Raw genomic sequence first — 55,405 nt, 5'->3', positions numbered from 1 at the left:
GCTGGCCGGCCCGTAGTTGTCGACCTCGCACAGCAGGCTTCCGCCGATGTGCAACCCGTTCCCGTTGAACGCGAAGCCATCCGGATTGTCGAACGTCGCCCCCGAGAAGTTGACGTTACCGCCGGTTCGCATGCCCGGCAGCCGCACCTCGCCCTTGGCGACCATCCGATACGCGAGAAGAGCACCGGTGATCACCAGCCGGTCGCCCTGGATCGCCTTGCCGTGCGGATGGCTGATCGTGGTCCTGGTGAGCACGACGGACCCGTCGATCACCGCGTCGGTGAGGTTGACCGCCGCGTTGGGCATCCCGCGCTCACGATCGTCCCCGCGCTGCACGGTCGTGGTCTCGAGCTCGAATTGGTCCGCCGCGATTTCCACGACACTGCGAACCAACCGCACGTCATTCCGGCTGCGCAAATTGCGAGCTCGCAGACCGGGAAGCCAGCATTTGCGGAAAACGAGCCCGAGAAGAGTAGCCTCACGCACGTCCGGCGGATGCTCGAAGCGGCACCGTTCGAATTGAAAAAGGAAATTGAGGTCGGCGGCGCGCAGGTCGAGAGTCCCGGTGATGTAAGCGTCCTCGACCTGCACGATCGGCGCGTTGGTGGCCTGCCGGCGCCAGCGAAGGATGCCGCTGGTGCCAGGTTTGAGCAGGTCCGCGGCCTTCACCTCGTACCGTTTGTCGGGAACCCCGGCAAACGGATCAAGCGGCGGCAAGGTCGTATCGGTCGGCACGAGCCCCTTCTCCCCACGATCGTCGGCCCTCAGGGAATCGGATCAACGGCGGATGAGCAAGGGGCTGGGCGGAGTAGTGCGTGTTCGGCCTCGGGGTTGGTCACTTTGCGCGCGCGGACGACTACGTGATCGATTCACGACCCCCGGACGATCTTGCCCGAACGTCCTTCGCGGGCGGTTCGTGCCTGCTAAGGTCACTTCCCGGAGCTGAACAAGAACAGAGGGTAGGCCGCACCCAGGAAGCCGCGGCCCGTGCGGGGAGGCACGACATGCCAGACGGAACGAACAGCGGGCTGCAGGGCGTCCAGAACCAGATCATCTCGACGGCCCCGACCGCGCCGCCGCCCGGATCCGGGCTGATCCAGGGGGCCAACGCGGCCGCGCCGCCGCCTCCACCTCCGCCGCCTCCGCCGAATTTCGGAGCCCTCGGGTCAGGTCAGGCCAAAGCGGACTTCGCGGCGGCCGCGTCCAACGGCGGCTGGGAATTCAACCCGGAGGCGATGGACAAGGTGATCAAGCAGCTCGAGGACAGCTTGGACAACGAGTACGCGAGGGCCCGGACCATCGCGATTCAGTTCGCGCAGCTCGGCCAGCCGGGTTCGGACACCGTCACGACGGAATACTCGAAGGCGGCGGACCGCGCCACCACCGCGTACAACGAATTTCTCCGCGGAACGGTCGATTACCTGGATTCTTATGTCCAAACCCTGAAAGATATCCGAACCGCGTACGTAAAGCAGGACCATGCTGCGATCGACGCCCTGCGCGGAACCCGAAAGGTCGACTGAATGCGAATTCGTAGCGTCTGCCAACTCGTGCTCGCCGGCGCGGGCGCGACACTGCTGACGGCTTGCGGAGGGGGCTCGACCGGAGGGCAACCGACGCCAGCACCGTCCAGTTCGCAGTCGTCGGAGGCCATGCTGGCTCCGAAGGTCGCCGTGCCGCTGACCAACACCGCCCAGTACGAGGCGGACCCCTGCTCGGCTCTCCCGACGTCTGAGGTGGAAAAGGCGGGCGGCAAGGTCACAAGCAGCTCGGTCGCCCAATCGATCGTCGGCAAATCCTGTCAGTGGACGTTCGACGGAAGCGGCGGCAACGTGAGCGCGGGTTTCTTCTCGGGAAACAAGCGTGGTCTGAACAGTCTCTACCTGGAGAACCAAGCAGGCAGGCTGACCACTTTCAAGCCGCACGCGCCGGTGCTGGGCTATCCGTCGGTCGTCTACAGCAAGGGCGACGAGGGGACCGGATCGTGTGCGCTGGCGGTCGGGGTGCGCGACGACCTCACCTACACCGTCAACACCCAGCTGCGGTCGGGAAGCCCGTCGGTCGCCGACCCGTGCGGGCTGGCGGAGAAGCTGGCCTCCGCCGAGATCACTCGCCTGAAGGCAGGGTGACGTGGCGCTCACCGGTAATGACATCTACAACCAGATCCACAACCCGGGCGACACGACCGGCCTGGACGCGATGGGCGGCGGCTGCGGCGACCTCAAATCCATCCACAACGAGGTAGCCACCAAGCTCACCGAAAGCCAGGCGGCGCTCAATTCCTTCTGGAAAGGCCAGGCCGCCGAGACCGGCAAGGCCGGGCTTGCCCCGTTGATCACCACTTCCCATCTCGCCGCGGAAAAGATGGACTCGATGCAGAAGTCCATCGCGGAACAGTCGGCGGCGTTCAACTATGTCAAGAACGCTGTGGTTCCCGTCGCGGCAAGCAGGCCTGACGATCAGAAGCTCACGGACTACGTTTCGCTCGGAGCGAGCGACGACGAGATCGCCGCCGCGGAGTTCGACGACAAGACCAAGAAGAACGTCGAAGCGTATGGCCAGTACCAGCTGAGCACCGATCCTCGAACCCAGACGATGCCGATGGACTATCCGGCCGCGCACGATCCGAATGTGTCCTCGGGTGGCATCACCCCCGATCAGCCAGCGCCTGGAACTGGCGGACGAGTCGGCTCGGGTGCCGGCCACCACTCGTCCGGCGGCGGTTCCTCGCACAACTACGGCGGCGGGCCGTCGCATAGCTACAGCAGTGGGCCCAGCACCTACTCCGCTCCTCCCGGAGCGGCGGGCATGCCAGTTCCTCCGCCACCCGGGCACGGCGGGCCAGTGGCCCCGCCCGTGTCGCCGCCGAATGACAGCACCCGGGCGGCTTGGGCTGATCCCACGCCGCCTCCTCCGTCTCAGGCTTGGCAGCCGCCGTCCGGCCTGCCTGGGGGTGGGAACACCGGCAACGGTGGCATGAACGGCGCGTTCGGGCCGGTCGGCGGGCTCGGTGGATTCGGGCCCACTAGCGGTGGCGGCGGCGGGTTCGGCCCAGGCGGGTCGGGAGCCGGTTCCGGTGGTGCGGGCGGCCCAGGTGCCGGACCCCGAGGTGTCGGCGGCGGCACTGGTGCGGGAGCGCTCGGCGAGAGCGCGGGTCGCCCCGCCATGGGTGGCGGGGCGGGCGCAGCCGGAGCGAAGGGTCAGCCGGGCATGGGTGGCATGGGTGGCGGCGGCAAGGGCGGCAAAGGGCCCGAGGACGAAGAGCACCAGCGCAAAATCCTGCTCGCCGAAGAGGACCCGGACTCGATTTTCGGGGGTTATGACGGCAATCGGCCTACGCCGCCGGTTATCGGGGCTTAGCGGAATGGTCAGGGGGAGGGAAAGTCGGTGCTGCGCAAGCCCGTTGAGCTGAGCCTGCAGACCTTCGAGGTGCTGCTGGAGCGGCTGAATCTCGGCGACATCCACCCAACGCTGGTTCGCGGCGCGCTCTGGTACTCGCCGGACGAGCGGCGGCAGCTGGCTGCTGACACCGATCGCGAGCTGCACAATTCCGGTTTGATGCACCGTGGACGGCTTAGCGACGAGTTCGTCGAGACGATGCATTTGCTGCAGCGGCCCGGCATTGAGTACTACTCGTGGGTCAAGTCGGAGCGTGGCGAGCGAACCGTGCGCGCGGCGGCGAGTGGTCGGGACGCGGCGACTGTTGTTGCGGTGAACCAGAAGTTGTACATCGCGCCGTGTTCGGCGGATACGTTGGTTCGTGAGTTCATCGCGTTGCTGCCGGAGGCTCCGGCCGCGCGGGTGCTTTCGCTTAACTGTTCTGACGAGGATTTGAACCTGGTCAAGAGCGGTGGCCAACCGGCTGGGCGGACTAGTCCGAGTATTCGGGACGCTAAGCAGGTACTGCAGTGGCTTGACAAGCCGCATACGTACTTCGGGCGGCTGTACGTCGCGATCCGGGACAGTCGCGGGAAGCGCCGGCGTAATGAGAATCCGCCGGGGTGGGCGGATATGGAGGAGGGGCGGATCCTGTTCGGGGTGGACAAATCCGGATGGATCAGCTTGGCCGGGGCTGGGCCGCAGGAGATGGCGAAGAAGGTGCAGCAGGTCGAGAACGAGCTGCGAAAGTGAAAGGCCGCCCGGAGAATCTCCGGGCGGCCCCACATCAAGCGTTCGGATTCAAAACCCGAGACAAAAACGACTTAGTCCGTTCATGCTTCGGATCACCGATGACCTCATCCGGAGCACCGGACTCGACAACAACCCCGCCGTCCATGAAGAAGACCTTGTCGGCTACCTCGCGGGCGAACTGCATTTCGTGCGTCACCACGACCATCGTCATGCCGTCCTTGGCCAGTTGGCGCATCACGCCAAGGACGTCGCCCACCAATTCCGGGTCCAAAGCGGACGTCGGCTCGTCGAAGAGCATCAGCTTCGGTTGCATGGCCAGCGCTCGCGCGATGGCGACGCGCTGTTGCTGGCCACCGGAAAGCTGACCGGGGTAGGAACGGGCCTTGTCCGCCAGGCCGACGCGGTCCAGCAGTTCCAGCGCCCGTTCCCGGACCTGTGCCCGAGGCTCGCGGCGGACCTGGACCGGGGCCTCCATGACGTTTTCCAGTGCCGTCATGTGCGGGAACAGGTTGAACCGCTGGAAGACCATGCCGATGTTCTTGCGCTGTGCCGCGATTTCCTTGTCTCGCAGCTCGTGCAAGCGACCGCCGCGTTCGCGGTAGCCGACCAGTACGCCGTCGACATAGAGCCGGCCCGCGTCGATTTTCTCCAGGTGGTTGATGCAGCGCAGCAAAGTGGACTTGCCGGAACCGGACGGGCCGATCAGGCAGAGCACCTCTCGGTCGTGCACTTCCAGGTCGATGCCCTTCAGCACGTCGAGCGAGCCGAAGCTCTTGCATACCTTCTGTGCGGAAACGACGGGAGTCACCGCTGCCCACCTCCGTCGCCGCCGCGACCGAAGCGGTAGCCCAGCATTCGCGCTCCCCACTTGTTCTTCTGCGCGGTCGCCCGTGAAGTGCCGCGGGCGAAGTACCGCTCGATGTAATACTGCACGACCGTCAGCACCGACGTCATGAACAGATACCACGTCGCCGCGACGATCAGCAGCGGGACTGTCTTGTAGTTCTGCGAATAAATCGTCTGTGCCGACACGAACAGCTCGAAGTATCCGATGACCACCACCAGCGACGTGGTCTTCAACATCGAGATGGTCTCGTTGCCGGTGGGCGGGATGATCACCCGCATCGCCTGCGGCAGGATGATCCGGCGCAAGGTCTTGCCCCGGCTCATGCCCAGCGCGGACGACGCCTCCAGCTGACCGCTGTCGACGGACTGGAGGCCGCCGCGGACGATTTCCGCCATGTACGCCGCCTCGTTCAGGCCGAGGCCCAGCAACGAGGCGACGAACTGGTTGATCAGCGTGTTCGTGTCCCAGCTGATGAAGGTCGGCCCGAACGGGATGCCGAGTCCGATCTTCGGGTACGCCAGCGCCAGGAAGTTCCAGATCACCAGCTGAGCGATCAACGGCGTGCCGCGGAACAGCCAGATGTAGATCGACGCCGCGCCCGACATCAGCAGGTTCGGCGACAGCCGCATCACCGCGAACAGTACGCCGCCGACAATGCCGATGAGCATCGAGAGCACCGTGAGCAGCAACGTGTTCCGCAGGCCGTTGAGAATCCGGTTGTCGAAGAGATACTGACCGACGACCGACCACTGCAACGCGGAATTCGTGACGACGCTGCGGATCACGATGAACGCGACGAACACGATGATCACGCCGGCGATCCAGCGTCCGTAATGCCGGACCGGGACCGCCTTGATCGGGGTGGTGTCGACCTCCTGCCAGGAATCGGCGGGGCCGGGGGGAGTGGACACGAGTAACTAAGTCCTCAGTTTCGTCAGGAAGCGGACGGGTTGATCTCCGACTTGGTGATGGCACCGGAACCCGACAAGCCCCACTTGTCCAGGATCTTCTTGTAGATTCCGGTGTCGATCAGCTTCTGCACGGCGCCCTGCACGGCCTTGCCGAATTCGGTGCTGCCCTTCGGCAGCACGATCCCGTACGGCGCGGTGTCGTACGGCGCGCCCGCGGACTCCAGCTGGCCCCCGGTCTGCTTCACCGCGTAGTCGATCACCGGCGAGTCGGCCAGTTCGGCCTGCACGCGCTTCGCGGTCAGCGCCAGGTTCACGTCGGTCTGCGCCTGGAACTGGGTGATGTTGATGGCCTGCTTGCCCGCCTTGGTGCACGCGGTGTTGCGCTTGCCGAGGTCGTCGACCTGCGTGGTGCCCTTCTGCACGGCCACATTCTTACCGCACAGGTCGTCCACCGAGATTTTGTCCGGATTTCCCTTGAGCACCGCGAGCGAGGTGCCCGCGCTGTAGTACGAGATCATGTCGACGGTCTGCATCCGCTCGGCATTGATCGTGAACGACGAGATGCCCATTTCGTACTTCTTCGCCGAAATACCGGGAATGATGCCGTCGAACGCCGAGTTCTGGAACTCCGTCTGCACGCCGAGCACCTGGCCGACCGCGGTGGCGATGTCGACGTCGAAGCCGGTCGCCTTGCCGTTCTCGACGAATTCGTTCGGCGGGTAGGTCTGGTCCTGCCCGATCACGATCTTGCCGTCGGCTTTGACGTCGGCGGGCACGAGCCCGGCCAGCGCCGCGTCCTTCTGCGCGGTCGGCGCGCTCTCGCCGCCGCCGGGGGCCTGGCTGGCTCCCGAATCACCGCCGGCCCCGTTTCCGCCCGCACCGCACGCCATCGTCATGCCGACGAGCGCGAAGGCTGGGAGAAGGGCGAGTGCCTTCATTTGCTGTCCTCGGGCCACTTCGTCACTCCTCGTAGTTCTCAAGGGCTGAGAGCTGGCATATTGCCACTCGTAAGCGGGTATGCACAGCACTGATGCGTCACGGGGAAGTTTCGCACAAGACTTGCCGGAAGACGGGTGTCGCGGCCGCCGCGCACGGTAAGTCAGGATGTCCTCCATGAACGCCAACCCCGGTCCCCGGCTGCCGCCAGCCGGACGACGTGCGCGAACGGTGAAAGGCCGCCGCGCGGCCAGGCCCGGCGCGCAGTTCGACGGATACCTCGCCCCGGAGCGGCCGCACGCCGGCGCCTACGACGAGATGTTCGCGCCCGATGGCATGGTCCGTGGCCCCTACCGAGCGCTCTACGGCTCGATCGCCGCACTCGACGCCGGCGACCTCACCAACCGCTCGCAGGCACTCGACCGGGCGATGGTGGACCAGGGGATCACGTTCTCGCTTTCGGGCCAGGAGCGGCCGTTTCCGCTCGACCTCGTGCCTCGCGTCATCCAGGCGACCGAATGGTCCCGGCTCGAACGCGGCGTGACACAGCGTGTCCGGGCGCTGGAGGCGTTCCTCGCCGACGTCTACGGCGACCGGCAGATCCTCCGCGACGGCGTCCTGCCGCGCAGGCTGATCACCTCGTGCGAGCACTTCCACCGCGAGGCCTACGGGATCAAACCGCCCAACGGGGTGCGGATCCACGTCTCCGGCGTCGACCTCGTCCGCGACGAAGAGGGCACATTTCGCGTCCTGGAGGACAATCTCCGCAACCCGTCCGGCGTGTCGTACGTGATGGAGAACCGGCGCACGATGGCGCGCGTGTTCCCGGACCTGTTCGCCCGACATCGGGTCCGTCCGGTCGGTGACTATGCGTCACATCTGCTTCGCGCGCTGCGAGCGGCGGCCGCCCCGAACGTCGCGGATCCGATGGTCGTCGTGCTTACCCCGGGCGTGTACAACTCGGCCTACTTCGAGCATTCGCTGCTGGCCCGGCTGATGGGCGTGGAGCTGGTCGAGGGTCGCGACATGTTCTGCCGCGACAACGTGGTCTACCTGCGCACCACCGAGGGCGAGCGCCAGGTCGACGTGATCTACCGGCGGATCGACGACGAGTTCCTCGACCCGGTGCACCACCGGCCGGACTCGGTGCTCGGCGTCGCCGGCATCCTCAACGCCGCCCGCGCGGGCAACGTGGTGGTGGCGAACGCGGTCGGCAACGGCGTCGGCGACGACAAGCTCGTCTACACCTACGTGCCGGAAATGGTGCGCTACTACCTGAACGAGAAACCGATTCTGCCCAATGTGGACACTTTCCGCTGCTGGCTGCCCGACGAGTTCGACTACGTCATGCAGCACGCCGGCGAATTGGTGATCAAACCGGTCGAGGGCTCCGGCGGGTACGGCATCGTTTTCGGGCCGGACGCGTCCAAAAAGGAGCTCGACGCGTTGCGCCGCAAGGTGCGCGCGAACCGGCGCGGCTGGATCGCGCAGCCGGTGGTGCAGCTGTCCACCGTTCCGTCCAAGGTGGACGATCGGCTCGCGCCGCGGCATGTGGACCTGCGGCCGTTCGCGGTCAACGACGGCAAGGAAATCTTCGTGCTGCCCGGCGGCCTCACCCGGGTCGCGCTGCCCGAGGGCAGCCTGGTGGTGAACTCGTCGCAGGGCGGCGGGTCGAAGGACACCTGGGTGCTCGCTTCGCGGTCCTCGACGTCGGAGCAGGAACTGGACCGTCCCGCGCTCGGCGACGTGTCCGTTGTGGACGGTGTCGCCGCGGAACAGGGACCGGAGCTTTCCACGTCGCAGCAGCAACAACAGCAACAGCAGAGCTGAGGGAGGGAAATCATGATGCTGGCCCGCAACGCGGAGTCGCTGTACTGGATCGGCCGTTACGTCGAACGCGCCGACGACACCTCCCGCATCCTGAACGTCTCGGTGCATCAGCTGCTGGAAGACGCGAGCGTTGACCCGGACCACGTCAGCCGTCAACTGCTCGCTGTACTCGGCATTCCGTTCGACGCGGGCGACGCGCTCGACGTCTGGAAGCTGACCGAACTGGTCGCCTACGCGAAGGACAATCCGTCGTCCATCGTCGGTTCGATCAACTCCGCGCGCGAGAACACTCGCGGCGCGCGCGAGGTGGTGTCGACCGAGCTGTGGGAATGCCTGAACGCGACGTGGAACGCGGTGCCGGACCGGCAGCGTTACGCCCGCCGTGCCGGGCCGCACGCGTTTCTGTCCTTTGTCGAGGAACGGGCGGCGATGTTCGCCGGGCTCGCCGATTCCACGATGAGCCGCGACGACGGCTGGTTGTTCCTGGTGCTCGGCCGATCGGTCGAACGCGCGGACATGGTGGTGCGGCTGCTGCTTTCGCGAGTTTCGGACCGGGCGTCGTCGCCGGGATGGATGACCGTGCTTCGCTCGGCGGGCGCGCAGGACACGTACCTGCGCACCAACCGTGGCGCGCTGGACGCCGCACGCGTGGTGCAATTCCTGCTCAGGGACACCCTGTTTCCGCGTTCGGTCTTCCACGCCTTGCGCCAGGCGGAGGATTGCCTGCGGCAGCTGGATCCGGGAATCAACGCACGGGGCAACGAAAAAACCGAGGCCGTCCGGCTGCTCGGCCGCGCCCGCAGCGAACTGGAATTCCTCCACCCGGCGGCGCTGCTGGACGACCTGCCGCGACGGCTGCGCGGGCTGCAGGAAGCGATCAAGGAAATCGGGGAAGCGGTGTCCATGCAGTACTTCCACACGTCGCCGTGGGTGGCGTGGAGCGGTGCGGAGGTGTCCCTGTGACCTGGCAATTGCGGGTGACGCACCGGACCGGCTACCGGTACGCGACGCCGGCCACCCAGTCGTACAACGAAGCCCGGCTCACGCCGCGTTCGGACCGGCGGCAGACCACTTTGGCCACTCGCATCGAAACCTCCCCGGCCACGCGCGCCTATCGCTACACCGATTACTGGGGCACCGACGTCACGTCGTTCGACTTGCACGCGCCGCACACCGAGTTCACCGTGCTCGCGACGTCCGTGGTGGAGACCGCGGACGAAGCGGAACCGGTGCACTCGGCGACGTGGAAAGACCTGCAGAGCGAGACCGTCCGCGATCAGCGCACGGAATATCTGACGCCGACGCCCTATACGCCGAATGATCAAGAACTGTCCAAACAGGCCCGTGCGCTGCGCAAGGGATTGGACCCGGCGGACGCGGTGCTCGCGATCTGCGGCTGGGTGAACGAGCAGTTGAAATACCAGCCCGGAACCACCGGCGTACACAGCACGGCGACCGATTCGTGGCGAGCGCGCGAGGGCGTGTGCCAGGACTTCGCGCACGTCACGCTGGTAATGCTGCGGGCGATCGGCATTCCGGCGCGGTATTGCTCCGGGTACCTGCACACCAAGCCGGAGGCCAAACTCGGCGAAAAGGTGGAAGGCGAAAGCCACGCCTGGGTCGACGTGTGGACCGGCGGCTGGTGGGCGCACGACCCGACGAACGCGATCCCGGTCGGGCCGCGGCACGTGTGGGTCGCGACTGGGCGGGATTACGCGGATGTGGCTCCGTTGAAGGGGATCTTCACCGGGGCCAGTCAGTCCACTTTGGACGTTTCGGTGGAACTGACCCGGATGGCTTAGTCACGCGGTCTGACGGCGACGGGAAACCGCCAGCAGCCACAACAGATACCCGCCGCCCAGCGCCGCCGCCACGACACCCACGGGCAGCAGTGAAGCGTCCAGAACCCGCTGTCCCACGAAGTCCGCCGCCAGTACCAGCACCGCTCCCATCGCCGCGGAGGCGACCAGGTTCGGGCCCGGGCGGCGGGTCAGGCGGCGAGCGAGTTGCGGCGCGGCAAGGGCGACGAACGGAATCGGCCCGGCCGCGGCGGTCGCGGCAGCGGCCAGGGCGACCGCCGCCAGCAGCACCACCGCACGCACGCGCGGCACCGCGACGCCGACCGCGACAGCCGCGTCATCGCCCATTTCCAGCATTCGCAACGCGGGCTGGTGCACGAAGATGAACGGCGACAGCACCAGGACAGCCAGGCACAACGGGATGAAGTAGTTCCAGTCGCGGCCCGCGAGATCGCCGGTCAGCCAGCCGACCGCCTGTGCCGCGGCTTCGAGTTTCGCTTGCACCAGCAGATAGCCGTTGACCCCGGCGAGCACCGCGCTCACCGCGATGCCCAGCAGCACCAGCCGTGAGCTGAGCAAACCGTGCGGGGCGCACAGCGCGGTGACCAGCAACGCAGTGAGCAGGCCGCCCGCGACCGCGCCGACCGACACCAGTCCGGGGCCAGCGCCGAACAGCAGGATCATCATGATCCCGCCGGTCGCCGAGCCGGTGGTGAAGCCGATGATGTCGGGACTGCCGAGCGGATTCCGCGTCACCGTCTGGAAAACCGAACCCGCCAGCGCGAGCGCGATGCCGACGAAGATCGCCACCAACGCGCGCGGCAGGCGGCCGGTGACCACCAGATACTGCGCCTTCGTGCCGGATCCGGCGAGCGTCCGCAGGACTTCCATCGGCGTCATCTCGTAATCGCCGGTGCCGACGGCGAGCACCAGAAGCACCGCCGCCACCAGGGTCAGCAGTCCGACGACCATCCACGTCCTCATCGCCGCACCGACTTCAGCCGCCGCGCCACGATCACGAAGGCGATGCCGCCGATCACGTCTGTCATCACGCCCACCTGGATTTCGCCGTTGCCGCCGAGCAGTCGGCCGAGCACGTCACAGCCGAGCAGCAATACCGGACCGAGCAGCGCGGACAACGGCAGCACCCACCGTTCGTCCTGGCCGACCAGCGCGCGGACGACGTGCGGGATCATCAGCCCGACAAAGGCAATCGGGCCACACGCGGCGGTCGCGGTCGCGGAAAGCAGGCCGACGGCGATCATGCCTGCCGCGCGGGTCAGCGCCGGGTTCGCGCCGAGGCCGCGTGCGCTGTCGTCGCCGAGCGCGATCGCGTTGAGCGGCCGAGCGAGTACACCCGCGATCACCAACGCGGCCAGGAAAAACGGCAACAGCCCGGCGAGGCTGTCGAGGTTCCGGTTCACCAGCGAGCCGACGAGCCAGTACCGCATCTGGTCGAGGCTGTGCGTGTTGATCATCTGCATGCCCTGGTTGATCCCGACGAACACGGCCTGCACCGCGACACCCGCGAGCACCAATCGCAGCGGGCTCACCGAGCCGCCGATGACCGTGACCAGGACCGTTCCCGCCAGCGCGCCGAAGAAGGCGAACCACACCAGTTGCTCCGGCGAAGTCACCGAGAACACCGCGCCGCCCAGGACGATCGCGACCGCCGCGCCATGGTTGATGCCGAGCAGACCGGGGTCGGCGACCGGGTTCCGGGTGATCGCCTGCAGCAACGCGCCGGCCAGCCCCAGCCCGACGCCGACGGCCAGGCCGAGCAGCGTCCGCGGCAACCGGTCGTCGCGGATCACGACGTCCTCGAAGGTGCCGCTGTAGGAGAACAGCGCGTGCCAGACGCTGCCGAGCGGTAACCGGTTGGAGCCGAGAGCAATGGACAGCACCACCACCGCGACGAGTGCGACGAGCGCCGCGACCAGGACTGTCGCGCGAACGCCCCAGCGCCGGGATGTGACGCGCTCCCCAAGCAGGACCATGGCGTTCACCCTAAGGCAAGGCTAACCTCAGGCGGTACCTCACCCGATCCTCCGGAGTTCCGATGACCTTCTCACCGGCGCGGCTGTCCCGCCGCGGCTTTCTCGCAGGCACCGCCGCCGCGGGCACCCTCGGCCTGCTGAGCGCCTGCGGGTACAAAGACGACCAGCCGGCGGCGGGCGACGGCGCGACCTGGTCCTTCACCGACGACCGCGGCCGCAAGCTCGACGGCAAGCGGCCGGAACGGATCGTCGCACAGGTGACCGCCGCGGCCGCGCTCTGGGACTTCGGCGTGAAATCGGTGGGCATTTTCGGCCCGTCGAAGCTCCCGGACGGCAAGACCGATCCGCAGGCGGGCGGCGTCGACCTGAAGTCGGTGACCTCGCTCGGCAACGTGTGGAACGAGTTCAACTTCGACAAGTTCGTCTCGTTGAACCCGCAGCTGCTGGTCAGCGTGATCTATCTGAAGCAGCAGATGTGGTACGTGCCGGACACGATGGCGGACAAGGTCGACAAGGCCGCGCCGAGTGTCGGCATTGGACTCCAGGACATCGCGATGCCGCAGGGAATCGCGAAGTTCGAGGCGCTGGCGAAGGCGCTCGGCGCGGACGTCGCGACGCCGGAAATCCAGCAGGCCAAGGAGAAGTACGAGGCGGCGGAAGCCAAGCTCGCCGAGGCGGTCAAGAAGACGGCCGGGCTCAAGGTGCTGCTGCTGTCGGCGCAGAAGGACACGACGTACGTGGCCAATCCGGCGAAGTTCGCGACCTCGAAGCACTACCAGGACAAGGGGATGCAGTTCGTCCTGCCGGAGAAGCCCGACGAAAGCCAGGGCGGCTACTACGAGCAGGTGAGCTGGGAGAACGTCGGCAAGTACGCGGCCGACGTGATCATGTACGACTCGCGCGGCGGGTCGCTTTCGCTCGGCCCGGACGGGCTCGGCGGCGTCCCGACCTGGCAGCAGCTGCCCGCGGTGAAGGCGGGCAAGCTGATCCCGTGGAACAACGAGACGCCGTTCTCGTACCAGCGGTTCGCGCCGGAGCAGACCCGGATCGCCGACGCGCTGGGCAAGCTTGCCTAAAAGCACCCCAATGTGGCATTGGGTGCATGCGACGCACCCAATGTGGCATTGGGTGCGTGAGATGCACCCAATGCCACATTGGGGCGTTCGCCAGGTCAGCTGCGGGCGTGCGCGTCCAGCAGGTGCGCCACCGCTTCGGTGACCTGCTGGGCGTAGTCCAGGTTCAGCCACTCGTCGGGCACGTGGATGTTGGAATCCGCCCCGCACGCGCCGGTGACCAGGAACTGCGCCTCCGGGTACTTCTCGCCGAGCAGGCCCATGAACGGGATCGACCCGCCCATGCCCGCCGCGCGGTGCGGACGGCCGAACACCTCGTCGTCGACCCGGCGCAGCGCGTCGGTGAGCCACGCGGCTTCCTCCGGCGCGTTCCAGCCGTTCTCTGCCTGCTGGTCCTCGGCGATGGTGACCTTCGCGCCGTACGGAACATCCGTAGTCAGCACCCGCTTGATCGCCGCCAGCGCGTCGTCCGCGACCGCCGTGGGCGGCAGGCGGAAGCTGAGCGTGAGCGTGGTGCTCTGCCGCAGCACGTTGCCTGCCTCGGCGGGCAGCGGAAGCCCCTCGCCGCCGATGATCGACAGCGTCGGCCGCCAATAGTTGTTCAGCAGCAGCTCAAGCGCGTCCTCGGACACCGTCTTTCCGCCGCTCACCAACGGGAACGCGGTGTGCAGCGCTTCCGGCGCCACCTCCGCGACCGCCTCGATCTCGGCGCGACGGCTGGCCGGCACCTCGACGTTCAGCTCGGACAGCTTGATCTCGCCGGTTTCCGCGTTCTCGATCCGCTCCAGCAACTGCCGCAGCACGCGGAACGAGCTCGCGACGACACCGCTGGCCAGGCCGGAGTGCTGCGCGGTGGCGAGCAACTGGACGTTGACCGTCAGGTGCACCATGCCGCGCAGGCTGGTGGTGAGCCACAGCCGCTCGTAGTCCATGCCGCCCGCGTCGAGGCAGACGACGAGGCTGACTTCGCCGAGCCGTGCGCTCAGGTGCTCAAGGTAAGCGGGCAGGTCGGGGCTTCCGGATTCCTCGCCGGTTTCCAGCAGCAGCGCGATGCGCGCGTGCTCGCCACCGGCGGCGTGTACCGCTTCCAGTGCGGCACTGGCCGCGTACCCGGAGTAGCCGTCGTCGACCGAACCGCGGCCGTACAGGCGACCGTCGCGGATGACTGGCGTCCACGGGTCAAGGCCTTCGGACCAGCCGCCGACCGGAGGCTGCTTGTCGAGGTGGCCGTACATCAGGACAGTGCCCTTGTTCGTCGCGCCCGGGGTGGCCGGAACGTCGACGAACAGCAGCGGAGAACGGCCTTCCAGCTCGACGACCTCGATCCGCGCGCCCGGCAGGTCGCGCCCTTCGAGGTAGGTCTTGACGTGCTGGACGGCGGCGGCGAGATGCCCGGTCGACGCCCAGTCCGCGTCGAACGCCGGGGACAGCGCGGGGATCGCGACCAGACCGGACAGGCTCGGCGTGACGTCGTTGATCCACGTCGAGACCACGGATTCGCGTACGGATTTTTGTTCCACAGCGCCATCTTGCCACGGTGACCGACGTCACCGGTGCGGGTGAACGTCGTGCGCGGCGATCCCGGCGAGAACCGCGATCGCCGCTCGCGAGGGCAGGTAGGACGCGGGATGGCCGACCGACCATCGCCACTCCCATACTCGGGCATCCAAGCGTTTTCCCTGTTCAGCGAGCTTTTCTCAGCAACAAATCAGCAACTCCCGCTCTCCATCGGAGCAATTCTCGTGCCAGGATGTGGCCACGAACCGTCAACGCCGACGATGACCGGAGCACCTCGGACCCGAGGCGCCGGTCCCCGCCGGTGCAGTCGCTGTGGCCGCCACAAGCGGCCGTCAGAGGCGCCGACACCGAGGAGAACAGCTCATGCCGTCCGAACAGTGGACGCACCCGGAACCTGGAGACGGGCCGGCCGCCGTAGCGGCCCAGCCTTCCCCCGAACAGGTGATCGCCGGTTTGCGAGCGACAAGCGAAGGTGGCGCTGAGCTGACTCAGCTGCTCACCCCCGAGGGCCAGCGGGTCCCGTCCGAGCGGTTCGACCGCTACGTCGAGGACGTGGACGACGAAACGCTGAAGAACCTCTACCGCGACATGGTGCTGGTGCGCCGCGCGGACCGCGAGGCCAACGCGATGCAGCGCCAGGGGCAGCTGGGCATCTGGGTGCCGCTGCTCGGCCAGGAAGCCGCGCAGGTCGGGTCCGGTCGCGCGCTGCAGCCCCGCGACATGGCTTTCCCGAGCTACCGCGAGCACGGCGTCGCCTACACCCGCGGCGTCGACATGCGCGAGCTGATCGGGATTTTCCGGTGCACCGACCACAGCGGCTGGGACTACCAGGCGCACCGGTTCCACCCGTACACCATCGTCATCGGCAACCAGGTGCTCAACGCGGCCGGTTATGCGATGGGCCAGAAGTTCGAGGGCAAAGTTGGCGACGAGGGTGGCGAGGCCACCATCTGCTACTTCGGTGACGGCGCGACTTCACAAGGCGACGTCCACGAAGGTTTCGTCTGGGCCGCGGTGTATGACGCGCCGCTGGTCTTCTTCTGCCAGAACAACCAGTGGGCGATTTCCGAGCCCACCGAACGCCAGTCGCGGCTGCCGCTCTACCAGCGCGCCCGCGGCTACGGCTTCCCCGGCATCCGCGTGGACGGCAACGACGTCCTCGCCTGCCTCGCCGTCACCCGGTGGGCGCTGGAGGAATGCCGGCACGGCAACGGCCCGGTGCTGATCGAGGCGTTCACCTACCGGATGGACGCGCACACCACGACCGACGATCCCACCCGCTACCGGCTCTCGGACGAGCTGGAGGAGTGGAAGCTCAAGGACCCGATCGAGCGCGTCCGCGCGTTCCTGGCCCGCAACGGGCACGCCGACCAGGCGTTCTTCGACAGCGTCCAGGCCGAGGCGGACCAGTTCGCCGCCGAGCTGCGCGACTACACGTTCAACATGCCCGAGCCGCCGCCGGACCGGGTGTTTTCCCAGGTGTACGCCGAACCTTCGCCGGTGCTGGAAGCGCAGCGCGAGGAGTATCTGTCCTATCTCGACGGTTTCGCGGCAGCGGGTGAGCACTGATGACTGACTTGCAGAAGCTCACGATTGGCAAGGCGCTCAACCTCGGTCTCCGCCGTGCGATGGAAGAAGACCCGAAGGTCCTGATCATGGGGGAGGACGTCGGCAAGCTCGGCGGCGTCTTCCGGATCACCGACGGACTGCAGAAGGACTTCGGCGAGCAGCGCGTGCTGGACACGCCGCTCGCCGAATCGGGCATCATCGGCACCGCGGTCGGCTTGGCCGTGCGCGGATTCCGGCCGGTGTGCGAGATCCAGTTCGAAGGCTTCATCTTCCCCGGCTTCGACCAGATCTCCTCGCAGCTGGCGAAACTGCACTACCGCACGCAGGGCAAGGTCAAGATGCCCGTCGTGATCCGGGTGCCGTTCGGCGGCGGGATCGGCGCGGTGGAGCACCACTCGGAATCGCCGGAATCGCTGTTCTCGCACATCGCCGGCCTCAAGGTGGTGTCGATTTCAAACGCGGTCGACGCCTACTGGGGCATCCAGGAGGCGATCCGCTCGGACGACCCGATCCTCTTCTTCGAGCCCAAGAAGCTGTACCACTCGGGCGCGTTGAAGATGGAGGTCGACACCTCGACGGCACCGTCGCGAGTGTTCGCGTCGCAGGTGGTGCGCGAGGGCACGGACGCCACGGTGGTCGCGTACGGCCCATCGGTGAAGGTGGCGCTCGACGCCGCTACGGCCGCCGAAGCCGAGGGCAAGTCGCTGGAGGTCATCGACCTGCGCACGCTCTCGCCGCTCGACCTCGGACCGGTCTTCGAATCGGTCCGCAAGACCGGACGGCTCATCGCGGTCAGCGAAGCGCCGTCGGAATCCTCGCTGACCTCGGAAATCGCTGCCCGGGTCCAGCAGGAATGCTTCTACTCCCTTGAGTCCCCCGTCCTGCGCGTGACCGGATTCGACACGCCGTACCCGCCTGCGAAGCTCGAGGAGCACTACCTCCCCGACCTCGACCGGGTCCTGCACGCTGTCGACCGATCTCTCGCCTGGTAAGGGGGTTGCATCAGAAATGCCCGAGTACAAACAATTCCCCCTGTCGGACACGGCGGAGGGGCTGACTGAAGCCGACATCCTCGCCTGGCGCGTCAAGCCGGGAGACACGGTCACGGTCAACCAGATCGTGGTCGAGGTCGAGACCGCGAAGGCCGCTGTCGAGCTGCCGATCCCGTGGGCCGGGGTGGTCACCGAACTGCACGTGGAACCGGGGCAGACGGTGGAGGTCGGGACGACGATCCTGACCATGGACGTGGATCCCGACGGGAAAGCCGCGCCCGCGCCCGCCGCTGCTGCTGCTTCCGCTGCCGCGCCCGCTCCGGCCGAGGAGGAGATGAAGCCGCTGGTCGGCTACGGCTCCAAGGCGGCCGGGACTACCCGGCGGGCGCGTAAGGGCGCCACTCCGGGTCCGGCTCCCGCGCCCGCTCCTGTCGCGGCGGCCCCGGCACCGGTGGCGGAAACCCCGCGCGGCGGTTACGTCCCGCTGGCCAAACCGCCGGTTCGGAAGCTGGCCAAGGACCTCGGCGTCGACCTGCACTCACTCACCGGCAGCGCGGACGGCGGCGTGATCACCCGCGACGACGTCCACGCCGCCGCCAACGGTTCCGCCGCCCCCACGGTGTCCACAGTGTCCACTGTGGATTCCGGCTACGACCCGGCCACCCGCGAGCGGCGTGTGCCGATCAAGGGTGTCCGCAAGGCGACCGCGGCCGCGATGGTGCAGAGCGCGTACACCGCTCCGCACGTCACGGAGTTCCTCACCATCGACGTCACGCCGATGATGGAGCTGCGCGAGAAGCTCAAGAAGTCGCGCGAATTCAGCGGCGTCAAGCTCACTCCGCTGGCGTTCGCGGCGAAGGCCGTGTGCCTCGCGGCGAAGCGCACGCCGGACGTCAACGCGGTGTGGGACGAGGCCGCGCAGGAGATCGTCTACAAGGATTACGTGCACCTCGGCATCGCGGCGGCGACCCCGCGCGGTCTCGTGGTGCCGAAGATCCGGGACGCGGATTCCTTGTCGCTCAAGGAACTCGCGGTCGCGCTCACCGAGCTGACCGACGTCGCGCGCGAGGGCAAGACCACGCCGGCGGCGATGCTGGGCGGCACGTTCACGATCACCAACGTCGGCGTTTTCGGCGTCGACACCGGCACGCCCATCATCAACCCGGGCGAGTCGGCGATCCTGGCGGTCGGGGCCATCCGCGACACCGCCTGGGTGGTCGACGGCGAGATCAAGGTGCGCAAGGTGATGCAGCTGTCGCTGAGCTTCGACCACCGGGTGGTCGACGGGCAGCAGGGGTCGGAGTTCCTCGCCGACGTCGGCGCGCTGCTCGCCGATCCGGCAGTCGCGATCACGTACTAAGCGACAAGGCCGTGTCCACCCGGGCACGGCCTTTCGTTTATCGAGTTGACGGAGTGAGTGCTCACTCCGTAACTTGGAGAGTATGGAAACAAGGAAAAGAGCACCGGGGATGGCCCCGGACGACCGGCGGCGGATGATCGTCCGCGCGGTGCTCCCGCTGGTCGTCGAGCACGGTCACGGGGTCACCACCGCGCAGATCGCCCGAGCCGCCGGGATCGGCGAGGGCACCATCTTCCGGGTCTTCAAGGACAAGGACGAACTGTTCGACGCGTGCGTGGAAGCCGCGCTCGATCCGGCGGAGGCGCTGGAGATGATCGGGGAGATCCCGGCTGAGCTGCCGCTGGAGAAGCGGCTGGCCGAAGCCGCCGAGGCGATGAACGCGCACCTGCAGCGAATGGGCGCGGTGATGGCCGCGACGATGAAGGGACGCCCGCGCGCGGCGGCGGAAGAGGCGCGCAACCGCAAGTCAGTGACCGGGGACAGCCGCCGCGAGTCGCTCGAAGCGATGCAGCGCGCGGTGCGGGAGCTGTTCGTTCCGGACGCCGCCCGGTTGCGGCTGCCGGTGGACAAGGCCGCTTCGCTGTTCCTGGCGCTGCTGTTCACGCAATCCCGCCCGATGCCGGGTGCCCCGACTAATGACGAGGTCATCGACGTCTTCCTGCACGGTTCGGTGCTGGCGTGATCCCCGGCGGTGGGGGCGGGATCGAGATGGCCCTCGGCCGCCGCGGTCGCCGCAGGATGGCGCAATCCGTGCCGGACAGCGGTCTCACCGGGCCGGTCGACATCCCGGAACCAGAACAGCCCGAACAGCCGAAAGGCCTGCGCGCCCGGCTGTCGCGCATGCGCACTTCCGTAGCCGGCACTGTCCGCGGCCTGCCGAAGGTCGCGAAGCTGACTTGGCAGGCCAGCCCGACGTTGACGATCGTGCTCGCGGTGATCACGCTGGCGTCCGGCCTGCTGCCGACGGTCACCGCGTATATCGCGAAAATCCTGCTCGACTCGGTGGTCGCCGCGATCCAGCATCGCGGGTCGACGGCGGACATCGTGCGCATCACGCTGTTCCAGTTCGGCGTGCTGGCGGCGACCGCGATCAGCAGCGCGCTCACCACGATCGCGCAATCCCTGCTGCAGGAACGGATGACGCTCAGCATCCGGCACCAGGTCATGCAGCACGCGAGCGACTTGCACCTGTCGTACTTCGAGGGTTCGTCGTCCTACGACATGCTGCGCCAGGCAGCGCAGGAAGCGCCGACGCGTCCGTTGTCGATGATGACCTCGGCGCTCGGCCTGATCCGGACGCTGATCACCTTCGCCAGCATGATCGCGCTGCTGGTGTCGATCAGCCCGCTGCTCGCGCTGGTTGCTTTGCTGGCCCCGATTCCGGCGTTCATCTCGCAGTCGAAATACGGTTCGCGGGCGTTCTGGCTCACCTTCATGATGTCGCCGATCAAACGGCGCATGGACTATCTGTCCTCTTTGGTCACCACGGATACGTATGCCAAGGAGACCAAGCTGTTCGGCCTCGGTCCGTACTTTGTGGACCGGTTCCGGAAGCTCGGCCTGGTGTCCTACGAACGGCAGCGAAAGCTGACGGTGAAACGGAATGTCAGCTCGACGTCGTGGGGATTGCTGAGCACGCTGGTCGGCTCGGGGATCGCGTTGTACATCGCGCTGGAAGCGGTGGGCGGGCGGCTGACGCTCGGCGACCTGGCGCTGTACACCGCCGCCGCGACGTCCGTGCAAAGTTCGGTGACCGGTTTGTTCACCGCGTTTTCCGGGATGTACGAGAACAATCTCTACCTGGACACGCTGTACAAATTCCTCGACACCAAACCGGAAATCACCGCCCCGCCGAAGCCGCGGCCGCTTCCGTCCACTGTGGATGGACACATCCAGTTCGAGTCGGTGAGCTTCAGCTATCCAGGCGCGGACGAACCGGCGCTGCACGGGGTAAGTTTCGAGATCCGTCCCGGTGAGACCGTCGCGGTGGTGGGCCGCAACGGCGCGGGCAAATCGACGCTGTTCAAGCTGCTGTGCCGGCTGTACGACCCGACAGCGGGCCGGATCCTGCTGGACGGCGTGGACATCCGCGAGTATGACCCGGTACAGCTGCGCACCAAGATCAGCGCGATGTTCCAGGATTACGTGACCTATCAAGGCACCGCGGCGGAGAACATCGGTCTCGGCGACCTGAACCGGCTCACCGATCGCGAGCACATCGAGGAGTCCGCCCGCCGCGCCGGAGCCGACGAGCGCATCGCCCGGCTGCCGACGGGGTACGACAGCCCGCTCGGCCGGTGGTTCGACCAGGGCGTGTCGCTGTCCGGTGGGGAATGGCAGAAAATCGCGCTGGCCAGGGCCTTCCAGCGCGAGGCCCCGATCCTGATCCTGGACGAGCCGACGTCGGCTTTGGACGCCCAAGCCGAGCACGACCTGTTCAACCGGCTGCACTCGTTGTCGCGCGGGCGGACGACGCTGTACATCTCGCACCGGTTCTCGACGGTCCGCCAGGCCGAGCGCATTCTGCTGCTGGACCACGGGAAGGTCGCGGAGTACGGAACGCACGAGGCGCTGATGGCGGCCGACGCCGGGTACGCGGAATTGTTCACGCTGCAAGCGGAGGCGTACTTGAAGTGATTATCTTGGGGTGATCAGCCGAGGGGGTTTCGTGCTCATCACCACTCAAGACCTGGGGGTCACCGCGGGCGAGACTGAGCTGTTCAGCGGTCTCGACCTGGCCGTCGACGCCGGCGAATGCCTGGTCGTCCGGGGTGCCAACGGGGCGGGCAAGTCGACATTGCTGCGCTGTCTCTACGGGAACCAGCCGCCGACGTCCGGTTCCGTGTCCGTCTGCGGCGGACCGCCCGACGAGCGGTCCGCCGCTTTCCGCCGCCGCGTTTCGGTGCTTTTCGACGATTCGGCGCTCTTCGACGAGCTCACCCCGCGCCAGCATCTCGATCTGCTGCGCAATTCTTTCGGCGGCGAACTGGCCGACGGCCCGGTACCGGCTCCCGATGTGCCCGCGGCAGAGCTGTCGGCCGGACAACGGCGCCGGCTCCTGCTGCACGCCGCGGTCGCGCGTCCGCACGAGGTGCTGCTGCTGGACGAGCCGGAACGCGCCCTAGACGCCGAGGGCCGGGCGTGGCTGTCCACTCTGGTCCGCACCAGCACCGGACGCGGCGCGGCGGTGGTCGTGGCAAGCCATCACCCGCCGCTCGCGGACGAGGTCGCGGATTACGTGGTGGACCTGTGAAACGACCGGATCTGGTCCTGGCGCTGGTCATCGCGGCCGGGCTGCTGGGATCGCCGTTCTACAACACCGAACTGGTGCGGAGCCAGCTGATCGGCGGCGCTCCGGTGGGCGCGCTCGGCAGCCTGCTCGTGCTGTGCACCGGCCTCGCACTGGCCTGGCGCGCGACCTTGCGCCGCGGCTACCTGTGGACCCATCCGGCCACGCTGACCTGGGACGATTTCGACGGTCAGCGTCCTTCCGCGCTCACCCACCGGCTCGTGCTGGACTGGGCCGCCCGATTCGGTGTCGCCGCGTATTTCTTCGCGGTTTCGGGCATGCTCATCGGTTTCCCCAGCTCGCTCGTCGGTCCAGTGGTGCTTTTCGTGGTTGTCGCCGCCCTGGCGCTGGCGATGGGCCGCCGCCGCTCGTTCCCCGGCGAATCCCTTCTCCCGCTTACCCTCGCACTGCCGCTGGTAGTTCCACTGTGGACATACGTCGTCACCGCCGCCATCGCCGCCTGCGCGTTGGCGCGGTCCTCTCCGTTGCCGCGCACGGTTTCTCGCGACACCTTGATCCGGCACTACACCGAACGCATGGTGCGCCGGACGTCCGCCGCTTTCCTGGACGTCTGGGCGCTGCTCCCGGCCGGACGCCCAGTGCCGTGGCGGAACGCGCTGGCCGGTCGTTTCATCGTCACCCGGTATGTCGTCACGGGGACTCTCGCGCGCCGGTACACGCTCGGCCTGCCGGTCTTCCTGGCACTCGCCGTAGTTGCGACCCACGCGACCTTCCCCGCCGTGACGTCAGTGTGGCTGCTCGGCATCGGCGGCTACCTCGGTCTCCTGCCCTTCACCGCCCCCGTCGCGCAGCTGCATCGAGTGCCCGGGCTGCGCCGCTGGCTGGACGCGTCAAACCTGCGCCTGCACGCCGTGACCTGCGCTTTCCTGTGCCTGCTAGCCCTGATCTGGGCGGGCGTGGTGCTGCTGCTGGGCATCCCAGCCTCCGTCAGCGCGGTCGTGGCGGTGCTGATCGCCGCCCTCGCGGCCGTCCGCTCGGTGACCCGCGGCCCGCTGGACTTCAGCTCGATGGGGATGGTGCTGTACGAAGGCGTCCTGATCCCGGCGGGCCTGGTGCGACAACTCGTCCGGGGCCCGGATCTCCTGGTGCTCGGGTTAATTGCCGCGAGTTTCGTCCCGCTCTAGTTCTAGGCTTGCTCGCCATGGGGCGACGCATCATGGTCACTGGCTGCTCCGGGGCCGGAAAATCCACTCTGGCCAGGCAAATCGGCGCCGCCCTCGACATCCCGGTGACGCATCTGGACCGGCTCTACTGGCGTCCCGGCTGGGTCGCGGCCCCGCCGGAGGAGTTCCGCGCCGCCGTCGCCGAGGCCGCCAGCACGGACAGCTGGGTGATCGACGGCAACTACAGCAAGACCTTCGACCTGCGCCTGCCGTTTGCTGACACCGTGGTGCTGCTGGACGCCTCCCGCTACACCTGCCTGCATCGAGTCGTGCGCCGGCAGGTGCGCGAATGGGGTCAGGAAACGCAGGCCGCCGGGTGCGTGTCGAAGATCGATGCCGAACTGGTCCAGTGGATCTGGAACTGGCCGACCCGCCGCCCGCTGATGCTGCGACGGATCGCCACCGAGGCTCCGACCGCGCGGCAGGTGCTGCTGCGCTCGCCGCGCGAGGTTTCGGCGTTCCTGCAGCGCCTGCGATGATCGCTTGCCGGGCTAGCAATAAAGTGCCCCACATGACGACGGGTACGGCCGCGGAGACCGCCGCACAACTGGAAGCCGAGCTGGATAAGTATCCCGATGAGCAGGGAGAGATCCTTTTCGAGGCGGCACGGGCATGGCGTCAGGCCGGTGACGACGACCGCGCCGTCGCGCTGCTGACCCAGGCTGTCGCGCTGGGCGGCGAGGAAGGGGGCAACGCTCGGGTCGAACTCGCCGAGGTGCTGTTCGACCTCGGCGAGTTCGACGAGGCCCAGGCCCGCCTGGACGAGTTGCGGAGCGAGCAACTGCCCTCATCGATGCCGTATCACCTGGCCGCTGAGCTGCTGGAACACCGCGGAGAGCTGCAGCAGGCGCTGGCCTGGTTCGACCTGGCCGTGGCCCGGCTGTCTGAGGAGGAGCTGGCCGACCGGAACACGGAGTTCGGGTTCTTCACCCTCGCGAACAACGTCTTGACTGGTCGACGACGGGTGCGCCGCGCGCTGGGGTTGCCTCCGGACGAGCAGGACGAGTCGGTCCAAGGTCCTTCGGATCCGGTCCGTGCTGCCGCCCCGCCAGCGCCTCCGGGGGAAGTGCGAGTGCTGTTCTGGCCCCGCGACGAGATTCCCCGCGCGCACGAGGCTTGGCCGCACCTGGTTCAACACGCCGACGCAGACACCATCGTCGCCGACCGAGAGGCCGACAACCGGGAGCTGTCCGAGACGGGCGTCGCCCGGATCTTGATGGTCCCGTTGACCGTCGCGAAACTCCGAGAGTTCGCGACCCGTACCGGCGGCGACCCAGCCGCGGAAGACACCCGGCTGGCCTGCATGAACGAGGTCTTCGAGGAAGGCGGCGCGCTGAGCTGGCCCCCCGCGCGCAACGAGCCCTGCTGGTGCGGCTCGGGTGCTAAATACAAGAAATGCTGCGGCCGTCCCAGCCTCTCCTGACCGCGATCGGCAGCCTCCTGACCTGCGCTTATTTCCCCTCGGGAGCAAATCCCGGCACTCGTTCGTTCACCTGGTATGGCTGTCGTGTTCCTGCTCTACGTCATCGCTGAAGTCGCCGCCATCTGGGCGGTCGGCTCGGTCGTCGGTGTGCTCGGCACGATCGGTCTGCTGATCGCGGGCGCGTTCGTGGGCTCGTGGCTGGCGCGCCGCGAGGGCGGCAAGGCGATGCGCGCGTTCATGGCGACCGCGCAGTCCGGCCGCAATCCGGAGAAGGAACTGACCGACGGCATGCTCGTCGCGCTCGGCGGCGTGCTGATCATGGTGCCCGGCTTCGTCAGCGACGTCCTGGGCCTGCTGTTCCTGCTGCCGCCAACCCGTTCGGTCGCCCGGCGGTTCTGGCTGCGCCGCGCGGAGAAGCGCGCCGTCCGGTACGCCAACCAGCGCCGCGGCCCGGTGATGGTGGTGGACAGCGAGGTCGTCACGGAGGAGCCGCGGCCGTCGAACCACCCGGTGATCGAAGGCCGGATTGTCGAAGGCTGAGCCTTTGCCACAATGACTCCCGTGGAGCGGCTGGTAACGACTTCCGCGGTGAGCGCCCGCATGAGCAAGCAGAAGTCCCGCAACACCGGGATCGAAATGGCGCTGCGCAAAATCCTGCACGCCGCCGGGTTCCGCTATCGGGTGCATCGACGTCCGGTCAAAGGCGTTCGCCGCGAGGCTGACCTGGTGTTCGGCCCAGCCCGGGTGGCGGTTTTCGTCGACGGCTGCTTCTGGCACGGCTGCCCGGAACACGGCACGTGGCCGAAGAACAATGCGGATTATTGGCGGACCAAGATCGAAACCAACCGCCGCCGAGACGCGAATACTGACGCACTGCTGCTCGAAGCGGGCTGGCTGTCCGTGCGAATCTGGGAACACGAAGCGACCGATACGGCCGCGTCGCGGGTGATCGAGACCGTGCGGGAACGCCGGCCCCATTAATGTTGGCGCCATGCCTCTACCGGGTCAGCCCACCGCCGCGGAGTTCTTCGCCGGCATCGGTCTCGTGCGCCTAGGCCTCGAACCGGCCGGCTTCGACGTCGCGTGGTCCAACGACATCGAACCGGCGAAGCAGGCCATGTACGAGGCGCACTTCAACGACCGGGGCGCGCACGAGTACGTCCTAGGCGATGTCGCCGCCCTGCGCGGGGCTGACCTGCCCGCCGGCCTCAGCCTGGCCTGGGCGTCCTTCCCGTGCACGGACCTCTCGCTGGCCGGCTGGCGCCGCGGCCTGGCGGGCTCGCACTCGTCGACGTTCTGGGAATTCACCCGCATCCTCGATGAACTGGGCCCCGACCGTCCGCCGGTGGTAGCGCTGGAAAACGTAGTAGGCCTAGCCACCAGCCACGGCGGCGACGACCTGCGCGCGGCGATCCGGGAACTCAACCGTCTCGGGTACTCGGCCGATGTCCTGACCCTGGACGCGCGGCGGTTCGTCCCGCAGTCGCGGCCTAGGTTGTTCATCGTTGGTGCGCAGAATCCGCCCTCTGACTCGCCCGCGCCGTCGCCACTCCGCCCGGCTTGGCTGTCACTTGATCCTTCCTTGCGGACACATCGCGCCGCATTGCCCGCGCCTCCGCCGCTGCTGGTCACCGGGCTGTCCGCCGCTGTCGAACGCCTGTCCGCCGACGACGAGCGTTGGTGGGCTGCGCCGCGTGCTGCCGCGTTCATTGGCTCCCTTTCGCCGCTCCAACTGGAACGACTGACGCAGCTCAAAGCGGGAAAGAAGCTCGTGTACCGGACGGCTTACCGCCGCACTCGCAACGGAAAGCCGGTGTGGGAGGTCCGGCCAGACGACATCTCCGGCTGCCTGCGCACCGCCCGCGGCGGGTCTTCTAAGCAGGCCGTCGTACAAGCTGGCCGGGGAAGCGTGCGAGTCCGGTGGATGACACCACGCGAGTACGCGCGGCTGATGGGGGCGGGGAAGTACGCGCTGGACGGGCTGCGGAACAACCAGGCCCTGTTCGGCTTCGGGGACGCGGTGTGCGTCCCGGTGGTGCAGTGGCTGTCGGAGAATTACCTGATGCCGTTGGCGCGTGGGGAAATGAGCTTGGAGACCGCGGTTTAGTCCGCCCCAGTCGGCTTAGGAATGTCGAAATACCCCGACAACCGCACCGCCGGCGCGTACTCGCCCTTGACCTTCACCTTCCCGGTAACGAACATCGCCGCCACCGCCGCGTTCCCGGTCGCCATCCGGATGAAGTCCTCTACCGCCACCGTGATCGTCGTGTCCGGGGTGCGGGCCAGGTCGGTGCTCGACACGCACAAGCCGTCCTCAATCACCGTTTGGTAGCGGTCGAAATCGTCCCCTGCCGGAAACCGCCAGGAGACCACGATGTCCACGTGCCTGGCTCGTTCCGGGCGGAAGTGTTCCGACATCCGGCGGAAGATCTCGTCCAGGAAGACCGCGCGCAGCTCGTCGTGGTCGGCGATGCCTTTCAGCTGCTCTCGCGTAGCCGACGCCACGACATCGACCAAGGCCTGGGTGGTCAGCGAGCCGATGTCGATGCCGGCTCCGGCGGTGCCGAGCATGTGCAGCGTCTCCAGGACCTGCACGAACTGCTCCGACGTCAGTTTGCCCACCTCAAGGGTGCGGGCGAAACCGTTCACCGCGTGCTCACCGGGTGAGTGCGCGGCACGCATGCGCGAGCGCCAGCGGGACACCGGAGCGGCTCAGGCCGGTCGGGGGAGGTCGAAGTGGCCGACCAACCCGGCTGCGAAGGCCAGGTCGCCCTTGACCTTGAGTTTTCCGGTCACGAACAGGACCGCGGGCGTCGCCTGGTGGGTGATGATGCGGAAGAAGTCCACGGGCGAAAGCGTAATCGTCACGCGGGCCTTCTCGCGCATTTCGCGGGACACGGTGCAGGTTCCGTCGGAAAGCACCGTCTCGTAGCGGTCGTAGCCGCCCTCGCCGGTGCCGCCGGACAGCCGCCAGTGCACGACCGCGTGCAGCGACTTCGCACGGATGTGCGCTCCCATGCGCGCGAAGATCTCGTCCAGCACTCGCTCCCGCAGCGGGCGCTCGGCGACCACCGCCTCCAGCTGCGCCCGCGACGCGCGCGCCACCAGCGTGGCGAACTTCGTCGGGTCGACCTTGTCCAGCGAGAACGCCGGCACCTGCTCCGACAGCCGCACCAACGCCGCCAGCAGGCGGTTCATGTCGGAACGGCCCAGCTCACGGGGGTCAATGGCGTCCGCGACCGCGTTGACGTCGAGCGCGCTCGCGTCGACGGCTTCGGTGCGGTCCAGCGCGTCCAGCAGCGCGACCCCGCGCAGGCCGGCCAGGTCAGAGCTGGTCGCCTCCGGGTTGTCGGCCATCTTCCACCCCTTCCAGAACTTTCCGCCGTAAGGCTACCGGTGAGTAGGTAGCCCGGCAAGCAACGCCGGGGGCCTGGCTCCGGGTACCGTCCGTGCCAGCGAGAGGGAGGAAACAACCACCGTGCCCGACGAAGATCAGCGCCCACCCGAGCGAGCGAGACGGCTCCCGAGGGCGGTCCGTGAACGCCAGATCCTGGACGCCGCGGTGCGGGTGTTCTCCCAGCACGGCTACCACTCGGCGTCGATGGACGAGATCTCCGAGGTCGCGGGCGTCTCCAAGCCGATGATCTACACCTACCTCGGCTCGAAGGAAGACCTCTTCGGCAAGAGCATCCAGCGCGAGGCGACCCGCCTGCTGGAAGCCATCCAGGCCGGCGTGCAGCCCGACCTCCCGCCGGACATGCAGCTGTGGCACGGCCTGCGCTCGTTCTACCGCTTCGTCGCCGAGTACCGCGAGTCCTGGACGGTGTTGCACCGCCAGGCGCTGACGGTCGGCGGCGGGTTCGCGGCGGAGATCACCGCGATGCGCACGCGCGCGATCGAACTGGTCGCGGCGCTCGTGGTGGCCGCGGGGACGCGCAAGGGCCTCGGCGAGCAGACGGAGTTCTCCGGGCCCGGACTGGCCGCCGCGCTGGTCGGCGCGGCGGAATCGCTGGCCGACTGGGCACTGGACCACCCGGAGATCTCCGACGGCGTGCTCGCGTCCTGGCTGATGAACCTGGTGTGGCTGGGGTTCAACGACCTTGTCGAGGGGCAGGTCTGGAAGCCCTCAGAGTGAGCGGCGCGGCTCTGCCTGTCTCGATCTGCGCGTTGGTGTTCACGGTCTTCTCGTTCTGGTGGCTCAACGCGCGACCGGGTCGGCTGAAGACCTTCCCGCCGCACACCTTTGCCTCCGGCCCAGAGCGGGACGGCGGGCAGTCGGTACTCGTCCCGCTGGTTCTCCACAACACCGGCGCACTGCCGATTGTGGTTCGAGATCTCCGCGTCGTGGTGCTGGGAGAACCGGCGATGAGCGTGCTGAGATGGGAGAGAACGCGTCCCCGGCTACGCGGCGAAAACGACGCCGACCTCCCGGCAACGTTCGCCGTTCCCGGTCGGAGCGTCACCCAGATATTCGCTGAGTTCGACTCCGCTCCGCCGGGCTTCCAGAACCTAGATCGCGAGATTCGCGTTGAGGCTCAACTCGGACGGCGGGCAAGGTGGCACCACGTCGTCACTTTCGTGCTTCACACATCGGCGGCCATTCATCCCGAGCAGTACCTCGAGTACCGAAACGAGAAGCCCTCAGAGGGCTGAGATCACCCCGTCCAAATGGGGCTTCGGCTTCCGGGCGTGCCACAGCTCAAACGCCCACCCGTCATCGGTCTGCCAGGTCGTGAAGGCCGCGCGGCCGGGCAGCAGCACCGGTTGCTTGAAGCGCACCGCGACGCTGTACGCGTCCGGCAGCCGACCCTCGAAGGACGCCAGCGCGTGCGCCTTCGTCCACATGCCGTGCGCGATCGCCTTCGGGAAGCCGAACAGGCGCGCGGTCAGCGGATGCAGGTGGATCGGGTTCCGGTCACCGGAAACCTCGGCGTAGCGACGGCCGATGTCTCCCGGGACGTGCCACAGCGCGGACGGCTTCGGGGGCGTCAGCTGGGTGCGCGGACCCCCGGAACCAGAACCCGAGCCGGTGCGGCGGAGATAAGTCGACACCTCGCTCCACACGGTGTCCGCGCCCGAGTGGACCTCGCTCACCATGTCGAACTGGGTGCCTTTTTCGTGCGGGCGCAGGTTTTCCGCGCGCACGCTCACCCGGAACGTCTCGCCGAGCAGCAGCGGACGGTGCTGCGTGATCCGGTTCTCGACGTGCACCAAACCCAGCAGCGGGAACGGGAAACCCGGTTCGGTCATCAAGGCCATCTGCAGTCCGAACACCAGCATGTGCGGATACGTCGCCGGAAGCTCGTCCGAGAAGCGGAATCCGCAGACTTCGTTGTAGGCCGCGACATGTGCGGGATCAACGACGACCTCCGGGCGCACCAACTCCGTACTAGGCAGAGTCGAGCCGCCGCCTCGGCGGAGCAGGGCTTTCGGGTACAGCGTCGCCAGGCTTGGCGCGCTCGTCACTTCACGAACAGCCATCCCTCACGCTCCCAGCAGCGCCTGGCCGCACACGCGGACCAGGTTTCCGTTGACCGCGGCCGACGCCGGATTGGCGTACCAGGCAATGGTTTCCGCGACGTCCACCGGCAGGCCGCCCTGACCGAGGCTCGACAGCCGCCGTCCGGCCTCGCGGATGAACAGCGGGACCGCGGCGGTCATCTTGGTCTCGATGAACCCGGGCGCGACCGCGTTGATCGTGCCGCCGTACTCCGCGAGCTGCGGCGCGCCGACGTTCACCATCCCGATCACGCCCGCCTTCGACGTCGCGTAGTTCGTCTGGCCGACGTTGCCCGCGATGCCGGCGATGGACGAAACCCCGATGACCCGGCCGTTTTCGCGCAGGACCTTGTCGCCGAGGAGCTTGTCGTTCACCGCGAGCTGCGCGGCGAGGTTCACCGAAATCACCGAATCCCAGCCGCCCTCGGTCATGTTGCCGAGCGTCTTGTCGCGGGTGATTCCGGCGTTGTGCACCACGACATCCACGCCGCCGTGGCGGGAAGTCAGGTACTCGGCGAGCTTGGCGGGCGCGTCCGCGGCAGTGATGTCCAGCTGCAGCGCCGAACCGCCGATCCGATTGGCCACAGTGGACAGATCGCCGCCCTGCGCGGGGATGTCCAGCGCGACCACGTGCGCGCCGTCGCGGGCGAGCGTTTCGGCGATCGCCTCGCCGATGCCGCGCGACGCACCGGTGACCAGGGCGACCTTGCCGTCCAGCGGCTTGTCCCAGTTCTCCGGCGCGGGCGCGGTCTTCGCGTGCGTGCCGACGCGGACGACCTGGCCGTCCACGAACGCCGACTTCGCCGAGAGCAGGAACCGCAGCGTCGACTCGGCCGCTTCCTCAGCTCCTTCGGCCACGTAAACCAGTTGCGCCGTCGCGCCGCGCTTGAGCTCCTTGCCGACCGAGCGGACGAAACCCTCCAGCGCGCGCTGGGCGATCCGCTCGCGGCCCTCGGCCAGCTCCGGCGGCGTACCGAGCACGACCACCCGGCCCGACGGTCCCACCTTGCGGATCACCGGGTGGAAGAACCGGTAGACCTCGCGCAGCTGTCCCGGATCCTTAACGCCGGTGGCGTCGAAAACCAGCGCCGCCTGCCGGTCGGCCGGTGCGCTGATCACCTCGATGCCCGCCTCGGTGAGCTGTGCCCGGACCGTCTTCTCCAGCCGGCCGCCAGGCGCGGCGCCGAGAAGTGCGGGACCCTCGAGTGCGGGTTGGCCGGGACGGTGCCGGCGCAACGTCGCGGGGTTGGGCAGGCCGAGCTTCGGCACCACGAATTTCCCCAGCGGAGTCCTCGTGAACTGCTGGTACCTGTCCGCCATCACGTGCCTCCCGTGCAGTCTGCGTCACGTCGCAGTCTAACCTACTCACTAGTAGGTTACAGTGTGAAAGGGACGACTCAGAGAGGTGGACGCCCATGGCGACCAGGAAAGCCCCGGCAGTGCGCAAGGTCGCGATCGTCGGCGGAAACCGGATCCCCTTCGCCCGGTCGAACGGCCCGTACTCCCGGGCCTCGAACCAGGACATGTTCACCGCCGCGCTGGACGGTCTCGTCAGCCGGTTTTCGCTGCAGGGCGAGGTGATCGGGGAGGTCGCCGCCGGCGCGGTGCTCAAGCACTCCAAGGACTTCAACCTCGCCCGCGAGAGCGTGCTGGGCAGCAAGCTCTCGCCCGCGACGGCGGCGTCGGACGTCCAGATGGCGTGCGGCACCGGATTGCAGGCAGTCATCAACGTCGCCCACAAGATCGCCCTCGGGGAGATCGATTCGGCGATCGCGGGCGGCGTGGACACCACGAGTGACGCCCCACTGGCGGTGAACGCCAACCTGCGCCAGATCCTCGTGCAGCTCAACGCCGCGAAGACGCTCGCCGACCGGCTCAAGCTGGTCGCGAAGCTCCGGCCGGGCCACATCGTCCCGGAGATCCCGCGCAACGCCGAACCGCGCACCGGATTGTCGATGGGGGAGCACGCCGCGCTCACCGCGCAGGTCTGGGACGTTACCCGCGAGGCGCAGGACGAACTCGCCGCGACCAGTCACCGCAACCTCGCCGCCGCCTACGACCGCGGATTCTTCGACGACCTGGTCACGCCGTACCTCAAGCTCGCCCGCGACCAGAACCTCCGCCCGGACTCCTCGGTCGAAAAGCTCGCCAAGCTCAAGCCGGTCTACGGCGGCCCGGACGGAACCATGACGGCGGGCAACTCGACGCCGCTCACCGACGGCGCGTCGACCGTGCTGCTCGCGACCGAGCAGTGGGCGAAGGCGCACAACCTGCCGGTGCTGGCGTACCTGACGTTCAGCCAGACCGCCGCCGTCGATTACGTGCACGGCGACGAGGGACTGCTGATGGCCCCGGCGTACGCGGTGCCGCGGATGCTCGAACGCGCCGGATTGACGTTGCAGGACTTCGACTTCTACGAGATCCACGAGGCGTTCGCGTCTCAGGTGCTCGCCACGCTCAAGGCATGGGAGGACCCGGCGTTCGCCAAGGAGAAGCTCGGCCTCGACGCGCCGCTCGGCTCGATCGACCGCGCCAAGCTCAACGTGAACGGCTCCTCGCTGGCGGCCGGGCACCCGTTCGCGGCGACCGGCGGCCGGATCGTCGCGACGCTCGCGAAGCTGCTGAACGAGAAGGGTTCCGGGCGCGGCCTGATCTCCATTTGCGCGGCGGGCGGCCAGGGCGTCACCGCGATTCTGGAGAAGTAAGCCAAGGTCCGTGAAGGGCTCCTTGAGGGAATCTGATTCCCTCAAGGAGCCCTTCACGGACGTTGAGCCAAGTCAGTCGGTGAGCGACTTCTCCGCGCGCTTGGCCAGTTTGTCGGCGCGCTTGCCCGCCTTCTTCGCCGTGCGCCGGGCCCGCCAGCCCAGCGACGGCTTGCCCGCCGTGTCGCCCGCGGCCAGCAGCAGCCCGCCGGCCAGCGACGCGTTCTTGATGAACTGGATCTGCTGGGCCTGCTTCTCGCCCGGATCGGTCAGCGCCCAGAACCGGTGCGAGGCCAGCGTCGTCGGCACCAGCGACCCGAGCAGCGCCACCGCCGCCAGGCGCGGGGCCTTGCCGCTCGCCAGCGCGAGCCCGGCGCCGATCTTGACCGCCGCGTCGATCCGCACCAGCGTGGCCGGATCGCGCGGGACCTGGTCCGGCACCAGTCCCTCGACCTTGTCGAAGGTCTCGGTGAGGAACGGTTCGGCCGCCTTCGCGTGGCCCTGGGTGTCGCGCAGGGCACCGATGCCGCCGAACACGAAGATCGACGCGAGCAGTGGACGTGCCACCCGGCGCAGTATCACGGTCTCGCCTCTCTGGTCTGGAATCCCTGAAGAAGAACCTACAACCGGGATTGCCCGCCCCGCTCCCCGCCGAACCGAGCTAGCGATACCTAGCCGAATATTGCTCTGATCCTAGATTCCCCTAGACAGCTCTATCGGGCTTTTGGCTTGACCTTGACGCTGCGTCAACCTCTACCGTCGAAGCCGTGGTCAGGACGGAATGGTCGATCCAGGACATCGCCCGGTCCGCGGGCACGACGAGCCGGACCCTGCGGCATTACGACGCCGTCGGGCTCCTGCCGCCGACGCGGATCGGCAGCAACGGCTACCGCTATTACGACGAGAACTCGCTCGTCCGGTTGCAGCGGATCCTGCTGCTGCGCGAACTGGGACTGGGTCTGCCCGCGATCGCCGAGGTGCTCGACGGACAACGCGACGGTGTCGCGGCGCTCGAAACGCACCTGGCGCTGCTGAAGCAAGAGCAGCAGCGGATCGGGCGGCAGATCGATTCCGTGCGGACCACGCTTCGGAAACTGAAGGGAGGTGAACGACTGATGGCAGAGGAAATGTTCGACGGTTTCGACCACACCCAGCACAAGGAAGAGGTCACCCGGCGCTGGGGAGCCGAGGCCTACCGCAAGGGCGACCAGTGGTGGAGTTCGCTGTCGGCGGCCGAGAAGAAGGCCCACCAACAGGAGCAGCTCGACATCGGCACCGCGTTCGGAGCCGCTCGCGACGCTGGTCACGACGCCGGTTCGGTTGAGACGCAGGCTGTCACCGCACGGCTGCACGAGTGGTTGAAGCCCACCGGGATGGAGATCTCGAAGAGTTACTTCGCCGGTCTCGGACACATGTATGTCGCCGACCCGCGGTACGGCGCGTACGACGAGAGGCACGGCCCCGGCACGGCCGAGTACATCCGCGACGCGATGAAGATCTACGCGGAGCGGAACCTGACGGACTAACGCTCCGTCAGAGTGTGCGCTGGGGGTAAGGATGGACGGGGCTGCAGACCCGGCCATCTTTCTAAGCGACACGCCTCCGCCTTCCTCCCCTCCGCCGCCCTCAACGGAGTGGCTGCGCCACGCTGTGCTATCTCGGTATATGCGCGAATATCGGGCTAGCTCTAGATACCTCGATACGGTGACAGAGTGGACCCCATCCGCAATCCCTTCGCGCCCGGCGCCGGGCAGCGGCCGCCGGAGCTGGCAGGCCGGGAAAGGGAGCTGAAGGCGTTCGAGGTCGTGCTCGAACGCGTCGCTCGCGGACGCCCCGAACGCAGTCTCGTGCTGACCGGCCTGCGCGGGGTCGGCAAGACGGTGCTGCTGGGGGAGTTGCGGTCGATGGCCGTCCGGCACCGGTGGGGTGCGGGCAAGATCGAAGCGCGGCCCGACGCGGAGCTGCGGCGTCCGCTGTCGGCGGCCCTGCATCGGGCGATCCGCGACCTCGCCGTGCGGCATCGCGCGCCGGACCGGGTCGAGGAAGTGCTCGGGGTGCTGAAGGCGTTCGCGCTCAAGGCGAACAAGCCGGACGCGAAGCTGCGCGACCGCTGGCAGCCCGGCATCGACGTGCCCGCCGCGCAGGGCCGGGCGGATTCCGGCGACATCGAGATCGACCTGGTCGAGCTGTTCACCGATGTCGCCGAGCTGGCCGCGGACGTCGGCACCGGCGTCGCGCTGCTGATCGACGAGATCCAAGACCTGCAGCCGGACGACGTTTCGGCGCTGTGCGCGGCTTGCCATGAGCTGTCGCAGTCTGGCGCGCCGCTGGTCGTGGTCGGAGCGGGGCTGCCGCATGTGCCGGCGGTGCTGTCGGCTTCGAAGTCGTACTCCGAGCGGCTCTTCCGTTACTCGCGCATCGACCGGCTCAGCCGCGAGGACGCCGACTACGCGGTGATGGCCCCGATAGAACGCGAGGACGCCGGGATCGAACCGGAGGCGCTCGACGCGCTGTTCGACGCGTCCGGCGGTTATCCGTATTTCATCCAGGCCTACGGCAAGGCCGCCTGGGACGCCGCGCCCGCGGACCCGATCACGGTCAAGGACGTGCAGGTCGCCGCGCCTGAGGCGGAGTCCGAGCTGGCGGTCGGGTTCTTCGGGTCACGCTACGAACGAGCGACGCCGGCCGAACGCGAGTACCTGCTCGCGATGGCCGAGCTGACCCAAGGCCGCGACGAGGCCGCCGGCACCGCCGATGTGGCCGTCTACCTGGGGCGCAAGCCCTCGTCGCTGTCGCCGGCACGCGACAGTCTGATGAAGAAAGGCCTGGTCTACTCCGCCGAACGCGGGCAGATCGCCTTCACCGTGCCGCACTTCGGGCACTACCTGCTCGGCCGCGACTGAGCGAATCTTCCCCTCGCTACCGGTCTATGCGGCTGCCTAGCCGTTTCTAGAATTTTTGCTAGATAGCCGTAGAGGGCGTTAGCGCGTTAGCGGCTTGTGACTGCCGACACGAGATCTGTCCGGTGATCTTCAGGAGACTGCCGATGATTCTTCGGCAAGTGCCCCATGTCACCGTAGATTCGTTGGCTTCCTTGTGAAAAAAGGTGCATACTAGAGACACAGCCACCGAAGACCTCTGAAGGGGATGCAAGAGACCATGAGCAACATCGCCGCCAAGCTCCGTGCCCGTCGCGCCGAGGCTCGCACTCGCCGGGCGCTGAACCGGGCGATCGACACCGCGGCCACCTCGACGGTCCGGCAGGAGCTCATCGCGCTCGCCCAGGCGCGTCAGCCGTTCATGCGCTGACCTGCACAACCAACCTGTTGGTGGGTCACTCACGCGAGTGATCTAGACCACAGCGAATCCTGGGTGTAACGCCGCGGAGAGCCGCGTCGATACCCACTACGACCCCGTGATGCTGGCGGACCCCCGACCTGGCAGCATCACGGGGTTTCCATATGTCTGGACCATTTTCGCTCCGGCTCCACCACCGGGGGAATTCCCTTGCCCCGAGCGGGCGACGGGGAGATGCTTGACTTAGTCAACGATCGAGTCAAGGTGGTCCCCGTGCCGGATTCCGTCCTCGCCGAACGCGTCGCCACGGTTCGCGCTTTCAACCGGCTCTACACCGGCGTGATCGGTGTCCTCGACGAGGGACCGGCCGACGCCGAATACTCGCTGAGCGAAGCGCGGGTGCTGTTCGAACTCGCCCAACAGGACCAGCTGCAGGTCAGTGATCTGCGCAAACGGCTCGCCCTGGACGGCGGCTACGCGAGCAGGCTGCTCGGCAGGCTGGAAACCCGCGGCCTCGTCACCCGCGAACGCTGCGCGGACGACGCGCGCCGCCAGCTCGTCACGCTCACCGCCGAGGGGCACGCCGCGTTCGCCGACCTCGACCATCGGTCGGCCAGCCAGATCGGCGGCCTCCTCGACCAGTTCGCGGACGCCGACCAGCGCCGCCTGCTCGGCGCGATGGGGACCATCACCGCACTCGTCGGCGAGCAGTCACCGGAACCGGCGGTCACCGTGCGCGCGCCACGACCAGGCGACCTCGGCTGGGTGGTGCATCGGCACGGCGCGCTGTACGCCGAGGAGTACGGCCTCAACGAACGCTTCGAAGCCATGGTCGCGCGCGTGGTCGCCGATTTCGCCGAACACCGCGAAGACCCGCGCCAAGCCGGCTGGATCGCCGAACTCGACGGCGAACGGGTCGGCAGTATTTTCTGCACCCCCGGCGACGAGGAAGGCACCGCGAAACTCCGGCTGCTCCTGCTGGAACCGGCCGCGCGCGGACACGGCGTCGGCAAACGGCTGGTGCGCGAATGTGTCGAATTCGCCGCCGCGCAGGGGTATCGGGCGATGGAGCTGTGGACGCTGTCGCTGCTCGCCGCCGCGCGCGGGATCTACCGCGGTGCCGGATTCGAACTCGTCGGCAAAGAGGAGACAGACGCGTTCGGCCCCCTCGTGACCGGCGAAACCTGGCGGCGGGAGTTATAGATGTTCGTCTTGTACTGCCCGGTGTGCGATCGCCGGACGCTGCTGGGCGTCGACGAGGTCGACTGGGTCGAGAACCTGACGCGCGGCGTGATCTCGGTGTCCGGCCACTGCCCGCTGGGCCACGCAGCGGTCATCCTGACCGGCGACGCGTTCACCCCGCACGCGGACCCGAGGTATTTCGGGCCCGCGCCGCGAGTGTGGACGAAACCGGTGCACCGCCTGCGCGGCTGGCTGCGCACCCGGTTCGAGATGAGCCGCGACCTGCCCGGCCCGTTCTATCGTTTCTGACGCCCCATCAAGTAAAACTCCGGATTCGGCTTGAGCGCGGTCAGATGCGCGAGCCGGTTGGACATAGCGAACAGCGCGGTGATCGCGCCGACGTCCCAGATCTCGTCCTCGGTCAGCCCGGCCTCGCGCGCCATCGCCAGGTCGCCCTCGCCGAACAACGCGGAATCGCGGGACAACGCCAGCGCGAGATCGACGATCGCCCGGCCGCGCTCGTCGAGTTCGACCTGCCACGGGTTGGTCGCGACCTGGTCGGACAGTTCGGGGTCCTTCGCGCGGATCCGCAGGATCGCTCCGTGCGCGACGATGCAGTAGGTGCAGTGGTTCGCGCCGGAGGTGGCTACGACGACCAGTTCGCGTTCGGCTTTGGTGAGTCCGCCTTCGCGTTCCATGAGCGCGTCGTGGTAGTCGAGAAAGGCCCTCAGCTCGGCGGGGCGGTGGCCCAGCGCGCGGAAGATGTTCGGCGTGAAGCCGGATTTCTCCGCGATGGCGCCGACGCGCTCGCGGAGATCGTCGGGAAGGTCTTCGAGTTCCGTCACGGGGAACCGGCTCACGGGGTTGGTCATGCCGCCCACGCTAACCCGCGAGGTTTGCGTACGGGAGGGGGTCGGATGGGCCAAGGTGGCGGGGTGAAGGAACGACTGGCGCTGAAGCCGATACCGCGGTGGGTGATCTTGGCTGGGCTTCCGGCGATGGTGGCGCTTGCCGCGGTGGCGGTGTGGGTGCTGCTCGCGTTCGCGCCGGATTCGGCCCAGCTGGACGCGATCCGCACCGGTGGGACGCTCGGGGTCGGGCTGGGCGGTGCGGTGGCGTTGTGGCTGGCGGTGCGACGGCAGCGGTCGACCGAATTGGATTTGCTGCAGAAGCACGAAGCACATCGCCTTGCGGAGCAGGTCGCCGCGGACACTCGGGAGCATCAGCTTCGGACGGCCGCGGATGCTCGGGAGGACGCGCTCGCGCGGCGGGTGACTGAGCAGTATGGGAAGGCCGTTGACCAGCTTGGGTCGGAGCGCGCGCCCGTGCGGCTGGGTGGGTTGTACGCGCTGGAGCGGCTTGGGCAGGACCATGCGGACAGCCCGTTGCGGCAGATGATCGCCGACGTGTTGTGCGCGTATCTCCGGATGCCGTCGGAGGACACGGCGGAAGAGGCGCAGGTCCGGCGGACCGCGCAGAAGATCATCGCGAACCATTCCCGCCCGGCCAACGAGCGGCATTGGCCGGGGCTGCACCTCGATTTCTCCGGGGCGAACCTCGACCAGGCCGATTTCGGCCAATGCCGGTTCGACAACATCCTCTTCACCGGAACCGCTTTCACCGGCATCGCCAACTTCGCGGGCACGGTGTTCAGCGTCCGCGCCGGATTCATCGGAGCGAGTTTCCACGGGACCGCGGACTTCGAGAACGCGAGATTCCCCGCGGAGGCGGACTTCCGCGGCGCGGACTTCGCCGCCACCGCGGAATTTTCGAGCGCCCGCTTCGCCGACGCACACTTCGACATGGCGACTTTCGCCGACGCACATTTCCGCGACGCGAAGTTCCGCGGCAGAACTTCCTTCGACGGCTCGGTCTTCGCCGAACACGCCGCGTTCCAGCAAGCCAGGTTCGACGGGCACACCTCGTTCGACCACGCGAAGTTCCGCCACGATGTCTCCCTGCACCGGTCCCGTTTCGCCGACAGCACGTCCTTCGCGGACGTGTCCTTCCAGCGCTATGCGGGTCTGCGTTCGATCCGTTTCGACGGCCCGGTGAGATTCCGCAAGGTCCGATTCGGCGGAGACTTCGATTTCGGCGAGTCGGAGTTCGCCGGGGCAGCCGAACTCGGGCATGCCCTGGTGTGGCTGGACCGCGAGGGGGCGGTGCTGCACAACTGCCCGGAAGGCTGGACGCTCGGCGATCCCGAGGACGGCTGGGCGCCGCTGACCCGGACCGACTGACCCCCGGATGTGGCCCGTTCACCCGGAAGGGTTTGCTTACCCGGTGAACTGGACCGCGTACGTGGACGGTTACTGCGAGCGCACCGCGCCCGGACTCTGGGGCGAACCGCTCAACGACTTGGCCAACCTGGCCTTTCTCGTCGCCGCCGGGATGGTCTGGTGGTATGCCAACGGGCAGCGAACCGGGCGGCTGCTCGCTGTCCTGATCGGGTTGATCTTCGTTGCCAGCAGCGTGTTTCACCTGGTCGCGACGCGATGGGCGGCGGTCGCCGACTCCACCGCCATCCTGCTCTTCGTGCTGTTCTACGCCGCGCTCTTCCCGCGGGTCTTCTTTCGGGTGAAAGCGAAGTGGGCCTGGCTCGGCGCGGCCGCGTTCCTGGCACTCACCGTCGTGTCCGGGGCGCTCGGCGGCGGGCTCTACGTGCCCGCGCTCGTCGGGCTCGCGGGATTCGCCGTCGCGCTGGGGGTCACACGCGACTCGTACTGGCTGGACTTCGCCATGGCTGCCGCGGTGTTCGCGTTGTCCTTGGCGTTCCGCGGCATTGACGACGTGGTCTGCGGGGATTTCCCGGCCGGCACGCATTTCCTGTGGCACGTGCTGAACTCGGTCGTGCTGTACCTCGTCGCGAAGGCGATGATCGGCAAATTGCGAGAGGCCCCCTCGCCGGACGACGGCGAGGGGGCCTCTGTCTAAAAAGGACTCAGTGCGCGCCGATCGGGCGCAGGTCCTTGTCGTGTTCGTCGGCGTGGTAGTCCTCGGGCGCGGTTTCGTCGTTGCCCGGGCTCCACTTCAGCGCCCGTGCGATGACCGAAACCACCGCGGCCACCACGATGTTCGCGACCAGGGCCACGAAACCGGGGTAGATCTGCACCACCGCGAGACCGGTGCCGCTGAACGGGTGCCAGCCGAAGATCGACAGGTTGCCCATCGCCAGCGCGGAACCGCCGAAGTGGAGTTTTCCGTTGGCCGGGTTGGGGATTCCGTACAGCATGATCAGGCCCCAGCCCATGCCGACGATCCAGCCCGCGATGAGACCCGCCTTGTGGAACCAGCGCGTGTACAGGGCGATGGCGACCGCGGGCAGGGTCTGCAGGATCAGCACGCCGCCGATGAGCTGCAGGTCGATCGAGAACTGCGGGTCGATCAGGATGATCACCAGCACCGCACCCAGCTTGACCACCAGCGACGCCAGTTTGGCCTGCTTCGCCTCCTGCTGCGGCGTCGCGTCCTTGCGGAGGTACTCCTTGTAGATGTTGCGCGTCCACAGGTTCGCCGCGGCGATCGACATGATCGCGGCCGGCACCAGCGCGCCGATGCCGATCGCGGCGAAGGCGATGCCCGCGAACCAGTTCGTGAACTGCGAGTCGAACAGCAGCGGGACGATCGTGTTGCCGTCCGGCTTTCCGGTGGCCGCGTTCGTCAGCGGCTTGACGCCCGCCGAGATCGCGACGTAGCCCAGCAGCGCCAGCAGGCCCAGCACGAACGAGTAAGCCGGCAGCGCCACCATGTTCCGCTTGATCACGTTGCGGCCGCGCGAGGCGAGCACGCTCGTGAGCGAGTGCGGGTACAGGAACAGCGCCAGCGCCGAACCGAGCGCCAGCGTCGCGTACTGCAGCTGGTTGCTCGAGGTCAGCAGGATCGAACCGGACGGCTTGCCCGTCTTCGGGTTCGGCTTGGCGAGCGTTTCCTTGGCGGTGTTGAAGATGTGGTCCCAGCCGCCGAGCTTCGAGGGCAGGTAGATGATCGCCACGATGATCACGATGTAGATCAGGATGTCCTTGACGAACGCGATCAGCGCGGGCGCGCGCAGGCCCGACTGATACGTGTAAAGCGCCAGGATCACGAACGCGATCAGCAGCGGCAGGTGCCCGACGATGCCGGAACCGTTGATGCCCATCGTGCGCAGCACGGCTTCGAGGCCGACCAGCTGCAACGCGATGTACGGCATGGTCGCGACGATGCCGGTGATCGCGATCAGCAACGCCAGCGTCGGCGAACCGAAGCGGCCGCGGACGAAGTCGGCTGGGGTCACGTAGCCGCGCGAACGGCTGACCGACCACATGCGCAGCGCGGGCAGCAGCACGATCGGGTAGACGACGATCGTGTAAGGCAGCGCGTACAGGCCGAGCGCGCCGGCGCTGAACACGAGCGCGGGCACGGCGACGAAGGTGTAGGCCGTGTAGAGGTCGCCGCCGAGCAGGAACCAGGTGATCCACGAACCGAACTTGCGGCCGCCGAGGCCCCATTCGTCGAGGTGGTCGAGGCTGCCGCCGGCTTTCCAGCGCGAGGCGACGAAGCCGAGCACGGTGACGACGACGAACAGGAACGCGAAGACGATCAGTTCGACCCACTGAATGTTGTTCATCGGGCGTCCCCCTCGTCCAAGTCGTCAACGCTCAGCTCGTCCTGGCCCTGGTTGCGCGGCTTGTCCTTGGTCGCCAGGTAGACGATGCCGGTGCACAGCACGCCCAGCACGACGAACGCCAGCTGGAACCAGTAGAAGAACGGAAGGCCGAACAGCCGCGGCCCGTCGAAGTTGAACAGCGGCGTGACCAGGATCAGCAACGGGATCAGCAACAGCAGGTTCCAGGCACTGAACTGGAACCCGCGCACCCGACCGCCCGGTTTGGCAGTGGACATCGAACCTCACCTAACACTCACGTGACACGCGACCGCCTGACCCTAGACCGCGCTCATCCCGCCGTCATACGACTTCGATATCGATTCGATCAGCACTGCGAACACGTTCCAGGGTGTGGACAACCTCGGGGACAACCCGCTCCCGCGCGGCCTCAGCGGCCGGTTCGCTACCCCTATCGGCGGGACCGGACCGCCCCGAATGCCCCAAGGACTTGTGCCGACCGGCGGTTGTCCACGGGGTTCGACAGCTTGTGCACAGAGTTATCCACAGGCAGTGGACAACTCTGTGGCTAAACTGAACGGCATGGTCCGCGTGCCCCTCACCGACGAAGAACGCTCCCGCGGCGAGCGGCTCGGCCTGGTGCTGCGCGCCGCCCGGGCCAGCCGCAGCATGGTCGACGTGGCCGCCGAAGCGGGCATTTCGGTCGAAACCCTGCGCAAAATCGAGACCGGCCGGATTCCGACGCCCGCGTTCTTCACCGTCGCCGCGATCGCCGACGCGGTGGACATGCCACTGGACCGGCTGCGCGTCGCGTGCGACGGCGATCCGGCGGCGTTTTCGCAGGCCAGTTGAGGTTTCGCGGCTTCCCGGGTTGATCGGGCAGCCGCGCTGGGCGGACGGGCAGAACAGCTGAGTCCGGCCGCGCGGGGCAGGATGGGCGAGCTGAACGGGCAAGCGCCGGACGTCTGTGGACAACTGTGGACAGCTCACGACTCGACGTGCGACCGCGATCTGGACTAACGCGGCCACCTCGGCAAGCGGCAACTGTGGACAACTCAAGGCTCGCCGCGAAGCGCAAACGCCGCCCCGACCAACGCCGCCACCTCCGGGGAACGAGCTAGTGGACGGCGTCAGTGCACAACTGGGGACAACTCACGCCCCGACGCGAAGCGCGACCGCGGACCGGACGAAAGCAGCCACCTCCGGCGAGCGGCTGGTGGACGGCCAGGCGAGCAGCGTCGTGACCTCCGGCGCGTCGATGACCGGGACCGCGACGTGTTCGGGCCACTGCCAGGCTCGGCTCGACGCCGGGATCACCAGCAGCGTCCGGCCGAGCGCGACGAGCTGGGCCAGTTTCGACTGGGTGCGTGCCTCCGGACCCGGGCCATCCGGGTAGCTGCCGTCGAGGCGGGGCCAGCGGGCGATCGGCAGGTCCGGCACGTCGCTGACCTCGGCCAGCGTGAGCGTTTCCCGGGCGGCGAGCGGATGGGTCGCCGGGAGGATCGCGACCTGGCCCTCCACCTGCAGCGCCTCGGTGTCGAATCCGGCGAGGTCGTCGTAGGGGTGGTGCACGATCGCGACGTCGGCGGAACCGTCGCGGAGCAGTCCGGCCTGTTCGCCGACTTCGCACAGCAGAATCTCGACCGGTGGCGCGTCCGGGGCGTCCAGCAGCCGTTGCAGGAGTTCGTGCGACGCCCCGGCTTTGGTCGCCAGGATCAGCTGCGGGTCCCCGGCTCGGCGCGTGCGACGCGCGGCGGCTGCCACTGCAGCGAGGGCCAGCCGGGATTCGCGGAGCAGCACCCGGCCGGCCTCAGTCAGCGCGACGCCGCGGCGGTTTCGGTCGAGGAGTTGGACGCCGAGCCGCCGTTCCAGCTGGGCGATCGCGCGGGACAGCGGCGGCTGGGCGATCCCGAGGCGCTCAGCAGCGCGGCCGAAGTGCAGTTCATCCGCGACCGCGGCGAAGTAGCGAAGCTCGCGGGTCTCCAGGTCGTCCACAAAACCAGCGTAATACCCGGTGGGTATCACAACGGACCTCATTGATCTTGGACGACGCGTCGACCGGCACCGATCATGGGCGGAGTGAACGACACGAAGACCGCGCTGGTCACCGGCGCGAACAAGGGAATCGGCCTCGCCATCGCGCACGGCCTCGGCTCGATCGGCTTCACGGTTGCCGTGGGTGCGCGGGACGAAACCAACCGCGAGAAGGCCGTCGAGGAACTGCGCGGCGCGGGCATCGACGCGTTCGGCGTCGCGCTCGACGTCACCTCCGAACACAGCGTCGCCGCCGCGGCCAAGACCCTCGAACGGCTCGACGTTCTGGTCAACAACGCAGGCATCAGCGGCCAGCTCGACGGCGGTGCCCAGGATCCGACGACGCTCGACCTCGACGTCGTCCGCACCGTCCTCGACACGAACGTCTTCGGCGTCGTCCGGGTCACGAACGCGATGCTGCCGCTGCTGCGCCGCGCCAATTCGCCGCGCATCGTCAACATGTCCAGCAACATGGGCTCGCTGGAGCTGCGAACGGGCCCGGTTCTCGCCGCTTACGCCCCGTCGAAGTCGATGCTCAACAGCCTCACCGTGCAATACGCCCGCACGCTCGCCGACACGAACGTCATCGTCAACGCCGCATGTCCCGGTTACGTAGCAACGGATTTCAATGGTTACGCCGGGACGCGCACGCCCGAGCAGGGCGCGGCGATCGCGGTCAAGCTCGCGACCCTCCCGGACGACGGGCCGCGCGGCGGGTTCTTCGACGACGCCGGGGTCGTCCCCTGGTGACGCCTCAGCCGCGCAGGTCGGCGAGCACCCGTTCCCGGTCGTTGAGGTAGCGGCAGTCGCGGACGGGCAGCTCGAAGGAGTTCAGCAGCTTCTCGAAATCCGCGTACTCGTCCGGATTGAGCTGGATGCCGGTGACCTCGAAGTGCGCGGCCATGGTGTCGGCCAGTTCCTCCCATTCGCCGGACCACTGCAGGTCGCGGTAGTGCTCGAGGTCTTCCGCCGGCATCCGGTCGGCGAGCAGCCGCAGGACGCTGTCGACGAAGTAGCTGATCCGGTTGCCCGACCGGTCGTCGACGGTCGGGTTCGCCGGGTCCCGCGCGGCGTCCGGGTTCCGGACCACGCCGGGGCCCGGCAGCGGGAAGCTGGTGTGCACGAGACCGTCGCCGTTGACCAGGACGACCACGCGCACGCCGTACCGTTCGCCGACGCAGCGCCAGCGGCCGTTGTACTGCTGCCGCCGCGGCTCGCCCGGGTCGTTGGCGACGTCCTTGACCACCGCGATGATCTGCTCGTCGGTCCATCCGGGCGGAAATTCGCAGGTCGCCCTGCGGCCGATGCCGGAAGCGTGTCCACCGCCCACGTTCGGCTCCTCTCGTCGGCACGGAGCCTAACCCGGGAGCGCCCGTTCAGCCGACTTGTGCCAGCACGAAGATGCCGATCGCCAGCACGTCCGGACCGCGGAACAGTTGCCGCATAAGGTTTGCCGGCATCGGGCCGGCGGGGGTGTCGACGAAACCCGCGCTGCTGTAGTCGACCGGCTGGCGCGTGACGGTGCGCAACACCGAAAGCACCGCCAGGGCGACAGTCACCCACGAGAGCGCTGAAAACGTGGTGCCCAAAGCCAAAAGTGCCACAGAGAGCAGAGCCGACCAGACCAGGCCGACCACGACCAGGGCGGTTCCGTGCGCGATCACCAGCTCCCGCGACGACGAGCCCAGCCACCTCCGGCGACCCGGATTCCGCCACAGCACGCCAAGACCGGCCCCGAACGGAGTAAGCGCGACGTACGCGCCGATCCCGACGAGCACCGGTCCCGGCAGAGTGGGAACAGCGACATGTCCGACGGCTACCGCGAAAGCCACTAACAGAACCGCGCCCGCGTACCGGGAGCGGCCGACGATCCCGGCCCACGCGAGCCGGAACGCGGTGGGCGGGCGCAGCGACCACGAGCCCGCGGGCGCGGACTCCGGCAGCATCATCATCGGGTCGAGGAACGTCACCGCCATCGCGCGCAGGACCCTGGCATTCCAGCCGTCGAGCAACACCGCGCGCCCGGCGCCGCTGACTGCTTCGCCGCCGAAAGCCAGCAGCAGACCGCATAACGCGAGCGCTGCGCCGACGTACTGCACTGCCGTCGCGTCGAGACGAACGGCGGCGATGACCACGCCAGCCACTGCGAGGAGCAGCGGTCCGGCGGCTTCGAAAAGGAACGCGGTGCGACGCGCGGTGGTGAAGGCGAGAATCGTGCCGCCGGCGACGAGCGCTGCCGCGGCGCGCCACCAGTCGATCGAACTGCCGCCGACCGCCAGCATCAGCGCGGCGAGATATCCGATCACCACCACGAATCCGGTCAGCACGCTGGCCAACCGGGTCGCGACGACGCGGCGGCGGCCCACCTGGGCGAAGTCCATCCAGGTCAGCTCGGCCGGTTCGGCCCAGACGAAACCGCGCCGCAGCAAGCTCCGCCAGCCCACCGCGGCGCACAACGCGACCAAGCCGAGCACCGCCGAATAGTCCACTGCGGACGGTCCAAAGAGGACTCGATGCCACGCGTCGGTGCGGAAGAACGCGGTGAACAGGAAACCGACGCCGAACATCAGCACGAACGTGGGGCTGTCGCCGCTGAAGATGCCGCCGAACCGCTTGCGGCCGGGCACGCGCAACCGGGTCACCACAGTTCGAGCACGCTGTCTGCCGTGTCCAGCAACGGTTGATGGTGCGTGGCAACGACAACTGCCGCACCAGCCGCGGTGGAGCGGCCGATCAGCTTGACCAGCCATTCCTTGCCCGCGGTGTCGAGCGCGCGTTCGGGTTCGTCCAGCAACAACACTCGATGCGGCCTCGCGGTGACGCCAAGCAGCAGCAACCGGCGACGCTGTCCGGCCGAGAAATGTCCTGCGGTGACCCGGGCGCGTTCAGCGAGACCTGCGTCCTCGAGCAGTTCTTCGAAATCGCCGAGATCCTCGCCGAACGAACCGGAGAGCAGCTCCAGGTGCTGCGTCGGGGTGAGTTCGGCGAAGAAGTCGGAATCGTCGAAGAGCACGGAAACCTTGCGACGAAAGGAAACGCTGCGTTCGTCCGGCTTCGCGCCGTCGATCAGGACCCGGCCTCGCTGCGGTTGCTGCATGCCGTACAGACACCGCATCAACGTGGATTTGCCGACACCGTTAGGCCCGACCAGCACCGCGCATTCGCCAGGATCGACGGAGAAATCGAGATCTTCCAGCAACCACAGGTCACCGGCTTTCACGCCGAGCCCGCGCGCGTCGACTATCGGCGACACAGTAGATCCACCACCGGGGCCAGCACTTCGAGGTTGGGTTCCAGGACCGTGAAATAGCTGAAGCCGAACCGGGCTCGGTGCGCGACCAGCTGGTCAGTGATTTCCTCAACCGTCCCGACCAGCACCGTGGGGACCTCGGCCAATTCGTCGAGCGTCAGGGTGTCACTAAGGCGAGCGTGGATTTCCCGCAATGCGCCTTCACGGTCGTCAGTGATCTGGACGAATTGCACGAGCAGGTTGAATTCCGCTTCACGGCCAGCCAGCCGCTCGGTGACAAACCGCGTGCGTTCTTCCACCGCGTCCGCCGTCGCCAGCATCGGCGGCGCACCATCGCGCACCTTTGCCGTGCCACTGAAGGCAATCGTCGCCGCGTGCTCGGCGGCGAGCGAAAGCAGCCGGTCTCCGCGACCGCCGATCATCAACGGGGGACCACCGGATTGCACGGGTCGCGGCGCGTATTCCGGATCCGCGTACAGCCGCTGGAGTTCCTTGATCACGAGTTCGAGATGATCGACCCGCGCGCCCGCGCCCGGAAACGGCATTCCGGCCGCTTCGAACTCCTCTTTCACATATCCGGCGCCGAGGCCGAGTTCGAGCCGCCCGGACACGAATTGGTCCGTGCCCGCGACGTCCCGCGCGAGCAGCGCCGGGTTGTAGAACGGCGCGTTGAGCACGAAAGTGTTGAGCCGCACCCGTTCGGTGACCGCACCGGCCAGCACGAGCGCGGGAAACGGCGGCGCGATGCCGAGATGGTCGGCCACGCTCAGCACGTCGTAGCCGAGTTCCTCGACCCGGCGGCACTTCGCGATCCACTCGTCGCGCGAGCCCGGCCGCACCATGTTCACGCCGAACCGGAAAGTCTTCTCCCCATCAGAGACCATGCGGCCACGCTACCGTTTCCCGCGCATGAAGAAGGGGACGTCCGCCGCCCGGTGCGAACGTCCCCTCCTTCAAGCAGTCAAGCCACCGCGTCAGCCGAGGCGCTGGGCCAGCGCGTCGAGCTCGTCGCGCAGCGAGGACGGCACCTCGCCGATCTTCGCGAACCACTCCTCGATGAGCGGCAGCTCCTCGCGCCACTCCTCGTTGCGCACCTCAAGCGCGGCCTGGATGTCCTCGACCGGCTCGGACAGGCCCTCGAGGTCGAGGTCCTCGGCGTTCGGCACGAAGCCGACCGGGGTCTCGACCGCGTTGCCTTTGCCCTCGACGCGCTCGAGCACCCACTTGAGCACACGCGAGTTCTCGCTGAAGCCCGGCCACAGGAAACGGCCGTCGTCGCCGCGGCGGAACCAGTTGACGTAGAAGATCTTCGGCAGCTTGTTCGCGTCGGCGTTCTTGCCGAGGTTCAGCCAGTGGTTGAAGTAGTCGCCGGCGTGGTAGCCGAGGAACGGCAGCATCGCCATCGGGTCGCGGCGCACGTTGCCGACCGCGCCGACCGCCGCGGCGGTGGTCTCCGACGACATGGTCGCGCCCATGAACACACCGTGCTGCCAGTCGCGCGCCTGGTTCACCAGCGGCACCGTCGTCTTGCGGCGGCCGCCGAACAGGATCGCCGAGATCGGCACGCCCTGGGGGTCGTCCCACTCCGGCGCGAGGATCGGGCACTGCGACATCGGCACGCAGTAGCGCGAGTTCGGGTGGGCGGCCTTCTCCTCGGAGTCGGGCGTCCAGTCCTGGTGCTTCCACGAGGTGGCGTGCGCGGGCTTGTTCTCCATGCCCTCCCACCACACGTCGCCGTCGTCGGTGAGCGCCACGTTCGTGAAGACCGTGTTGCCCTTCTCGATCGTGCGCATGGCGTTCGGGTTCGTGTGGTTGTCGGTGCCCGGCGCGACGCCGAAGAAGCCGAACTCCGGGTTCACCGCGTACAGCCGGCCGTCCTCGCCGAAACGCATCCACGCGATGTCGTCGCCGAGGGTCTCCGCGCGCCAGCCCGGGATGGTCGGCTGCAGCATGGCGAGGTTGGTCTTGCCGCAGGCGCTCGGGAACGCCGCCGCGACGTAGTGGACCTTGTCCTCGGGCGAGATCAGCTTGAGGATCAGCATGTGCTCGGCGAGCCAGCCCTCGTCACGGGCGATGACCGAGCCGATGCGCAGCGAGTAGCACTTCTTGCCCAGCAACGAGTTGCCGCCGTAGCCAGAGCCGTAGCTCCAGATCAGCCGCTCCTCCGGGAAGTGCGAGATGTACTTGGTCTCGTTGCACGGCCAGGCGACGTCCTTCTCGCCAGCGGCCAGCGGCTTGCCGACCGAGTGCAGCGCGGGCACGAACTCGGCCTCGGTGCCGTCGGGCTTGACGAACTTGTCCAGCGCGGCCTTGCCGGCGCGGGTCATCACGCGCATCGACGCGACGACGTAGGCGAAGTCGGTGATTTCGATGCCCAGCTTGGGGTTTTCGTCGCCGAGCGGGCCCATGCAGAACGGGATGACGTACATCGTGCGGCCGGCCATGCAGCCGCGGTACAGCTCCGTCATGGTGGCCTTCATCTCGGCCGGGGCCACCCAGTTGTTCGTCGGGCCCGCGTCCTTCTCTTCCTTCGAACAGATGAAGGTCCGGTTCTCGACCCGCGCGACGTCGTCGGGGTCCGAGGTGGCCCAGTAGGAGTTCGGCTTCGCGTCCAGCTTCACGAAGGTGCCGGCGTCGACCAGCTCCTGGTTGATCCGGGCGGCTTCCTCGTCAGACCCGTCGACCCACACCACGCGGTCCGGGGTGGTCAGCTCGGCGACCTCCCGGACCCAGGACAGCACGCCACTGTGCGTCGTCGGCGCGTTGTCCAGTCCGGGGATGGCGACTGCGGTCATCTCTACTCCTGACTTCCGACGACAAAAGAGCCCACACCGCGAACGACAGTGTTCTTGGTGCGGGCTTCGTTGCCGGCGACCGAATGGCTTCGCACACCGGCGGAAGACCGGTGTGCGGGTTTTGGGATTCCCCGACTGTAGCCGGATGGACGGCAGGTAACCGAGAGCTGACCTGTCGGTTCTCTCACAAGAACGATAAGGGAATCGATTCAGTTTCACCGGAACGGGCCAGCGCCGAAAATCTTTCCGCGTGGCCCGCGTCGCATTCGTGCCGGATGCCGGAGCTGGGCTGATCAGTCCTGATCTTCGTCGGACGCTGCCGGGGTGCCGCCGGGCGCCGGTTCGCCGGACGCGAGCGGACGGCGTGCGGTGTTGGCGTCCCGGAGACAGCGAAACGGGCCCGGCGCGCGGCCGGACCCGTTCGTGTGACGTCAGTTACCGAAGGCTCAGTTGGGGCTGATCCACTGCCCGGTTCCGCTGTCGATCTTCGCGACGCCGCTGAGCAGCTGCGCGCCCTCGCCGCCCCAGGCCGAATCGCTGCCCGGGTCCGCCGCGGCCGCCGAGTCGAGCGCGTGGTTCGCGCCGTCGGTCTCGGTCCACTGGCCCTGGCCGGTGTGCTCGTAGGTGTGGGTGGAACCGTCCGCGCCGACCTGCACCGCGACGTCGGCCTGGCCGTCGCCGTTGGTGTCGGTGAAGGCGATGGTGCCGCCGGACTTGGTCTCGACGACCGCGGTGTCGTTGTGCCCGTCGTGGTCGGTGTCGATGGTGGCGACCCCGGCGTCGACGTTGCCGTCCGGCAGGTCGGCGTGGATGTGCCCGGTGGTCGAGGTGTCCTGCGAGTGCGTGTCGGTGCCGTCGGAGCCGGACTGGCCGTGGCCGGATTCGACCCAGCTGCCGGTCTTCTCGTCGTAAACCGCCTGGTCGACGACGTGCCCGGTCGAGTCGAGCACCGCGTAGTGGTCGGCGACGCCGTCGTGGTCGGTGTCGGCGAACGCCTGCGCGGTGCCGTCGTCGTGCTCGACGACCGCGGTGTCGGCGACCCCGTCGTGGTCGGTGTCGTAGTTGACCTCGGCCTGGTACTCCTGGCCGTCGACGTGGACGGTCAAGGCCTCGTGGCCGGTCGCGTCAGTGCCGCCGCTCTCGTCGACCCACATGGGTTGGTCCCCCTTATTACGCCGGGTCTGCCGCTGGTTTCGCTCGGTATGACTCACGTTAGGCCGGTTCGGTTCCCGTCCACAAGCCGATCACCTGCTCACGGCGGCAAGTTGACCGGGAGGCCGGAGCCGGTGACGAAGACGCACCAGGTCCCGGCTTCTTCGCGGTTGAGATCGAGCCGGGTGTTCGTCGGCGGATGCGCGTCGCGACTGACCTCGACCTCGAAAGACGGCGACGCCACCGCCGGCGAGCAGCACCACCGCGCCCAGGCAGATGCCGACGATCAGCCCGCCCCGGCGGCGCTTCTTCGGCGGCTGCCATCGCGGCGGCGGAGGCCCGCCCCGCTGCGGGGCTGGCGGCGGTGTTCCCCACTTCGGCGGTTGCGGTCCAGGCGGCGGAGATCCAGGTCCGTACGTCACCGGCTGATCATGCCCGATCGCGGACCGTGCGGATGCGGGAAAGCAGGGTTTCGGCCCGGGTGTGGCCGTCGGTCACGTCCTTGAGGCGTTTCGAGACGATCGCGATCTTCTTCGCCCGCTCCTGCGCGCTCATCTTGATCGTCTGGTCCACCTCCTTCAGCTCCGCCTCGATCGCCTCGATGCGGCGGCCCAGCGCCTCGTCAAGGGCGAGCGACAGCTGCTGCTCGGCCTCGATGAGTTGTTCGGCGATCAGCTGATCGAGCGTCGAGCGGGCGTCGGCGATGGCTTCGACCAGCCATTGCTTCAGGTGCTGTTTGTCCGAGGCGTGCTTGCGAGTGCGCGCCATCCACCAGCCCGCGCCGAGGCCGATCACGATTGTCGCGGGGAGCACCACCGGGTTGAGGATCGCGACGCCGGCCAGCGGCAGGGCGGCGATCTTCCCCGCGCCGACACCGCCGGAAATGCCCATGAACACCAGCAGTTTGTCTTCGGCCGTCGGCGGTTTCTTGTCCGGCGGGCGCAGCACGACCGGCGGGCCGCCGGCGCGGGCGAACTGGGCGCGGATCACGTCGAGTTCCTCAGCGGAGAACAGCTCCGACAGCGCGGTGTTCGTGACCTGGTTCAGGCGTTGCGACAGCTGCATCGACACTCGCTGCGACGCGGTCTGCAGCGCGATGTCCACTTCCTGCGGCAACGCGGCCAGCTCGTCGCGCTTGGCCGCGTCGATGCGTTGGCGGAAATGCGCCTGTGCCTCGCGCATTTCCCGACTGCTCTCGTGGCCGACCTCGACCCGCGTGCGCTGGATTTCGCCGCGCAGCCGCAGCTGCCAACCGCGGGTGGAAGTGCGGCGCTGGGACTGGAGATCGTCGCGGCGGGCGCGGAGTTGTTCGGCTTCCGCTTCACCCGCCGACAGTGCCCGGCTTTCCGCTTGCAGCTTCGCCTTGATCCCGGCCAGCGCGCTCGACAGCGAGCGGAGCGTGTTGGCTTCCTTCAACATCATCGACCGGCCGACCAGCAGTTCCTGCAGCGCGACCTGCACCGCGGCGATGCCGGACTTCTCCCGCAGCATGGCGGCGACCTGCTCGTTCGGCGCCTTCGCGGCGGTCTCGAACACGCGCGCCGACACCGGGTGGAACACCGCGTCGGCGAAGCGCGGCGCGTGTTCGGCGAGCAGTTGACGGTCGGCTTCCAGGATCTCGCGCCAGCCGCGGAACGCGTCGGTTTTGGCCAGCACGAAGACAACCGTCTCGACGCGGTCCGCGACCTCGCGCAGAAACTGCAGCTCAGTGGAGGTGAACGGGGCCGACGCGTCGACCACGAAGACCAGCGCGGTCGCTCCGGCGGCGGCCTCCTTGGCCAGCTCGCCGTGCAGCGAATCGAGCCCGCCGACGCCCGGGGTGTCGACCAGGGTCAGCCGTTCCAGCAGCGGGACCGGGCCGGAGACCTCGACGTAACGCGGCGGCAGCTGTCCCGGCGGCAGCTCGTGCGCGGCGGACACCCAGTCGACCAGCTGTGTCAGGTCGAACGGCACCGAAGCCAGCTGACCGGGGTAGCAGGCCTGCGCGCCCCATTGCTGCGCGTGTTCGAAAACGAGGTAGGTCGCGGTGGCCACGTCAGCGTCCACAGGGGACAGTCCCGGAGTCGCGAGCAGGGCGTTGACCAGCGAACTCTTCCCGCGGTTCGTCTCGCCGACGACTACCACGGACGGTTTCTCCGAGCGGGCCTTGCGCTGGTCCTCGACCCATTTGGCGGCCTGCGGATCAGCCTCGCGGACAACGCCGAGCAGCTGTTCGCGAGCGGCCTGGACCTGAGCGGGGAGCGTCGGTGCGGTCACTGCGCCCGCTTCGCGTAGACGGTGACGATCGGCGCGCGCAACAGCCGTTCCTGGTCGGCGAACCCGACGACCTCGGTCTCCGCGACGACGCCTTCCAGCTCCGGATCGTCGGTGGGCACGGCGCCGCCCGCCTCGTGGCGCGCCGGGTCGAACCGTTCGCCTTCGGCGCGCAACGCGGTGACGCCGATGTCGGCGAGGCCGTGTTCGAGCCGTTCCACGACGCCGCTGCTGCGGGCGCGGTCCAGCGCGTACAGGCAAAGCTGGATGAGCGCCTGCCGGTCGGAAAGCGCGCGTTCGAGGTCACCCGGGGCAGCTACGAGGTCCACATCGGGATCCGACGCATCCGCCGCAGCGTCGGTTCCGTCCGCTTCGGCGATGATCCGCGCGATGGCCTCCGCGCTGATCTCGCCGGTCGGCGCTTCGGCCGCGTCGGCTGCTTCCTCGTGGCCGAACCACGCCATCTAGACCCTCCCCTGGCCGTCCCCGTGATTCCACCAGTTTGCGGCGCCTCGGCGCGCGGCGGGGGCGGATCACTCAGACGGGCCGAGAATCCGCGTCAGCAACTGCCGCAGCACCGCCTGCTCGTGCTCGACGTCCAGGTCGGGATCGAGGCTCGCGCGGGACAGCAAGGCGTCGACGAGCGCGACGATCCAGTTTCCCGCGTCAGCCGGGGACAGCATGGGGGAGAGGCGCCCGGTCCCGACGCCGCGTTCGACCAAGCCCGCGAGGCCGACGCGCGTGAGGTCGTCGTTGCTGCGGATCAGCTCGTTGAACTCGGGATCGCGCGCGGCCTGCGCGGCTGCTTCGAGGATCAGCCGCACGACACCGGGCAGGACGATCGCCGACGTCATCCGCGCGACCACGGCGAGCACGCCTTCCCACGGGTCGGCCATTTCCACCGCGGTGGCGAGCAGTTCCTCGTTCTCGGCGGTGTCCGCCTCGAAAATGCCGACGAACACCGCGCGCTTGCTGGGGAAATAGTGGAACAGGCTGCCGGAGCTGATCCCGGCGGCGCGGCAGATGTCCGCGGTGGAGGTCTTTTCGAAGCCATCGCGGGCGAAGCACCCGGCTGCCGCGTCGAGAATCGCGCGCCGTTTCGCCGCGTGCTTCTCGGGGTCGACCGTCCTCACCACTTGGACATCATCGCTCAGGCGGCGGTTCGTCGAACCATGGGCGGCCGTGCGCGGTAAACGCTTCGGCCAGTTGCCGTCGGGAGAGGTCCGTCTTCTCCTTGGCCACTTCCCGGTCGTTTTCGCCGAGCAGTACGAGCTTGCCGTCGTCGAAGAACACCGCGGTGAGGGGAGTGTCGATGCGCCGGCGGCGCTCACGTCGTTCGAGCGTGACGCGCGTGGCGGAAACCGTCACGATCAGCCGGTCCCACGCCCAGAACCAGGCGAACGCCACCCCGAGCAGCAGCCCGACGATGACCGCGCCGATCAGCCGCCACGGCTGCGGGATCTGGTGCAGCAGCCGGAACGGGCCCTGCACCGGGAACCACGGCAGCGACGCGATCCAGTCCGCGAGCGCCTGCCCGCCCCAGCCCAGCAGCGCCCCGCCGACCGGGCACGCCAGCCAGGATCCGCGGCGCAGCCACGCCGGTTCGTCGACCACTGTCTCCATGGTGGGCAATAGTAGACCGCGCGCTCGGTTTATGAATGTCCGGCCTGTTCGACCGCCCCAATGGGGTTGTTTCATCGTGGTTTGTGCTGGTCAGGATGTGTTGACTTGGTCTGATAACGCTCATCCCGGTCCTGAACGGGCCGTATCGCGGACGCT

At 67.9% G+C, this 55,405-nt stretch carries 60 protein-coding genes (1 of these 60 cut by a window edge); 32 read left to right on the top strand and 28 right to left on the bottom strand.

The genetic code is table 11. The features are described from left to right. Positions 1-735 carry the start of an oxidoreductase gene (locus tag ACFXI3_RS10460; RefSeq protein WP_344282863.1) on the bottom strand. It extends 1,569 nt beyond the left edge of the window, so 735 of the gene's 2,304 nt are visible here — the first part of the coding sequence; it begins with the start codon at positions 733-735; its stop codon lies off the left edge, out of view. Between the two features lie 269 nt (positions 736-1,004). On the opposite strand from ACFXI3_RS10460, the gene ACFXI3_RS10455 reads away from it, so the two are divergent. Genes ACFXI3_RS10455 through ACFXI3_RS10440 form a run of 4 tightly spaced genes read left to right on the top strand, consistent with a single transcriptional unit; the run spans position 1,005 to position 4,131 of the window. Further along, a complete protein-coding gene (locus ACFXI3_RS10455; RefSeq protein WP_378399339.1) occupies positions 1,005-1,523 on the top strand; it encodes a hypothetical protein in 519 nt (172 codons plus the stop codon). After that, positions 1,524-2,129: a DUF3558 domain-containing protein gene (locus ACFXI3_RS10450; protein WP_378399338.1), complete on the top strand. Its 606-nt coding sequence runs from the start codon at positions 1,524-1,526 to the stop codon at positions 2,127-2,129. Position 2,130: 1 nt separating this feature from the next. After that, on the top strand, positions 2,131-3,360 hold the full coding sequence (locus ACFXI3_RS10445; RefSeq protein WP_378399337.1) for a hypothetical protein: 1,230 nt from the start codon (positions 2,131-2,133) through the stop codon (positions 3,358-3,360). A gap of 27 nt (positions 3,361-3,387) precedes the next feature. Then, positions 3,388-4,131: an ESX secretion-associated protein EspG gene (locus ACFXI3_RS10440; protein WP_378399336.1), complete on the top strand. Its 744-nt coding sequence runs from the start codon at positions 3,388-3,390 to the stop codon at positions 4,129-4,131. Positions 4,132-4,165: 34 nt separating this feature from the next. Here the strand turns inward: ACFXI3_RS10440 and ACFXI3_RS10435 are convergent, their stop codons facing one another. Genes ACFXI3_RS10435 through ACFXI3_RS10425 form a run of 3 tightly spaced genes read right to left on the bottom strand, consistent with a single transcriptional unit; the run spans position 4,166 to position 6,827 of the window. Then, on the bottom strand, positions 4,166-4,939 hold the full coding sequence (locus ACFXI3_RS10435) for an amino acid ABC transporter ATP-binding protein (protein WP_344282849.1): 774 nt from the start codon (positions 4,937-4,939) through the stop codon (positions 4,166-4,168). Then, positions 4,936-5,889, bottom strand: a complete 954-nt coding sequence (locus ACFXI3_RS10430) for an amino acid ABC transporter permease (RefSeq protein ID WP_378399335.1) — start codon at positions 5,887-5,889, stop codon at positions 4,936-4,938. Before ACFXI3_RS10430 ends, ACFXI3_RS10435 begins: the two co-directional genes overlap by 4 nt. Positions 5,890-5,912: 23 nt before the next feature. Further along, positions 5,913-6,827 (bottom strand): ABC transporter substrate-binding protein, encoded by a 915-nt coding sequence (locus ACFXI3_RS10425; protein WP_378399334.1) that lies wholly within the window; start codon positions 6,825-6,827, stop codon positions 5,913-5,915. A 166-nt stretch (positions 6,828-6,993) separates the two neighbouring features. Between ACFXI3_RS10425 and ACFXI3_RS10420 the strand changes: the two genes are divergently transcribed. Genes ACFXI3_RS10420 through ACFXI3_RS10410 form a run of 3 tightly spaced genes read left to right on the top strand, consistent with a single transcriptional unit; the run spans position 6,994 to position 10,457 of the window. Then, on the top strand, positions 6,994-8,655 hold the full coding sequence (locus ACFXI3_RS10420; RefSeq protein WP_344282843.1) for a circularly permuted type 2 ATP-grasp protein: 1,662 nt from the start codon (positions 6,994-6,996) through the stop codon (positions 8,653-8,655). Between the two features lie 15 nt (positions 8,656-8,670). Next, entirely contained in the window at positions 8,671-9,618 is a 948-nt protein-coding gene (locus ACFXI3_RS10415) for an alpha-E domain-containing protein (RefSeq protein ID WP_344282913.1), read from the top strand. Then, on the top strand, positions 9,615-10,457 hold the full coding sequence (locus ACFXI3_RS10410; RefSeq protein ID WP_344282840.1) for a transglutaminase family protein: 843 nt from the start codon (positions 9,615-9,617) through the stop codon (positions 10,455-10,457). Before ACFXI3_RS10415 ends, ACFXI3_RS10410 begins: the two co-directional genes overlap by 4 nt. Here ACFXI3_RS10410 and ACFXI3_RS10405 read toward each other — a convergent pair whose 3' ends face one another. After that, entirely contained in the window at positions 10,458-11,438 is a 981-nt protein-coding gene (locus tag ACFXI3_RS10405; protein WP_344282837.1) for an iron chelate uptake ABC transporter family permease subunit, read from the bottom strand. Next, positions 11,435-12,451, bottom strand: coding sequence for a FecCD family ABC transporter permease (locus ACFXI3_RS10400; protein ID WP_378399333.1), 1,017 nt, complete (start codon positions 12,449-12,451; stop codon positions 11,435-11,437). The genes ACFXI3_RS10405 and ACFXI3_RS10400 overlap by 4 nt, the downstream gene beginning before the upstream one ends. Positions 12,452-12,513: 62 nt before the next feature. Here ACFXI3_RS10400 and ACFXI3_RS10395 point away from each other — a divergent pair, with 62 nt between their 5' ends. Further along, positions 12,514-13,527: an ABC transporter substrate-binding protein gene (locus ACFXI3_RS10395; protein WP_378399332.1), complete on the top strand. Its 1,014-nt coding sequence runs from the start codon at positions 12,514-12,516 to the stop codon at positions 13,525-13,527. Between the two features lie 95 nt (positions 13,528-13,622). Here the strand turns inward: ACFXI3_RS10395 and ACFXI3_RS10390 are convergent, their stop codons facing one another. Both ACFXI3_RS10390 and ACFXI3_RS10385 read right to left on the bottom strand, forming a co-directional pair. Then, entirely contained in the window at positions 13,623-15,044 is a 1,422-nt protein-coding gene (locus ACFXI3_RS10390; RefSeq protein WP_378399331.1) for a M20/M25/M40 family metallo-hydrolase, read from the bottom strand. A 27-nt stretch (positions 15,045-15,071) separates the two neighbouring features. After that, positions 15,072-15,194, bottom strand: a complete 123-nt coding sequence (locus ACFXI3_RS10385; protein ID WP_378399330.1) for a hypothetical protein — start codon at positions 15,192-15,194, stop codon at positions 15,072-15,074. Positions 15,195-15,405: 211 nt separating this feature from the next. Here ACFXI3_RS10385 and pdhA point away from each other — a divergent pair, with 211 nt between their 5' ends. From pdhA to ACFXI3_RS10325, 12 genes are all read left to right on the top strand, one after another. Beyond that, on the top strand, positions 15,406-16,611 hold the full coding sequence (gene pdhA / locus ACFXI3_RS10380; RefSeq protein ID WP_344282827.1) for a pyruvate dehydrogenase (acetyl-transferring) E1 component subunit alpha: 1,206 nt from the start codon (positions 15,406-15,408) through the stop codon (positions 16,609-16,611). Next, positions 16,611-17,603: an alpha-ketoacid dehydrogenase subunit beta gene (locus ACFXI3_RS10375; protein WP_344282824.1), complete on the top strand. Its 993-nt coding sequence runs from the start codon at positions 16,611-16,613 to the stop codon at positions 17,601-17,603. Before pdhA ends, ACFXI3_RS10375 begins: the two co-directional genes overlap by 1 nt. Positions 17,604-17,619: 16 nt before the next feature. After that, positions 17,620-18,963, top strand: coding sequence for a dihydrolipoamide acetyltransferase family protein (locus tag ACFXI3_RS10370; RefSeq protein ID WP_378399329.1), 1,344 nt, complete (start codon positions 17,620-17,622; stop codon positions 18,961-18,963). A 109-nt stretch (positions 18,964-19,072) separates the two neighbouring features. Then, positions 19,073-19,645 carry a TetR/AcrR family transcriptional regulator gene (locus ACFXI3_RS10365; protein ID WP_378399328.1) on the top strand — a complete coding sequence of 191 codons (573 nt, stop codon included), beginning with the start codon at positions 19,073-19,075 and terminating at the stop codon, positions 19,643-19,645. Positions 19,646-19,701: 56 nt separating this feature from the next. Then, positions 19,702-21,600: an ABC transporter ATP-binding protein gene (locus ACFXI3_RS10360; protein ID WP_378399327.1), complete on the top strand. Its 1,899-nt coding sequence runs from the start codon at positions 19,702-19,704 to the stop codon at positions 21,598-21,600. A gap of 31 nt (positions 21,601-21,631) precedes the next feature. Continuing rightward, positions 21,632-22,216, top strand: coding sequence for an ATP-binding cassette domain-containing protein (locus ACFXI3_RS10355; RefSeq protein WP_378399326.1), 585 nt, complete (start codon positions 21,632-21,634; stop codon positions 22,214-22,216). Then, a complete protein-coding gene (locus ACFXI3_RS10350) occupies positions 22,213-23,397 on the top strand; it encodes a hypothetical protein (protein ID WP_378399325.1) in 1,185 nt (394 codons plus the stop codon). Before ACFXI3_RS10355 ends, ACFXI3_RS10350 begins: the two co-directional genes overlap by 4 nt. Positions 23,398-23,414: 17 nt before the next feature. Beyond that, a complete protein-coding gene (locus ACFXI3_RS10345; RefSeq protein WP_378399324.1) occupies positions 23,415-23,915 on the top strand; it encodes a DNA topology modulation protein FlaR in 501 nt (166 codons plus the stop codon). Positions 23,916-23,947: 32 nt separating this feature from the next. After that, positions 23,948-24,859: an SEC-C metal-binding domain-containing protein gene (locus tag ACFXI3_RS10340; protein ID WP_378399323.1), complete on the top strand. Its 912-nt coding sequence runs from the start codon at positions 23,948-23,950 to the stop codon at positions 24,857-24,859. 75 nt (positions 24,860-24,934) lie between these two features. Continuing rightward, on the top strand, positions 24,935-25,399 hold the full coding sequence (locus ACFXI3_RS10335; RefSeq protein ID WP_378399322.1) for an FxsA family protein: 465 nt from the start codon (positions 24,935-24,937) through the stop codon (positions 25,397-25,399). Between the two features lie 12 nt (positions 25,400-25,411). Continuing rightward, the gene (locus ACFXI3_RS10330) at positions 25,412-25,840 is read left to right on the top strand and encodes a very short patch repair endonuclease (RefSeq protein WP_378399321.1); all 429 of its coding nucleotides are present in this window, start codon (positions 25,412-25,414) and stop codon (positions 25,838-25,840) included. 10 nt (positions 25,841-25,850) lie between these two features. Further along, the gene (locus ACFXI3_RS10325) at positions 25,851-26,966 is read left to right on the top strand and encodes a DNA cytosine methyltransferase (RefSeq protein WP_378399320.1); all 1,116 of its coding nucleotides are present in this window, start codon (positions 25,851-25,853) and stop codon (positions 26,964-26,966) included. On the opposite strand, the gene ACFXI3_RS10320 is transcribed toward ACFXI3_RS10325, so the two are convergent. Beyond that, a complete protein-coding gene (locus tag ACFXI3_RS10320; protein WP_378399319.1) occupies positions 26,963-27,541 on the bottom strand; it encodes an alkyl sulfatase C-terminal domain-containing protein in 579 nt (192 codons plus the stop codon). The two genes, ACFXI3_RS10325 and ACFXI3_RS10320, sit on opposite strands and share 4 nt — an antisense overlap. 30 nt (positions 27,542-27,571) lie before the next feature. After that, positions 27,572-28,216 (bottom strand): SCP2 sterol-binding domain-containing protein, encoded by a 645-nt coding sequence (locus tag ACFXI3_RS10315; RefSeq protein ID WP_378399318.1) that lies wholly within the window; start codon positions 28,214-28,216, stop codon positions 27,572-27,574. A gap of 121 nt (positions 28,217-28,337) precedes the next feature. Here ACFXI3_RS10315 and ACFXI3_RS10310 point away from each other — a divergent pair, with 121 nt between their 5' ends. Both ACFXI3_RS10310 and ACFXI3_RS10305 read left to right on the top strand, forming a co-directional pair. Next, positions 28,338-28,994: a TetR/AcrR family transcriptional regulator gene (locus ACFXI3_RS10310; RefSeq protein WP_344282777.1), complete on the top strand. Its 657-nt coding sequence runs from the start codon at positions 28,338-28,340 to the stop codon at positions 28,992-28,994. After that, on the top strand, positions 28,991-29,512 hold the full coding sequence (locus ACFXI3_RS10305) for a hypothetical protein (RefSeq protein ID WP_378399317.1): 522 nt from the start codon (positions 28,991-28,993) through the stop codon (positions 29,510-29,512). The genes ACFXI3_RS10310 and ACFXI3_RS10305 overlap by 4 nt, the downstream gene beginning before the upstream one ends. On the opposite strand, the gene ACFXI3_RS10300 is transcribed toward ACFXI3_RS10305, so the two are convergent. Together ACFXI3_RS10300 and ACFXI3_RS10295 are read right to left on the bottom strand one after the other, a co-directional pair. Next, entirely contained in the window at positions 29,501-30,340 is an 840-nt protein-coding gene (locus tag ACFXI3_RS10300) for a MaoC/PaaZ C-terminal domain-containing protein (RefSeq protein WP_378399316.1), read from the bottom strand. The genes ACFXI3_RS10305 and ACFXI3_RS10300 overlap by 12 nt on opposite strands. Positions 30,341-30,343: 3 nt before the next feature. Then, positions 30,344-31,678: a 3-oxoacyl-ACP reductase gene (locus ACFXI3_RS10295; protein ID WP_378399315.1), complete on the bottom strand. Its 1,335-nt coding sequence runs from the start codon at positions 31,676-31,678 to the stop codon at positions 30,344-30,346. Positions 31,679-31,773: 95 nt separating this feature from the next. On the opposite strand from ACFXI3_RS10295, the gene ACFXI3_RS10290 reads away from it, so the two are divergent. Continuing rightward, complete coding sequence (locus ACFXI3_RS10290) at positions 31,774-33,063, top strand: acetyl-CoA C-acetyltransferase (protein WP_344282765.1); 1,290 nt, start codon at positions 31,774-31,776, stop codon at positions 33,061-33,063. Between the two features lie 72 nt (positions 33,064-33,135). On the opposite strand, the gene ACFXI3_RS10285 is transcribed toward ACFXI3_RS10290, so the two are convergent. Continuing rightward, positions 33,136-33,642: a DoxX family protein gene (locus tag ACFXI3_RS10285; protein ID WP_344282762.1), complete on the bottom strand. Its 507-nt coding sequence runs from the start codon at positions 33,640-33,642 to the stop codon at positions 33,136-33,138. Between the two features lie 185 nt (positions 33,643-33,827). Here ACFXI3_RS10285 and ACFXI3_RS10280 point away from each other — a divergent pair, with 185 nt between their 5' ends. From ACFXI3_RS10280 to ACFXI3_RS10260, 5 genes are all read left to right on the top strand, one after another. Next, positions 33,828-34,586 carry a MerR family transcriptional regulator gene (locus ACFXI3_RS10280; protein WP_378399314.1) on the top strand — a complete coding sequence of 253 codons (759 nt, stop codon included), beginning with the start codon at positions 33,828-33,830 and terminating at the stop codon, positions 34,584-34,586. Between the two features lie 186 nt (positions 34,587-34,772). Next, on the top strand, positions 34,773-35,963 hold the full coding sequence (locus ACFXI3_RS10275; RefSeq protein ID WP_037809009.1) for an ATP-binding protein: 1,191 nt from the start codon (positions 34,773-34,775) through the stop codon (positions 35,961-35,963). Positions 35,964-36,219: 256 nt separating this feature from the next. Further along, positions 36,220-36,369, top strand: coding sequence for a hypothetical protein (locus ACFXI3_RS10270; protein WP_162836041.1), 150 nt, complete (start codon positions 36,220-36,222; stop codon positions 36,367-36,369). Positions 36,370-36,630: 261 nt separating this feature from the next. Continuing rightward, the gene (locus ACFXI3_RS10265; RefSeq protein WP_378399313.1) at positions 36,631-37,560 is read left to right on the top strand and encodes a GNAT family N-acetyltransferase; all 930 of its coding nucleotides are present in this window, start codon (positions 36,631-36,633) and stop codon (positions 37,558-37,560) included. Further along, positions 37,561-37,848 (top strand): hypothetical protein, encoded by a 288-nt coding sequence (locus ACFXI3_RS10260; RefSeq protein ID WP_116199464.1) that lies wholly within the window; start codon positions 37,561-37,563, stop codon positions 37,846-37,848. It begins immediately after the preceding gene. Here ACFXI3_RS10260 and ACFXI3_RS10255 read toward each other — a convergent pair. Continuing rightward, positions 37,836-38,411 carry a peroxidase-related enzyme gene (locus tag ACFXI3_RS10255; protein ID WP_378399312.1) on the bottom strand — a complete coding sequence of 192 codons (576 nt, stop codon included), beginning with the start codon at positions 38,409-38,411 and terminating at the stop codon, positions 37,836-37,838. The two genes, ACFXI3_RS10260 and ACFXI3_RS10255, sit on opposite strands and share 13 nt — an antisense overlap. Positions 38,412-38,474: 63 nt before the next feature. Here ACFXI3_RS10255 and ACFXI3_RS10250 point away from each other — a divergent pair, with 63 nt between their 5' ends. Next, positions 38,475-39,779 carry a pentapeptide repeat-containing protein gene (locus ACFXI3_RS10250; RefSeq protein ID WP_378399311.1) on the top strand — a complete coding sequence of 435 codons (1,305 nt, stop codon included), beginning with the start codon at positions 38,475-38,477 and terminating at the stop codon, positions 39,777-39,779. 43 nt (positions 39,780-39,822) lie between these two features. Continuing rightward, positions 39,823-40,473, top strand: coding sequence for a hypothetical protein (locus ACFXI3_RS10245; RefSeq protein ID WP_378399310.1), 651 nt, complete (start codon positions 39,823-39,825; stop codon positions 40,471-40,473). A 7-nt stretch (positions 40,474-40,480) separates the two neighbouring features. Here ACFXI3_RS10245 and mctP read toward each other — a convergent pair whose 3' ends face one another. Continuing rightward, positions 40,481-42,145, bottom strand: coding sequence for a monocarboxylate uptake permease MctP (mctP, locus tag ACFXI3_RS10240; protein ID WP_344282739.1), 1,665 nt, complete (start codon positions 42,143-42,145; stop codon positions 40,481-40,483). Further along, positions 42,142-42,420 (bottom strand): DUF3311 domain-containing protein, encoded by a 279-nt coding sequence (locus ACFXI3_RS10235; protein WP_344282736.1) that lies wholly within the window; start codon positions 42,418-42,420, stop codon positions 42,142-42,144. Before ACFXI3_RS10235 ends, mctP begins: the two co-directional genes overlap by 4 nt. 304 nt (positions 42,421-42,724) lie before the next feature. On the opposite strand from ACFXI3_RS10235, the gene ACFXI3_RS10230 reads away from it, so the two are divergent. Next, positions 42,725-42,994, top strand: coding sequence for a helix-turn-helix transcriptional regulator (locus tag ACFXI3_RS10230; RefSeq protein ID WP_354735714.1), 270 nt, complete (start codon positions 42,725-42,727; stop codon positions 42,992-42,994). A gap of 300 nt (positions 42,995-43,294) precedes the next feature. On the opposite strand, the gene ACFXI3_RS10225 is transcribed toward ACFXI3_RS10230, so the two are convergent. After that, positions 43,295-44,137 carry a LysR family transcriptional regulator gene (locus ACFXI3_RS10225; RefSeq protein WP_378399309.1) on the bottom strand — a complete coding sequence of 281 codons (843 nt, stop codon included), beginning with the start codon at positions 44,135-44,137 and terminating at the stop codon, positions 43,295-43,297. Between the two features lie 75 nt (positions 44,138-44,212). Here ACFXI3_RS10225 and ACFXI3_RS10220 point away from each other — a divergent pair, with 75 nt between their 5' ends. Continuing rightward, the gene (locus tag ACFXI3_RS10220; protein WP_378399308.1) at positions 44,213-44,926 is read left to right on the top strand and encodes an SDR family oxidoreductase; all 714 of its coding nucleotides are present in this window, start codon (positions 44,213-44,215) and stop codon (positions 44,924-44,926) included. Between the two features lie 4 nt (positions 44,927-44,930). Here ACFXI3_RS10220 and ACFXI3_RS10215 read toward each other — a convergent pair whose 3' ends face one another. The 11 genes from ACFXI3_RS10215 to ACFXI3_RS10165 form a co-directional block, all read right to left on the bottom strand. Next, a complete protein-coding gene (locus ACFXI3_RS10215; RefSeq protein WP_344282726.1) occupies positions 44,931-45,506 on the bottom strand; it encodes an EndoU domain-containing protein in 576 nt (191 codons plus the stop codon). Between the two features lie 46 nt (positions 45,507-45,552). Beyond that, positions 45,553-46,821: a hypothetical protein gene (locus tag ACFXI3_RS10210; protein WP_378399307.1), complete on the bottom strand. Its 1,269-nt coding sequence runs from the start codon at positions 46,819-46,821 to the stop codon at positions 45,553-45,555. Then, positions 46,815-47,420 (bottom strand): ABC transporter ATP-binding protein, encoded by a 606-nt coding sequence (locus tag ACFXI3_RS10205; protein WP_344282907.1) that lies wholly within the window; start codon positions 47,418-47,420, stop codon positions 46,815-46,817. The genes ACFXI3_RS10210 and ACFXI3_RS10205 overlap by 7 nt, the downstream gene beginning before the upstream one ends. Continuing rightward, positions 47,417-48,310, bottom strand: coding sequence for a TIGR03621 family F420-dependent LLM class oxidoreductase (locus ACFXI3_RS10200; protein WP_378399306.1), 894 nt, complete (start codon positions 48,308-48,310; stop codon positions 47,417-47,419). Before ACFXI3_RS10200 ends, ACFXI3_RS10205 begins: the two co-directional genes overlap by 4 nt. Before the next feature lie 90 nt (positions 48,311-48,400). Further along, positions 48,401-50,221: a phosphoenolpyruvate carboxykinase (GTP) gene (locus ACFXI3_RS10195; RefSeq protein ID WP_378399305.1), complete on the bottom strand. Its 1,821-nt coding sequence runs from the start codon at positions 50,219-50,221 to the stop codon at positions 48,401-48,403. 446 nt (positions 50,222-50,667) lie between these two features. Next, positions 50,668-51,375: a hypothetical protein gene (locus tag ACFXI3_RS10190; RefSeq protein ID WP_378399304.1), complete on the bottom strand. Its 708-nt coding sequence runs from the start codon at positions 51,373-51,375 to the stop codon at positions 50,668-50,670. Between the two features lie 98 nt (positions 51,376-51,473). Continuing rightward, positions 51,474-51,617 (bottom strand): hypothetical protein, encoded by a 144-nt coding sequence (locus ACFXI3_RS10185; protein WP_344282711.1) that lies wholly within the window; start codon positions 51,615-51,617, stop codon positions 51,474-51,476. Positions 51,618-51,802: 185 nt separating this feature from the next. Then, the gene (locus ACFXI3_RS10180; RefSeq protein ID WP_378399303.1) at positions 51,803-53,629 is read right to left on the bottom strand and encodes a dynamin family protein; all 1,827 of its coding nucleotides are present in this window, start codon (positions 53,627-53,629) and stop codon (positions 51,803-51,805) included. Then, complete coding sequence (grpE, locus tag ACFXI3_RS10175; protein ID WP_344282705.1) at positions 53,626-54,090, bottom strand: nucleotide exchange factor GrpE; 465 nt, start codon at positions 54,088-54,090, stop codon at positions 53,626-53,628. Before grpE ends, ACFXI3_RS10180 begins: the two co-directional genes overlap by 4 nt. 69 nt (positions 54,091-54,159) lie before the next feature. After that, on the bottom strand, positions 54,160-54,762 hold the full coding sequence (locus ACFXI3_RS10170) for a TetR/AcrR family transcriptional regulator (protein ID WP_378399302.1): 603 nt from the start codon (positions 54,760-54,762) through the stop codon (positions 54,160-54,162). Positions 54,763-54,769: 7 nt separating this feature from the next. Then, positions 54,770-55,249: a hypothetical protein gene (locus tag ACFXI3_RS10165; RefSeq protein ID WP_378399301.1), complete on the bottom strand. Its 480-nt coding sequence runs from the start codon at positions 55,247-55,249 to the stop codon at positions 54,770-54,772. Positions 55,250-55,405 lie beyond the last annotated feature (156 nt).

Source organism: Amycolatopsis sp. NPDC059235, assembly GCF_042754125.1.
GTDB lineage: Bacteria > Actinomycetota > Actinomycetes > Mycobacteriales > Pseudonocardiaceae > Amycolatopsis > Amycolatopsis albidoflava.
The sequence above is the reverse complement of the archived record's forward strand: the minus strand, read 5'-3'. Positions and strand labels throughout refer to the sequence as shown.

Coding starts and splice junctions, on each gene's coding strand:
- ACFXI3_RS10455 (WP_378399339.1), top strand. CDS start 1,005: ATGCCAGACGGAACGAACAGCGGGCTGCAGGGCGTCCAGAACCAGATC.
- ACFXI3_RS10450 (WP_378399338.1), top strand. CDS start 1,524: ATGCGAATTCGTAGCGTCTGCCAACTCGTGCTCGCCGGCGCGGGCGCG.
- ACFXI3_RS10425 (WP_378399334.1), bottom strand. CDS start 6,827: ATGAAGGCACTCGCCCTTCTCCCAGCCTTCGCGCTCGTCGGCATGACG.
- ACFXI3_RS10420 (WP_344282843.1), top strand. CDS start 6,994: ATGTCCTCCATGAACGCCAACCCCGGTCCCCGGCTGCCGCCAGCCGGA.
- ACFXI3_RS10415 (WP_344282913.1), top strand. CDS start 8,671: ATGCTGGCCCGCAACGCGGAGTCGCTGTACTGGATCGGCCGTTACGTC.
- ACFXI3_RS10405 (WP_344282837.1), bottom strand. CDS start 11,438: ATGAGGACGTGGATGGTCGTCGGACTGCTGACCCTGGTGGCGGCGGTG.
- ACFXI3_RS10400 (WP_378399333.1), bottom strand. CDS start 12,451: ATGGTCCTGCTTGGGGAGCGCGTCACATCCCGGCGCTGGGGCGTTCGC.
- ACFXI3_RS10395 (WP_378399332.1), top strand. CDS start 12,514: ATGACCTTCTCACCGGCGCGGCTGTCCCGCCGCGGCTTTCTCGCAGGC.
- pdhA (WP_344282827.1), top strand. CDS start 15,406: ATGCCGTCCGAACAGTGGACGCACCCGGAACCTGGAGACGGGCCGGCC.
- ACFXI3_RS10375 (WP_344282824.1), top strand. CDS start 16,611: ATGACTGACTTGCAGAAGCTCACGATTGGCAAGGCGCTCAACCTCGGT.
- ACFXI3_RS10370 (WP_378399329.1), top strand. CDS start 17,620: ATGCCCGAGTACAAACAATTCCCCCTGTCGGACACGGCGGAGGGGCTG.
- ACFXI3_RS10365 (WP_378399328.1), top strand. CDS start 19,073: ATGGCCCCGGACGACCGGCGGCGGATGATCGTCCGCGCGGTGCTCCCG.
- ACFXI3_RS10360 (WP_378399327.1), top strand. CDS start 19,702: ATGGCGCAATCCGTGCCGGACAGCGGTCTCACCGGGCCGGTCGACATC.
- ACFXI3_RS10345 (WP_378399324.1), top strand. CDS start 23,415: ATGGGGCGACGCATCATGGTCACTGGCTGCTCCGGGGCCGGAAAATCC.
- ACFXI3_RS10340 (WP_378399323.1), top strand. CDS start 23,948: ATGACGACGGGTACGGCCGCGGAGACCGCCGCACAACTGGAAGCCGAG.
- ACFXI3_RS10335 (WP_378399322.1), top strand. CDS start 24,935: ATGGCTGTCGTGTTCCTGCTCTACGTCATCGCTGAAGTCGCCGCCATC.
- ACFXI3_RS10330 (WP_378399321.1), top strand. CDS start 25,412: ATGACTCCCGTGGAGCGGCTGGTAACGACTTCCGCGGTGAGCGCCCGC.
- ACFXI3_RS10325 (WP_378399320.1), top strand. CDS start 25,851: ATGCCTCTACCGGGTCAGCCCACCGCCGCGGAGTTCTTCGCCGGCATC.
- ACFXI3_RS10320 (WP_378399319.1), bottom strand. CDS start 27,541: ATGCGTGCCGCGCACTCACCCGGTGAGCACGCGGTGAACGGTTTCGCC.
- ACFXI3_RS10315 (WP_378399318.1), bottom strand. CDS start 28,216: ATGGCCGACAACCCGGAGGCGACCAGCTCTGACCTGGCCGGCCTGCGC.
- ACFXI3_RS10300 (WP_378399316.1), bottom strand. CDS start 30,340: ATGGCTGTTCGTGAAGTGACGAGCGCGCCAAGCCTGGCGACGCTGTAC.
- ACFXI3_RS10295 (WP_378399315.1), bottom strand. CDS start 31,678: ATGGCGGACAGGTACCAGCAGTTCACGAGGACTCCGCTGGGGAAATTC.
- ACFXI3_RS10290 (WP_344282765.1), top strand. CDS start 31,774: ATGGCGACCAGGAAAGCCCCGGCAGTGCGCAAGGTCGCGATCGTCGGC.
- ACFXI3_RS10270 (WP_162836041.1), top strand. CDS start 36,220: ATGAGCAACATCGCCGCCAAGCTCCGTGCCCGTCGCGCCGAGGCTCGC.
- ACFXI3_RS10260 (WP_116199464.1), top strand. CDS start 37,561: ATGTTCGTCTTGTACTGCCCGGTGTGCGATCGCCGGACGCTGCTGGGC.
- ACFXI3_RS10255 (WP_378399312.1), bottom strand. CDS start 38,411: ATGACCAACCCCGTGAGCCGGTTCCCCGTGACGGAACTCGAAGACCTT.
- mctP (WP_344282739.1), bottom strand. CDS start 42,145: ATGAACAACATTCAGTGGGTCGAACTGATCGTCTTCGCGTTCCTGTTC.
- ACFXI3_RS10235 (WP_344282736.1), bottom strand. CDS start 42,420: ATGTCCACTGCCAAACCGGGCGGTCGGGTGCGCGGGTTCCAGTTCAGT.
- ACFXI3_RS10230 (WP_354735714.1), top strand. CDS start 42,725: ATGGTCCGCGTGCCCCTCACCGACGAAGAACGCTCCCGCGGCGAGCGG.
- ACFXI3_RS10220 (WP_378399308.1), top strand. CDS start 44,213: ATGGGCGGAGTGAACGACACGAAGACCGCGCTGGTCACCGGCGCGAAC.
- ACFXI3_RS10200 (WP_378399306.1), bottom strand. CDS start 48,310: ATGGTCTCTGATGGGGAGAAGACTTTCCGGTTCGGCGTGAACATGGTG.
- ACFXI3_RS10195 (WP_378399305.1), bottom strand. CDS start 50,221: ATGACCGCAGTCGCCATCCCCGGACTGGACAACGCGCCGACGACGCAC.
- ACFXI3_RS10190 (WP_378399304.1), bottom strand. CDS start 51,375: ATGTGGGTCGACGAGAGCGGCGGCACTGACGCGACCGGCCACGAGGCC.
- grpE (WP_344282705.1), bottom strand. CDS start 54,090: ATGGCGTGGTTCGGCCACGAGGAAGCAGCCGACGCGGCCGAAGCGCCG.
- ACFXI3_RS10165 (WP_378399301.1), bottom strand. CDS start 55,249: ATGGAGACAGTGGTCGACGAACCGGCGTGGCTGCGCCGCGGATCCTGG.